The sequence below is a fragment of the Algoriphagus locisalis genome (genome assembly GCF_900116615.1).
Classification (GTDB): domain Bacteria; phylum Bacteroidota; class Bacteroidia; order Cytophagales; family Cyclobacteriaceae; genus Algoriphagus; species Algoriphagus locisalis.
Genome location: NZ_FPBF01000002.1, coordinates 1 through 57,671 on the forward strand (window position 1 = coordinate 1; position 57,671 = coordinate 57,671).

The window sequence follows — 57,671 nt, forward strand, 5'->3', positions numbered from 1 at the left end:
AACGTCTCCCTGTCTGTTCTCAGGTTACTATTTTTTTCGTCTTACATCACTTCAAAGAACTTAGTACCACGCATTTGTGGTTCTGGTCAGATGCCTCAATCTTTCGATTTCCGCTCCGTTTTTTCCCCTTCCTTGCTGAAGGGAGTGCAAAGGTAAGAGCTTATTTTTAAACCGCAATAACCTTTGTGAAATTTATTTTGAAAGTTTTCAAAGGCTAATCCCTCGATGCTTTAACCCCTCTCTTCAGATGGGTGCGCAAAGGTAAGAACTCTCTTTTGACTTCCTAGCCCCGCAGCTAAATTAATTTCCTATTCTTTTTTCAAACCTTTTTAGAGCCGATCTCCGCTCCTGCCCTGACACCGTCTGCGTCGTTTGGGAGTGCAAATATCTACCTTTTTTATTTAAGGGCAAGAGCAGACTGGAAGAAAATTGTGGAATTACATCTAACTCGTTGATTACAAAAGAAAAAGATTTTAGAGGGTCAATTTACCTGTCCCATCTTCAAAATTTAACTGGTCTTAAAGATAAATTCAGAAGTACCATTAGATGTTAAAACAATTTATTTTGTAAAGAGAATTTGAATTAATACCTAAAGGTCGGCAGCTCAGGATAATACTTTTTGCTAGGGTCTTTTAAAGAAAAAACATACCTAACCGAAATCTCATGAGCTCCGCCCGAAACTCGCTGACCTAACTTGGAAATAGAAAAATCATAGCTATACCCAAAATCCAAGCCTGAATCAAATTCAACTCCAATAAGTCCAATCAATGACTCACTATTAGGCAGATTATACTTAGTAGGAAGTCCCCTATACCAAAAGCCAAGGATCAAAGGCTCGAAATAAAACTCTGCTCCTATGTCAAGTTGATCGAATACACCTTGAGATTTGTAATTAAATGCTAGAGCTAGCGACCTTTCTTGATCCGTATTATTGAAATAATCATTAATATTCCCAGGAGCCAAATTAAACCTAACTCCTCCGTGAAAAGAATACTTGACCGGAAGCCTGTTTGAATTCACTTCCAAATAGCTGATCTGAGGCTCCAAAAGATGAAAAGCAGAAAAACCAAACCAAAACTTTTCCTCATAATATAAAAGACCTGCATTCATGTCTGCAGCCCGCAACCGACTGTCACCAGTAAACCCGTTGCCTGGTTCACCCACAATCACTCCCTTATCTATGTCTATCTGAGTACCCAAAATCACTTGATCAAAAAGCACATCCCGTGATAGGAAACTCACTTGGGTTCCAACATGTAGGAACCGCTTTTCTCCCAACCTTAGTCTATAACTATAAACCAGACCTATTTCAGAAGTCGTGCTTTGAGTAAAGGACTCCCTTGCCCCTGATACAACGACTCCTATTCCCGAGTTATACTTTTTAGAGAAAAAATCTGCATAAGCTGTGTATGCTATGAAGCTTTGATCCAATGCAGGCCACTGATTACGGAAATTAACCCCCACTCTCGTTAACTCGGTACTTCCAGCCAAAGCAGGATTCAGATAGAAGGGGTTTGCATAAAACTGAGAATACTGAACATCTTGGCCATGTACTTTGACAACAAGAAAAAATAGAATAACTATAAGGTGAAATCTAGGCATCATCGGATTAATTTGAATTTACCAGACTTAGTTACCTTTTCTCCATCGGTAGCTACAGCATCATACCTATACACGTATATCCCCGCATCCAGCAGCTTTCCCTCTAATTTACCGTCCCAACCCGGAGTCATAAAATCATCAGTTTGGAAAATGAGATCTCCCCAGGTGTTAAAAATCGATAGCTCACCTGAAATCAAACCTTTAGATTTTGGAAGAAAAAATTGATTGGAACTAGCGAGCGGAGTGAATCCTGTTGGAAACATTAATCTGTAACTTCGAATAATAGAAACTCTTTTAGTCAGAGATGCCTCACAGCCCCACATGTTAGTGACGGTAAGTGTAACATCAAATTCACCTTTTTTACCATAAATGTGAGTTGGATTTTTCTCAGTAGAAACTGATCCATCTCCAAAATCCCAGCTCCAGCTTTGAGCACCATTTGGAGATAAGTCTCTAAATTGAAATTCATCATCAGGAAAAAACCCACCATCTTCTTCACCTTTCACGCCTGTGCCTCTTATTTCAAAGTCGAAATTAGCGATAAGCTCTTCCTCAAGAATAACAACTTGCAAAGACTCAGGAGATGAGTAGCAAGCTAAATCCGCATGCTTAATCTGCAATTGATATTCTCCCGAGATTGAAACTTCCTTCATTTCATCATTCAAATAGGTTTGGCCTCCGTTGGAAAGTTTATAATCATAGGTAAATGGGTCATAATTTGAAATACTGTTTGTCACATCCACTGGCTCCCCAGGAATACAACCAACAACTGGTGATTCGAAATCAAAATCAGGGAATTCCGGAAAACTCACTGAAATCACATTGGAAATAGCAGGACAATTTTTCCTGTTAAAAGCCTTCACCAAAAATTCTCCCTGCGATCTTGCCGTGTATTGACTTGAAGTAGCTCCTTCTATTAGTTGATCATCTTTGTACCATTCATAGCGCTCATAGATCTCTCCGCCTCTAGAGGTAAAGGTCACTGATTCTCCTCCGCATAATCTAACTTCTTCTACGATCTCAAGATTATCATCTTCAAAAATGCTTATCGGCTCCGGAGATTCTTGAATTTTTAAGGTCATTGCATTTCCCGAGGAGCTTTTCCCATACGTATCAGTTATGGTGTAATAAACAGTGACATTTTGATCAGTAAAGCCTTCATTTGGAAAAAATGTGAAGTCGCCGCCATTGGTCCCGGCTTTGAACGTTCCTTCGGGAATTTCCAAAACCCTGTTTTCTTCCCTACATTTTCCTTGGGCACAGATATCTTCTGTCTCTGCGTCTATTTCGTCAAGCGAGCTATAAAACTGCAGACACCGAATTTCGCTATTTTCATTTGGAAGAATGACTTCTTCATCCGTGATGAAATATGTATTCTCTTGTCCTTCGCAGGAAGCAAAATCTGTGAAATCGACACCTGAAGGATTTTCCAGACCAGCATCATTGGACACTTCTACGATTAGATTTCTGATTTCATGAATGTTTGTTTCACCACCCGTAGATGCTGCGAAGCCAATTTTCAGGAATTCCGGTGCATCAAAATTAAATGCATTTCCCGGGAAAATAGTTATCAAACGAGGCTCTCCCGTCTGGGTGGTAACCTCCATTTCCAGTTTAAATAAATACCCCTCTCCACTGGGATGCGGCTGCAAATCAAGATAAACCTTCCTGTAGCCAATCTGATTGGGATCTGTCACTCTACTCGTACCTTGGCCTCCAGAACTTAATGGAAACCTAAAGTCCACATCCAAAGCCAAAACCTCCTGTCCCGGCAGTGGGGTATCCGTTATTTTCCCAATGACAAAATCATATCCATTCACCCCGCTTCCTCCCTTCCGTAAAGAAATAGCGTTTGGAAAAAGACCTGGACTCCCTCCTAAAAAGCCACCAACTTTTCCTTCGGACGAATTACCGAAATTCCCAAAACTATCAAATCCCAACCCCAAATATCCACCTGTCATTCCTGCCTGCCCATTGCGTTGCGCGTACCCAAAAGAGCCTCCAAAACCCCCAGGTCTAAAATTCTGAACAACTGCATCGAACAGAAACACTGTCAATCCGTCCGCTCCTGTTCCACCATACATGAAGTATTCGAAAGAAGCTTTGATGCCATATGCAGGCGAAAAAGGAATGTCTATATAAACGTATCCATTTTGCTCTTGCTGAGCATCTGTCAGTCGCAACACACCATCCTGAAGTCTAGCGCTTCCACCAAATACTGTTGAAGCTCCTAAAGACTCTTGATCAGCAAACGTCTCACAATACGGAAAACCTACTTGCGCCATAGTATCCGTACTGAAAAAAAGGCAGAAAAATGCAGAAGCTAAAAGTAAAATCCTCAAGTCTTTCATTGGTTAATAATGGGAAAGCCAAAATACACTTTAAACAACAAACAATAAAAAAGCCCTGAATTATTAATCCAGGGCTTAGCATTTTGTTGTGTAAATTTTAACGCATGATTGTCTGCGTTCGATCAGGTCCTACAGAAACCAATTTGATCGGAACATTCAACTCTGTCTCCAAGTATTCTACGTAATCTTTCAATTCAGCAGGAAATTCCTCATAAGAATGGATATTCTCTAAAGAGCAATTCCATCCTTTCATGGTTTTATAAACCGGAGAAACCTCTTGCTCTGTGATCTCAAAACTCAGTTTGTCAATTCTTTCTCCAGAAGGCAGTTCGTAATGTGTGCAGACCTTGATTTGCTCAAAGATATTCAACACATCACCTTTCATCATGAATAATTGCGTAACGCCGTTGATCATGATGGAATAACGAAGTGCTGGTAAGTCTAGCCAACCGCATCTTCGTGGGCGGCCAGTGGTACTACCGAATTCATTTCCTTCTTTTCTCATGTCTTCACCATCCTGATCGAATAGCTCAGTAGGAAAAGGACCACTACCAACTCTGGTGCAATACGCTTTGAAAATTCCGAAAACCTCACCGATTTTAGAAGGAGCAACGCCCAATCCTGTACAAGCTCCGGCAGTCATTGTGCTACTACTAGTCACAAATGGATAGCTTCCAAAATCCACATCCAATAGTGAACCTTGCGCGCCTTCAGCAAGAATCCTTTTATTAGAATCCAAGGCCTCATTTACCACGTATTCGCTGTCAATTAGATTCAGAGTTTTGAAAAACTCAATTGCAGCGAAAAATTGCTCTTCCATTCCCGGCAATTCATCCAGTGTATGACTGTAGAATGAAAGGGTAGTTTTATGCTTTGCAACTAATGCCTCATATTTGTCTTTGAAATCAGGGCTTAGAATATCACCTACACGCAGTGCAGTTCTACCTATTTTATCCTGATAGGTTGGCCCGATACCTTTCAATGTTGAACCTATTTTCTTATCCCCTTTGGATTTCTCCGAAGCGGCATCTAGCAGCTTATGAGTAGGAATGATTATCGTAGCTTTCTTAGAGATCACTAGATTTTTCATGTAATCAATGGAAAATTTACCTAAACCATCGATTTCTCTTTTTAGGACAATTGGATCCAGAACGACCCCATTCCCTATTATATTCAGTATTTGTGAGCGAAATATTCCTGAAGGAATCTGATGTAAAACGTGCTTTATTCCGTCAAATTCCAATGTATGTCCAGCATTAGGACCACCTTGAAAACGGGCTACAATTTCATACTTAGGCGCTAATACGTCCACTATTTTTCCTTTTCCTTCATCTCCCCACTGGAGACCTAGAAGTACATCCATCTTCATTTGATGTGCGGTCTTATCTGTTACACTTGACTTTTTGAAGCGTGAAATTTGCGATAAGCCCAAAGAAAACCAAGGGAAAGAGCGTAATTATTTCTCTTCGTTCAGATTAACATCGTAATAATACATGACATCCTCATCTGGCTGATCTTTGGCTCTGAACATCAAACCATAATTGGTATTTATGAAAGTGGTAGATAAATCCTGATTAATTTCTGACAAATTTAGCTCTCCTACCTTTTTGAAATTTGAATCAAACACTTCCAAAAAAAGCGATGCATCCTTCTTTCCTTCCCCTTTAACCGCTCTAACATAAACATTGAGATCTTCAATGAAACTAATCGATCCGAATCTAACTTGATTGCGCCAAGCTTCTTGCCATTCCCACAATAACTCTCCAGAATCAACTTCGCCTTTATAGTTTTCGGGTCTTCTTTTTTGAGATGGAAAAAACTTGGATTCGAAAGTATAGGTATGGTGTAAACCTGAATTTAAATCATAAATTAAAACATCACTAAAACTAGGGTAGCTCACCACTAGTTTATTCCCAAAAACGCTCAGTTGCGGTTCATCTCCCCCTCCCATTGTCAAGCCTTTCCACTTAACATTAAACCTAGTATTATAATAACGAGAGGAGTCTAAGGCCACAGGCAAATTAAACATGGAATCTTGATCTACACTATATCCAATTACCTTGATTCGGTTCTCATAATCATAGATAAAATATCCAATATTATCATTTCTATCCAAACCGGTGAATTCCCGAGATCCTCCAGAAATAGCTAAGGCAGGGTATTCCAAATCTCCAAAAACCCCATATTCTTGTAAAAACTTACTAGACACCTCCTTGGTTTGAACCTTCTGTCTGAAAAATTGCTGGCTATTAATGAAAATATTAAATTTTCGTGTACTAAAATAGGTAAATACTGTACCCACCCCAGAAGGCCCCTCAATTTCCATAATATCACCGTCCTGAGACCAAGCTGAATCAGCAGAAATATAAATGCTGTCCAATGAATGGGCAATTCTATTATAAATAGTTCCCTTGGTTTTAGAGGAATCAAGAAAAACCATATGATTCCCGTCAGTAGTAAGGCCTCCATCCCCTATAAAAAACTCTTTGCGGTCAGAAACCTCCAGTACATAGCCCTGTTCCGAGATTGGCTTCTCAGAACAGGAAAAAGAAATAATTAATAGACAATAAAAGGAACTATATCTTCTTTTTAAACTCATCAATTGAATCAAAAACTGTAAAAATATTATTCAGCTTGGTGATTATCAACAATTTCTTCACATGCTCAGATGGAGCAGTCAGATATACTTCGCCGTCCTTGTTGCGCATTTTAGTGAGCATGGTGATCAGAAGACCGATACCACTTGAACTAATATACCTCACCTCACTAAGGTCAACCACAAACTTTTTCACACCTTCTTCAACAGCATCTGAAACAACTTCAACGAGCTTAGGACCAACTTCATCTCCTATCAAATCTCCCTGAATGAAAAGGTAATTTGCAAGCTCATCTTTGCTTGTATTATACGTTAGTTTCATAGTGTTTCTTCTTTTCTATTTTCACAATTCTCCTTATGGCAACTGCCATACAATATTAAGGAGTGGTGTAGAACTTTGAAGTTCAATATTTCACCAACTGTATTTTGAATATTTTGTATCCTAGGGTCGCAAAATTCCAGTACCTGATTGCAATCTGTGCAAATCAGGTGGTCGTGCTGCTTGAAACCGTAGGATTTTTCGAATTGGGCGAGATTTTTCCCAAACTGATGCTTGGTCACCAAATCACACTCCACCAGGAGGTCAAGGGTATTGTAAACAGTGGCTCGACTTACTCGATAGTTCTTATTTTTCATACTGATGTACAGCGACTCTACATCAAAATGTCCTGACCGGGAGTAAATCTCTTCTAAGATGGCATAGCGCTCCGGAGTTTTCCGTAGCTTCTTTGTTTCAAGATAGGCTGTAAATATCTTTTTTACCTCTTCAAAATGAGTAGTATTCAAAGGCATTAGCTGGGTATTTTTTCAAATATAACTTTTGTAAGTAAGAAATGATTCAATGTATCAATCAAACCTTGAAACCTTTAGTATTCCATCGACTTCCACAAGATTTTCAATCAGCTTATCAAGATGCTCGGTACTATGCACATAAAGTTTGATTGTACCTTCAAAAATCCCTGAATCAGAATCCACGGTAATCGACCTCATATTCACTTTCAATTCGTTGGAAATCACTTTGGTGACATCATTTATCAACCCTACTCTATCGGTACCAAGGATTCTTAACCCAGCCAGAAAAGCAATTTCCTTTTGGCTTGTCCATCTTGCTTTGATCACCCTATTGCCATGATTGGAAAGCAACTCCAGCGCATTAGGGCAGGAAGTTCGGTGTATTTTGATTCCTTCATTCACAGTCACAAATCCAAATACATCATCTCCAGGGATAGGATTGCAGCATTTAGCCAAAATATAATCCACTACATCCATATCCTCTCCAATCAAGAGCTGATCGTGGTCTGGACCTTTCAGGCTTTTTATCTCTTTGGTAAACGAAGACTCGTCTCTGACTTTCTCCTGACTCGATTTATTTTGAAGCTTTTGGGTAGCCTTAAATTCCTTGAATGACTTAATCGACGTGGGATCAATAGCTCCAATCCCAACTCTATAATAAAATTCATTCGCCGTTTTCAATTCAAAAAACGCACGAAGTTTATCAACAGATTCGGAATTGAACTCCATCTTCATCTGCTTCATCTTGCGCTGCACGATCTCCCGTCCATCCAGAATAGCAGATTTTTTATCCTCACGTAGTGCATCTTTGATTTTAGCTTTTGCCCGGGTAGTTACTACATTGTTAAGCCAATCTTCGGTAGGCTTTTGCTTATTAGACGTGAGAATTTCTACCTGATCCCCATTTTTTAATTTATGTGAAATAGGCACCAGGCGCTGATTGACTTTTGCTCCAATGCACTTAGCCCCTACTTCTGTATGGATTTCAAAAGCAAAATCTAAAGCAGTTGAGCCAAAAGGCAACACCTTCAAATCACCTTTTGGAGTAAAGACAAATACTTCATCATGAAAAAGATTTCCCCGGAAATCATCCATAAATTCGATCGCATTCCCATCATTGGATTCGAGCAAGCCACGTACCTGAGTGATCCAATCGTCAAGTCCTGATGGTCCCTTTGAGTTTTCCCTGTCTTTATATTTCCAATGAGCAGCATATCCACGCTCAGCTATTTCGTCCATCCGTTCGGTACGAATCTGTACTTCCACCCATTGGCCAGTGCCACTCATCACAGTGGTATGTAGCGATTCGTAGCCATTCGAGCGCGGTGTACTGATCCAATCCCGAAGTCTATCTGGGTTTGGTCTATAAAAATCTGTCACAATAGAATACACTTGCCAGCAATCCGCCTTTTCACTTTCCAAATCACTATTCAGAATAATACGAATTGCGAAGAGGTCATAAACCTCCTCAAAAGGAATCCCCTGCTTCTTCATCTTATTATAGATGGAAAAAACCGATTTAGGACGTCCTTTGATTGTAAAATCCAATCCCGTTCTTTTCAGTTCTTCCTCTATCGGCAGGATAAAACTCCTGATAAATTTGTTTCGATAGGATTTTGACTCATTGATTTTGAAAACAATATCCTTATAAGTGGCGGTGTCTGTATATTTCAAATACAGATCCTCCAATTCAGATTTAATGGTGTAAAGTCCTAATCTATGCGCCAATGGAGCATAGAGGTACATCGTCTCAGACGCAATCTTCAGCTGTTTGTGTCTTGGCATGCTAGCCAGCGTCCTCATATTATTGAGTCGGTCAGCTAGTTTAATCAGGATTACACGCACGTCATCAGAAAGCGTGAGGAGCATTTTCCGGAAATTCTCCGCTTGTTGGGAGCTTCCAGATTCAAAGACTCCAGCAATCTTCGTAAGACCATCTATGATCGTCATGACCTTGTAGCCAAACTCCCGCTCTATATCCTCAAGCTCCCACTCTGTATCCTCAACCACGTCATGAAGCAAAGCTGCGACGATGGAGGTAGTACCTAAACCGATTTCTTCTACACAAACTAATGCAACCTCAAGTGGATGGTAGATATAAGGCTCTCCAGACTTGCGACGCATATCTTTGTGCGCCTCCAGCGACACATTAAATGCTCTTTTTATCAATTTTGCATCCCCAGGCTTAAGGATGGGTTTTGCCTGTCTCAATAGCTTGCGGTAGCGCTTGAGTATTTCTTTTCTTTCTTCTTCTATGTCCACTTCAATCATACAGGAGGAATTTAATACAAAAATGGGCAGAGACTCATCTTGTATCAAATGATAAATATTTTTTTTTGAATGCTATTGCATTTTATTTAATAGTACCTACATTTGCATCCACAATTGGATTTGGAATCAATATTCATATCTGATTTGTACGTATTGCGGATGTGGCGAAATTGGTAGACGCACTAGACTTAGGATCTAGCGCCGCGAGGCATGGGGGTTCGAGTCCCTCTATCCGCACTAAATACCGAACCCTCAATCACTCAACTGTCTTCAAAAGCAGGGAAGGGATTGGGGGTTTTTAGTTAATCTTCATTATTAAATTTTGAGCTTTGGAAATCACACAAGACAAGCATTCAGCAAATCAAGCTTTAATTAAAATTAAATTAAACGAAGCAGATTACCAACCTAAGGTTGACGCAAAACTTAAGGACTTTGCCAAAAAATCTAACATCAAAGGATTCAGACCTGGTAAGGCTCCTATCTCTATGGTGAAGAGCATGTATGGTACCTCTGTACTCGTAGAGGAAATCAACTCTATCCTTAGCGAATCACTGAATACTTACTTGAAAGAGCAAACTTTCAAAATCCTAGGGGATCCACTTCCTCAAAATCAGGATGCCACTATAGACTGGAAAAACCAGAAAGATTTTGAATTTGATTATAAAATCGGATTCGTCGAAACTGTAGATCTAACCCTGGACTCTAAAATCAAAGCAACAAAATACTCCATCAAAGTAGATGACAAGTTGATCAACGAAACACTTGACAATCTTAAGTCTCAGTATGGTAATAGCACTAATCCGGAGGTAAGTGAAGAAGGTGACCGTATCTACGGAGACTTGAAGGCTACTGAAGGTGAGTTTGAGAAAACTGTTTCTTTGGATTTGACTAAAATCACTAAGAAGCTTGCAGGCAAATTCATCGGCGTAAGCAAAGAATCTGTCGTAGAATTCGAAGCGAAAGATGTGAAAAAAGGTCAGTGGGAAGAAGCTTTCGGACTAAGCGCAGAAGAGTCTGCTGATCTAGAAGGAGCTTTCACTTTGACTGTTAAAAACATCAACAGAACTGAGACTGCTGAAATGAACCAGGAGTTTTTCGACAAGATATTCGGTCCTGATCAAGTTTCTTCTGAAGAGGGATTTATCACTAAAGTACGCGAGACGCTTCAGGCTAATTACGACAAGGAGTCTAAGGTATTCACTGAGGAGGAATTGAAGAAAGTATTGACAGATGCTGCTAAAGTAGATCTGCCTGAGACTTTCTTGAAAGAGTGGTTGATGATTGCAAACGAAGGCAAAGTGACAGCTGAGGATATCGAGAAGGAATTTCCTATCTATGCTAAGCAATTAACTTGGTCTTTGATCTCTAACGAGATTGCTACCAAAAATGAAATCAAAGCTGAGCACGAAGAAGTGATCGAGAAAACCAAGCAGATGGTTCGCGAGCAATTCGCAGCCTCAGGTCTTGGATCACAGATGGAGGACAGCATGGATATGTTCGTTGACAACTACCTGAAAGGTGAAGAGGGTCAGAACTATATGAATATGCTTACCTCAATTCAAAACGAAAAAGTACTTGCTTTCGCTCTTGACAAAATCAGCGTGAAAGAAAAGGATATTACTATCGATGAGTTCAAGGAACTTTTAGATAAGTAATTCGCTTAAATCATCATAAAAAAGCTCTTATTAAAGGGCTTTTTTTATTTTTGCTTACCACAACAAACTCGAAAGATGATTAACAAAGAAGAATTCCGTAAATACGCCATCCACAACCAAGGCGTGAGTGGTACTGCGTTTGACCAGTACACGCAACATATTGAAAACATGACTCGCTCTGTAATCGAAGAGCGACCTCAGAATTTCAGAGAAATTGACGTATTCTCTAGATTGATCATGGACCGTATCATTTTCCTGGGAACAGGGGTAGATGATCATATTGCGAATATTATTGTAGCACAACTCCTTTTCCTAGAATCAGTGGATTCTAAGAAAGATGTTTTACTTTATGTCAATAGCCCAGGAGGATCTGTGACTGCCGGTCTTGGAATATATGACACGATGCAGTTTATCAGCCCAGATGTTGCGACCATTTGTACCGGTATCGCAGCTTCTATGGGAGCAGTGTTACTTGCAGGAGGTGCCGCAGGAAAAAGATCTGCACTAAAGCATTCCAGAGTGATGATTCACCAGCCCTCTGGTGGAATGCAGGGAAAATCCACAGATATGGAGATTTCCTTGAAGCTTATCCTTTCCATGCGTGAAGAATTGTATGGAATTCTTTCTGAGCATACTGGAAAAACCCCAGAACAGATCGAAAAGGATTCAGAAAGAGATTATTGGATGAAAGCGCCAGAAGCAAAAGCTTACGGCCTTATCGATGAAGTACTAGTTAAAAAACCAAAATAATGGCTCAAGTTACCTGCTCCTTTTGCGGTAGAAATAAGAAAGATGTAGATCTAATGGTGTCGGGCATTTCTGCTCACATTTGCAATTTCTGCATCGATCAAGCACACATGATACTTGGCGAAGAAGACAAAGCCAAGAAACCAGGTGATGCAAAACCTAAAATCAAACTCAAGAAACCGAAAGAACTCACAGCATACCTAGATCAATACGTTATTGGTCAGGAAGATGCGAAGAAAGTTTTGACGGTGGCTGTGTACAACCACTATAAGCGGCTTTTCCAAAAAGACGAAAATGATGAGGTAAAGATTGAAAAATCTAACATCATCATGGTGGGTGATACGGGAACAGGTAAAACCTATTTAGCCAAAACTTTGGCAAAAACGCTAGAAGTACCTTTCTGTATTGCTGATGCAACTGTTTTGACAGAAGCTGGATATGTAGGGGAAGATGTGGAAAGTATCTTGACTAGATTGCTCCAAGCTGCGGATTATAATGTAGAAGCTGCAGAGCGAGGAATCGTGTATATAGATGAGTTGGATAAAATCGCAAGAAAATCAGATAATCCATCCATTACCAGAGATGTAAGTGGAGAAGGTGTGCAGCAGGCAATGTTGAAGCTTCTAGAAGGCACTGTGGTAAACGTACCACCTCAAGGCGGGCGTAAGCATCCTGATCAGAAAATGATCGCTGTAAATACCGAGAATATTCTCTTTATCTGTGGCGGAGCATTTGACGGTATCTCAAGACATATCGGCAAGAGATTGAATACACAACCAATGGGATTCAGTAAAGCTGCGGCAGATGCAGTTGCAGATCGGGAAAACCTTTTGCAATATGTGACAGCTCAGGATTTAAAAGCTTTTGGTTTAATCCCAGAACTAATTGGCCGTCTACCAGTTTTAACTCACTTAGATCCATTACATGCTGATGCATTGAAAAGAATTCTTACTGAGCCTAAAAATGCTTTGGTGAAGCAATATGCCAAGCTGCTCAACTATGAAGGAGTGAAAGTTACTTTCGAAGAAAGTGGCGTTGATTTCATCGTAGAAAAAGCAGTAGAATTCAATCTGGGAGCTAGAGGATTAAGATCAATCTGCGAAGCGATCATCACCGATGCGATGTACGATATTCCATCAGATGATTCCATCAAAGAATTGATCATCGATGCTAAATACGCTCATGAAAAATTTGATAAGTCGAAGTTCAAAAGACTTCAAGTAGCCTAATATCAAGCCCTGCTTCATCCGAGGCAGGGTTTATTTTTTGTCCAAACCCTCTAGTATGAGTGAAGCGGTATTATCGGAAGCACTCCCCTCTCCGATTTGCTCTTTGATCAAATCATAACCTTGAAGCATTTGCCCCCGGTAAACCTGATTGCCTAAGATCTGTTGAAGTTCAGACTTCAGATTTGGGATAGAAAAATCATTCTGAATTAATTCCTTCACCACTTCTTTGTCAGCAATCAAGTTCACCAAAGAAATATAAGGCACGCGGATTAGATTCTTTGCTATCGCATAAGAAACTGAACTTGTACGGTACACAACAATCTGAGGAACTCGAAACAAAGCAGTCTCTAAAGTGGCTGTACCAGATGTAACCACCGCTGCAATAGCATGTGAAAGCAAGTCATAGGTCTGATCGTAGATTACCCGAATCCCAGCATCCACACCTCGCTGATAAATCTCAGTACCAAGATCTTTCACTCCAGCAATGACAAACTGAGCATTTGGAAATTCCTTCACCAAAGCCACCATTCTATCTAGCATCACATTGATCTCTTGCCTTCTACTTCCTGGAAGCAAGGCAATAATTGGTTGATAACTGAGTTCATTTTTCTGGAAGAAAAACTCATGGGCTTGAAACTTTGGGATTTCATCCAATAAAGGGTTCCCCACATAATGAACCTTCATGTCATACTTCTCAAAAAATCTAGGTTCAAAAGGAAGAATAGCGTAAATGTGATCAGTAAATGCTTTTAGCTTCAAAGCACGTTTTTGATTCCATGCCCATACTTTTGGAGGAATGTAATAATGAACCGGGATATTATTCTCTTTGGCGAAAGCGGCAATTTTCATATTAAAACCGCCATAATCTACCAGAATAATTGCGTCTGGTTTATAGGCCAAAATATCTTTCTTAACAATACTGAGGTATTTCAATACTTTTCGAAATCCCAAAACCACCTCCAAAAACCCCATCAATGCAATTTCAGCGTAATCAACAGCCAAGTCAACTCCAGCTTCTTTGGAATAACTCCCCCCCATTCCTCTGATGTCTAAATCCGGTTTTTTTGACAAGAGTGACCTTACTAAGTTAGAAGCATGTAGATCACCTGAACGCTCGCCGGAGATGATGTAGAGTTTGTGAGGGGAAGTCAAGTCTAGTATTTGTAAGTGGTAAACTGTAAGTGGTTAGTTTTGTAAAATCAGAAGAACACGATTGATGAAATTTACTTTTTAGCAATTGTACAGAATAAAGGTGCTTTCGACATCATAGCATTCAACTTTTGATTTATGATCTCACATGTTTTAACAATTAAATCTCTTTCTTGAGTACTAACTAACTCGCAGTCCAAAGCGACTTCGATCCAATGTTGGGTTTCATATTGCTCTGCATCTGAGTCTGTAAGCTTAGCAATAAAATGATTGATATATCTTCGCTTGGCCCAGCTTTCAGCAATTTGCGCCCCGACGGATCTTGATGATCTTCTTATCTGATCAGTTAGAGAATACTTTTCCTCTTTCGGAAAATTATTCGAAATCGAATACACATCCTTTGCTAATTGCCTTGAAAGCTTATAAACATCTAGCTCATAATAAAAATTAACGTATGCCATAATACCAATTGTTTAAAAATAATCCACAACAAATACTACTTACAACTCACTACTTACTGAAAATCTCACTCTCCGAAATACTCCACAAAATTCCTAGGAGTCTCGTAAAGCGTAAGTTTATGCAGCCCCCCCTGTGATGTAATTTCATTCACAGCTGGCTCAAGAATCTTCCAGAACTCCATAATCAGATTTTCACAACTGGCCAGTTTCCCTTGCATAAAATCAACATCCACGTTCAGATTTTTGTGATCAACTTTCTCAATGACCAAGTTTCGGATGATGGCACTTAGCTTCTTTAGATCCACCACAAAGCCTGTTTCAGGGTCAGGGAGTCCTTTTACCATTACTATCAACTCAAAGTTATGCCCATGCCAATTGACATTGGCACAAGGTCCAAATACTTCTACATTCTTCTCGTCAGACCAGTTGGGATTCCAAAGCTTGTGAGCTGCGTTGAAGTGTTCTTTTCTACAAACGTAAATCATTACCTTTTCAAATTGGGTGCAAATTTAGTGAAAAGATCGAGTAAACAGAACCACTTGACTATATCATCTGAATAGAGCTTGTTATGAAAAGTCTAGGGTAAGGTTTGAATAAAATAAATAGCATCATCTTCTTTCTTTAGATTTAGCTTTTCTTTTTTAATCAACTCTGCAGCTTCATCTTGCTTTTCTTCAGGCAGGGATGCAATTAAGGATTTATTATTCTTGACTTCAGAACAATCGTCATTACTGCAAAGAAATACAGTCATGCTTTGAATAAATGCCTTCCCCATGACGGAACCATAGGATGAGGCATTTGAATCTTGTCCAATTGCACTTGTATAAACTTTAATTAGTGTCATCCCATTATTTTCAGCCAGTCGCTCATAGAACAAGTTGGCATTAGCAGGTCGATAAAGCCCTTTTTCAAACACTTTCTGCTTACCATCAATAGTAATTTTAAAATTTTGAACCTGCCTTTCTTCTAGCGTAAAGACATCAAACCCCTCTTTGTATTCCAATTCATTCGTGTAGCTATTGTATCGGATCAAACCTCCAAATACAGATCCATTAGCAAGTAAAACTTCACCTGCTACAAAATCAGTGAAATATGGATTGCCTGAAACGTCAGGGTTATTAGCTGTTAAAGGGGTCCCATTTGCTATATTTTGAAGATTAGTCAACTGACAAACGCCATAATGGGACACAAGCAGAGTAAGTAGGATTAAAGAGAGCTTTTTCATTCGTTGGTTATAGTTTTTATTTTCAATGGTAATCAAAAAAGGAGGGACTTCCGCCCCTCCTTTAAATTATTTCAAACTAATTCTAGTTTTGAGAAATGCTGATACCTAGCTGCTTGAAATTTTCGCTTGGTAACACATCAGACCCATTACCTTCCAGTTGCAAAACTAGCGTTACTGGAGTAGCATCTGTGTCATTTGGAAGAGTCTGAACTTCAAGTTCACCGTAGCTTGAATTTGCTGGGATTACCAAAGTACCAGGAGTAGAATAATGAACCCCTTCTACAGCAGTAGTCTCACCAGATACTACAGAGTAATTGATAGTAACATCACTAGTACGATGAGCACTAACAAAATTCACTCGAAATCTAACTGTCCCTGAACTCTCGCTGATAACTGGATTAGACGATGTTACAGGAAAACCATAATTAGGTACCCGAGTCAACAAAGGAAATACCTTTCCTGGAGACGGAGAATTAAGAACTGTAGCATCAAACTCAACCACAGACCCATCAAATGTTTCGTAGGCTAGCTCCTGCTCTATACAAGAGGAAAATGCTAAGGCTACGAGTATTACGACATATTTTAATGATTTCATATCTTATAATTAATAACCTTCATTTTGAACAAGATTCGGATTCCCATCGATTTCTCTTTGAGGGAGTGGCGCAAGAATTCTGATATCAGTAAAAGCTACGTCACCTTGAGGCTTGATGATATCTCTTCCTAAACGCTTCAAATCAAAATATCTTTGACCTTCAAATGCCAATTCTATTTTACGCTGAAGTAATATTTCTTCACGAATTTCATCTGCGTCTGAACTTACAAACGCATCTAAACCTCTTGCTGCTCTAAATGTATTCAGGTCAGCAAGTGCAGCGTCTAGATTCAGTGCAGCACCAGCATAAGTCTGTGCTTCAGCTCTATTAAGAAGTACTTCAGACTTTCTGAGCACTGGAGCATTGTCCACATAAGGAACACCAGACTTACCCATATATTTAGTCACTTCTAATTTAGGTCCACTTCCTCTACCATTTCCTACAGCATAAAGTTCCGCTCTAATGTCAGCACCTCTAGTAACTGTATAAGCTCTAGGGTCAGAACCTGATCCCGATGCTGATACGCCGATTTGCTCAAGTAAAAGTGCATTTGGAACAAAGTCACCCCATCCACCTTGGCTTTGAGGATTTCCCAAATCAATAATAGAAGTTGTAGATGATTGTAAAGATTCGTTTACTCCACCGACTCCTTCAGTTGCGTTGAAGAACCTAACCTCGAACATTGACTCTGGATTCGACTCAGATCTCCAACCAGCTACGTATGCATTACCAGATAGAATTACTCCTGAATTGCTTGCTAAAGCTTGTGTAGCAGCAGAAACTGCAGTCGCATAATCCTTTCTGTACAATGCAACTCTAGAAAGTAGGCCATAAGCAGCTCCTTGAGAAGCATAGTATGGATTAGAAGAGTTGGAAAGTAGAGAAATTGCATCGTTCAAATCTGCATAGATTTGTGAATAAACAGCATCAATAGTTTCACGAGCTGGTAGTCTGGTAAGCGCTAACTCAGTGGAAATAACACCTTCCAACACTACAGGAATACCACCTTTGTTTAGCTGATCTACTACAGCACCCGGCATATATGCATACACCTTAACCAAGTCAAAGTAATAAAGCGCCCGAAGAAACTTCATCTGACCATTCCAGGAATTAGCTTCATCCTCAGAAACCGGAGGTGTTTCTACAAGGTTTGGAATAGCTTCCAGAATCAAATTGATTTCGTTAATAGCGTAATAGCTATTCTGCCAGTTGTTTATGTGAGTATTGAACTGGTTACGCGCCTGGTTAATCTGACGTCCAGAATTACCAGTAGCTACACCTAAGTCTGCCAATGCATCTGCATCAACTATTAATGCTCTACCATAATTATCAGCAGAACGAAGTCTTGCATAAACAGAGTTAATAGCAGCAGTAATACCACCACGAGTCTCAAGTGCGATGCCTGCATCGATAGATTGACGTGGATCTATTTCCAAAGCGCTTTCACAGCCACTCCCGAAGAGAGTGACGCCAACAATCCCTAGTGTAAGGAGATTTTTGAGTGATTTATTAAATATTTTCATTTTAATGTTTTTAATTAAAATCCTACTTGAAGACCAAGAGTAATATTTCTTGTTTGAGGAATGATACCTGTAGCAGAGCCCAAGAATTCTGGATCATATCCAGGATAACCATCAGCATAAGTCCAAAGGTTGACTCCAGTAGCATAAATTCTCGCTCTAGTCAAGCCGATTTTGCTCAATAAAGCAGGCTGAAGATTGTACGCCAAGGAAACTTGCTTCAATCGGATGTAGTCAGCATTGAATAGGGAAGCACCTCCAGTATTCATTCCAGATGATCTTGGCTCTGTACCTCCTGAATAAACTCTAGGCTGGTAAGTAATTTGACCTGGCTCAGTCCATCTTGCATCGTAAGTTTGCTGAAGTGCATTCAACGTCAATCTTGAAGCATTTTCTCTCATGAATCCAACCTGACCGTCAGGGATTAATCTTCCATATTCATATTGGAAGAATACTGTCAGTTCCAATCCTTTGTATGAGAATGTATTATTCATACCTCCGTACCAAGAAGGAAGTGAGTTTCCTAGGATTTTTCGATCTGCAGCTTGCACTTGATATTTTAAGTTACCATCTATATCATACCACATCGGACGACCAGTAGCAGGGTTAACTCCAGCATATTCATAAGAGAAATATGAGCCTAAAGATTCACCTACCCGGATAGCAGGATCAGAAGGAAGCTCTGTTAATCCATCATATAAGGAGGTTAATTCGTTTTCTATATAAGTAATGTTGAAATCTGTATTCCATCTAAATCCACTAGGGGTATTGACGTTTACTGTACTAATTTCAAATTCCACACCTCTGTTTTCTAAGCTACCGACATTTCTGGTAACTGAGCCAAAACCATTAGTCCAAAGGATTGGCTGAGGGAATAATAAGTCGGTAGATTCTCTGTTAAAGACATCAATAGCACCGCTAACTCTGTTTCCGAACAACCCATAATCTAGACCAATATTGAAGGTTCTGTTCTTTTCCCAAGATAGCTCAGGGTTAGCAAGGCCTACAGGTCTAATACCACCAGACCCATTATAAGTACCTACGCCTTGATAAAGACCTCTTGAATCGAAGTTTCCAATTTGGTCATTTCCAGTGATACCATAGGATACTCTAAGTTTCAATTCCGAAATCGTTGAGCTTGACTTCAAGAAATCTTCTTCTTTTAGGTACCAACCCGCTCTTATTGAAGGGAAAAAACCGTAAAGATTGTCTGCTCCAAATCTAGATGAACCATCATATCGACCTGTTAGGGTAACTAGATATTTTTTATTGTAATCGTAATTAACCTGAAGGAATGTTCCCAATCTCTTAAATCCAGTCCAAAAAGAGGTGATATCCTCTGGAATCGCTGCAGATTGTACAGTTCTAAATTGGAAAGTAGGAAATCCTGTCGCTGATCCTGAGATACCTTGGTTTGTCTCCTGACGAAACTCGATACCGTAAATACCAGACACATTATGAACAGAGTTAAAGGTTTTGTTATAGCTCAAGGTCTGCGTGGTAATGAAGTTAACATTCCAGTTAGATTGAATAGAACCTCTACCTTGAACACCCCTTCCATCTGGAGTTCTTGGATCAGTGTAATCTTCTCCTTGAACTAATCTGTAATCAAGACCAAATAGGGATCTGAACGTCAGATTGTCTAGAATTTTATAATTAGCTGCAATGTTACCTACAAACTGATTCGTGCGCTGCTGACCTGAATTATAGCTATTTACAGCAATTACGTTTTGATTTAGAATACCGCTGATACTTTCGTTGAATGAGCCATCTTCGTTGTAGATTGGGTTTTGCGGAAGAACTGTCGCTGCCGAGAAGGCAGGGTTACCCAAAAATGCTCCATCTGTTGCAAATGGTGTGTTTTGGCTGAAAGTACTCAAATTCAAATTAGTCTCAAATCGTAATTTACTATTAGCTTGAGTAGCTAATTTGACAGCAAATGTTCCTCTTTGGAAATTAACAGGGCTAACAGTAGCTTCTTGCTGATTGTATGATCCAGAAAGGAAATAAGTAGTTCGGTCATCACCTCCAGACATGGATAGCTCATAATTTCTGATCTGCCCTGTTATAAGTGCTTCTCTCTGCCAATCGTAAAAATCAAAATCAGCTGCGATTTGATCCAATTCATCTCTTGTAAGTGATTGCCAGTTACTAGGAAGTTCACCCATGCTATTAAGTGCATTAGCCTCTGGAAGCCCGTTACCTGCATTGGTATAAGCTTCTTTACGTAATTGATACACTTCTGTACCGTCAGTTACATCAAGATATTTTAACGGTTCGGTCGTACCCGCATACACGTTAAAAGTAAACTGTGCTTTTCCCGACTTACCTTTTTTGGTAGTGATGATAACTACACCATTGGCAGCCTGCGCTCCGTAAATAGAAGCAGAAGCAGCATCTTTCAAGATTTCCATGGACTCGATGTCATTTGGATTCAAGAAGGCTAGCGGATTGGATTGGGTAAAGTCTGCATCATTTCGGCTGTTCAATTGAACACCATCTACAATGTAAAGTGGTTCATTTCCAGCATTTACAGAACCTACACCTCTAATTCTGATGTTTACAGCTCCACCAGGAAGTCCATTTGCGGAAGAAACTTGAACACCCGCAGCTCTACCTTGCATTGCTCTGTCAAATGACTGCAAAGGCAAGTTCTCGATAAGCTCTCCTTTGATTTGAGACACTGCACCAGTGACCTCTCTTTTAGATTGAGTTCCGTAGCCGGTCACCACTACCTCACTTAGTAGTTTAGCGTCTGGCTCCAACATAATTGTGAAATCGGATTGATTGCCAATAGTTATTTCCTGCGAAAGGAAACCAACAAAACTAGCGACCAATACTCCTCCACTTTGTGGAACACTTAATGAAAATTTACCATCAAGGTCCGTTGCCGTACCATTGGTGGTTCCTTTTACGATTACTGTTGCTCCTGGCACTCCAAGGTTATCCTCCGTAGAAATAACCGTACCAGTAACCACGCGGTCTTGTGCAAAAGCTATTGCACTGCATAAAAACCACATGAGTCCTAGAAGTAAAACTTTCCTCATATTTGATTGATTAAGGTTTATATTATGTCCAATGATATTCTTATTGACGCAATATCGCAACACAGTAAGTTACATTTTTAACCTGCAGCCAGTAAATTATAATAATGGAAAATCCTTATTTCATCGTTTTTACAGAATTATAATTGGAAAAAACTCAGCTATTGATCCATTAATAAATTTATGTTTTGTTATTTGAATGTTAACAAAAGTTAATTTTTTACTAAAATCAGCTCATATGGAGGCTAATTACATAAGCTATTCTAGCAAGTAATTTAAATTTCAGAATATGCCCCTTATACAGAATTTTAGCAATCACAATAGAAAAATACATTACTATTATTGCTCAAAATAACATTTTAATGAAATTATAATCTGATCAAACATAGAGAAAAAGTTCAAAAACCTTTACGCATAGTTTAAAGATTTAAAAAATAGTCGAACATATTGGGATTTTATGTTAACGGGATATTAATATTTGGACAACCGGCTTTTTGACTCCCAAGAATTATTAGTAAAACGGCAAGTACCTAACATAAACACTAAGAGCACTTTGCCAGTCCGAAATCATAAATCATAGACATTCTAACCAAATGATTCCAAAGACTATGTTGACATCATTTGAGACAAGCGCAACTTAAAAAAATCCATTTTTTTTACAAGATCTTGATTGTAATCCTGCGATTCAATGCTTGATTACTAGGACTGTCATTCTTAACCATCGGCTCTTTGTCACCCTTTCCTTCTACCAAAACCCGACCTTCATGGAAGCCCTGATCCATAAGATACCGCTGCACGCTCTGCGCACGTCGTAAACTAAGATTCTGATTGTAACTTGCGCTACCCACATTATCAGTATGCCCTGTGATCAGAATATTCACATTTGGGTTTTCTCCTAAAAATTTCACAAGCCTTTTCAAGGATGAAATTGACTCGCTTTTCAGCTCATATTCATCAAACTCAAAAAATACATTTTCAAAAACAAACTCCTCTCCCGCAGCAACAGGGACTAATTCCACCTTTAAATCCTTTACGTTTTTAATATTGTCGCGTTCTACATTGAAAATTTTTGGCAAATACCCTTTTTTCTCCACATAAAGCCCTGATATAGCTTTATCTGGATAGATCATGGTAAATGTACCCGTTTTTCCATCTGAGTTGAACCGGTATAAAGTACTGTCATTAGTCAGAGAAACAAGCGATAAAGTAGCGTCAATTGGCTCTCCCGTCTTTGAATTAAAAACCTTGCCTTCAGTCACTGTCAGGTTTTCCCCCAGTGGTATTTCTTCGGGGAATTTGAATCGATATAGCAAAGAGCGGTCATGCTCTTTCTCGGATGTAGTTAGTTCGGTGAAATAGGCATAATCCTTTTGCGCAGTGATAAACAAAGCCACTTGATCCAATTGGTCATTGATTGGCCAACCAAGATTTTCTGGTTTTGTAAATTCTCCATCGAGCACCTTGGAAAGCTGAATGTCCATTCCCCCAAACCCCGGGTGACCATTCGAAGAGAAAAACAGGATCTCGTTATTAAAAAACATAAACGGCGAAATTTCATCCTTCGGCGTGTTTACTACATCTCCTAGGTTTTTTGCTTCAGACCAAGTCGCATCATTTTGCATGACACTAAACCAAATGTCATTTCCCCCAAATCCACCTTTTCTGTTGGAAGAAAAGAATAGGACTCTACCATCAGCTGAAAGTGAAGGTTGGGAATCCCAGGATCTAGAATTGACATTTTTCCCCATATTCCTTGGACGCTGCCACATTCCATTTACCTTATAAGCTATATACAAGTCGCAACTTCCCTCGGAATCAGGGGCATCACAGGAAGTAAAAATCAATATATTCCCATCAGCAGTCACAGAGCATGTCCCTTCGTTATAAATAGAGTTAATGTTTTGAGCGATACTTTGTGGCTTGGACCAATTTCCTTCTGGAGAAACAAAAGACATAAAAATATCCTCCTTGTCATTATTTCCGGTTCCATCCCGCTTTGTAAATAAAATCTGTTCCCCATCAGCAGTTAATACTGGGAAATATTGAAGCTGAAATTCATTAAGTGGAGCCGGGAGCTTTTCCTTTTCTATAGATTGAAAGTTCCCTACTTGCGAAGCCAAAAACTCCATTTGATCTTGAGTCTCTACATACGAGATCGACTTTTTGAAATTTTCATCCAACAAGGGGTCTATCGTTTCAAATTCATCTACCGCCTCGTGAAATTTACCTTGCTTCAAAAAAATATGAGTCATCACCCAGCCCAAATCCGCCTTATGCTTTACTGTAGCATTTTTCCCCGATAGTCGAGACTTTCCTGCGCTTATTGTTTTCTCAGCTTCTTCGAGTTTACCCTGCGTAATCTGCAGCTGAGCCAATTTTACATAAGCTTCCATGAAGGAGGCTTCGCGATTAATTGCGTCTTGATATTTACCTATAGCCGCATCATACTGCCGGGAAATAGTGAGTTCTTCACCCTCCTTATACATCTTTATTGCCCTGCCATCAATGATCGAATAACTTTGCGCATTCGCGAAAGAAACGATCAAAAAAAGAAGAATTCCGACTAGAACAGGGCGCATGGACTTAGGGTATGTCCATAAATTTATGAGTTTGAAGCGAAATTTTCCATTTTGGGCGATTTTTTGCAAAATCAATGATCACCGGAATAAACTTTTCGGCCTTGCTCCACTCAGGTTGGAGACGTTGTTCGCAGTTAGAATTTACCAGCTCCGCATGCTCTTCTGCAAAAGCAAAATCACTTTGATGAAAGACCACCACTTTCAGTTCGTCTGCCTGCTGATAAATGGAAGGATGCGGTTTTTTGAATTTCTTGGGAGAAAAGCAAACCCAGTCAAAATCACCCGAAAATGGGTGAGCTCCTGACGTCTCAATATTAGTAGTAAATCCTTTGGATTTCAAAAGTGCCGTCAGAGGCCCCAAGTCATACATCAAAGGCTCTCCTCCAGTAATGACCACCAATCGACCCGGAAAAGCCAATGCATCTTCCACAATCTTTTCTATGGCTAAAACCGGCCACTTGCCAGAGTCCCAAGATTCCTTGACATCACACCAGACACACCCCACGTCACAGCCTCCAAGCCGGATAAAATAAGCGGGATACCCGGTAAATCTTCCTTCTCCTTGTATCGTGTAAAAAGCCTCCATCAACGGAAGCTCCAATCCTTTCGCTACTAACTCCTTCGTATTCATATTCAGCTGAATTTTTGATAAAGCGGGCAATTGAACCGCTGGGTGAATTATGCCGCAAAGGTAAGGGTTTGGATTGGAAAATTCGAAGATTGAAAATTGAAAGATAATTAAGGAAATAATTAAGGCTTGTGAACAATCAAAACAGCTTACTGAGGATCAATTACCAATTTGAATTCAAAAGCCCGCCAATTTTTCTATTTTTGCAGGCATTGAGCTAAAAAATAAGAAAAAAGACAATCATGGCGGAGTACAACTTTAAGGATATAGAGAAAAAATGGCAGGCTTACTGGGAAAACAACCAAACTTTCCTTGCCAAGGTAAATCCTGACAAACCTAAATTCTATTCTCTCGACATGTTCCCTTATCCATCCGGTGCTGGTCTGCACGTGGGCCATCCACTGGGCTACATCGCCTCGGATATTGTCTCCCGCTTTAAGAAATTGAAAGGATACAACGTATTGCACCCGATGGGCTACGATAGCTTCGGCCTGCCTGCTGAGCAGTACGCTATCCAAACTGGTCAACATCCAGCGATTACTACCGAGCAAAATATCACCCGCTACACCGAGCAATTAAAAAATATTGGTTTTGCCTTCGACTGGAGTAAAGAAGTGAGAACTTCCAATCCAGACTATTATAAATGGACGCAGTGGATCTTCATGCAGCTTTTCAATAGCTACTACGATCAGGATGCTGACAAAGCACTTTCTATAGATTCGTTGATTTCTAGATTTGAAAAAGAAGGAAATGCGAATGTAAAAGCTGTCTGTGACGACGAGACCCCAAAGTTTACCGCAGAAGAATGGAATGCTTACTCCGAAAAGGAAAAGCAGGAAATGCTTTTGAAATACAGACTCACTTTCTTGGCAGAAACCACCGTTAACTGGTGTGCAGCCTTGGGAACTGTGCTTTCTAATGACGAAGTGAAAGACGGATTCTCTGAGCGCGGTGGACATCCTGTCGAGCGCAAGAAAATGATGCAGTGGTCCATGCGAATTACTGCCTATGCTGATCGCTTATTAAAAGGTCTGGAGAAAATAGATTGGTCTGAGCCAATCAAAGAAATGCAGCGGAACTGGATTGGTAAATCCATTGGAGCTGACGTGGTTTTCCAGGTAAAAGATTCCGATCAAACGATCAAAGTCTTCACAACCCGTGTGGATACTATATATGGTGTCACCTATTTGGCTTTGGCACCAGAATCTGATCTGGCGGCCGCACTGATCACAGAAGACCAACGGGAAAAAGCTGAAGCCTATATAGAGGTAGCAAAAAACCGCTCAGAGCGTGAGCGTATGAGTGATGTTAAAACCATCTCTGGCGCATTCACAGGATCCTATGCGATCAATCCATTCAACGGAGAAGAAATCCAGGTATGGGTGGCCGACTACGTTTTGGCTGGATATGGAACTGGTGCTGTAATGGCAGTACCAGCGCATGACGAACGGGATTACAATTTTGCGAAGCACTTCGATCTAGAAATCAGACAAGTGATCGATGGCTCCATGGAGGATGGTTCATTTCCGGGAAAAGGTGGCTTGATTATCAATTCTGGCTTCATTTCAAACCTTTACATGAGAGATGCAATGGCAAAAGCCATTGAATTTTTAGAAGAAAAAGGCATCGGAAAAGGCAAAATCCAATACAGAATGCGTGACGCGATTTTCACCCGTCAGCGCTACTGGGGAGAGCCACTACCGGTTTATTTCAAGGATGGACTTCCGTATTTAGTAGAAGAAAAAGACCTGCCTTTGGTTTTGCCGGAGGTAGATAAATACCTGCCAACTGAGGACGGAGAGCCTCCACTTGCTCGCGCAAAAGACTGGAACTATAAAACTCCTGAAGGCGAATTTCCTTTGGAAAGAAGCACCATGCCTGGCTGGGCCGGTTCTAGCTGGTATTTCTTCAGATACACCGATCCAAAGAATGAAACTGCCTTTGCTGACAAAGCAAAAACAGATTACTGGGGAGCGGTAGATTTATACATAGGAGGTTCCGAACACGCTACTGGGCACTTATTGTATTCCAGATTTTGGACCAAATTCCTTTATGATATTGGAGTAGTGAGCATAGACGAGCCATTCCAGAAGATGATCAACCAAGGCATGATCCAGGGCAGATCTAACTTTGTGTATCGTGTTAAAGGAACCAATCAATTTGTGAGCAAAGGATTGAAAGATCAGTATGACACTTTTGAAATGCATGTGGACGTGAATATCGTTTACAACGATCAGCTAAACCTGGATAAATTCAAAGCCTGGAGACCTGACTTGGCAGATGCTGAATTCATCCTGGAAGACGGCAAGTACATTTGCGGAGCTGAAGTTGAGAAAATGTCCAAATCCAAGTACAATGTCGTTAATCCTGATGACATCATCGAGCGATACGGCGCAGACACCTTGAGATTGTACGAGATGTTTTTGGGTCCTTTGGAGCAATTCAAACCATGGAACACCAACGGCATCGATGGGGTTTTCAAATTCCTTCGTAAACTCTGGAATCTATACCACAGCAATTCCGGTGAGTTCCAGGTTCCGGACGCTGAGCCAAGCAAGGAAGAATACAAAGCCCTACACAAAGCCATCAAGAAGATGGAAGAAGACATGGCCAGCTTCTCTTTCAACACTTCTGTGTCCAGCTTTATGATTTGTGTTAACGAACTCACAGCTCTGAAAAGCAACAAACGTAAGATCCTAGAGCCACTGGCACTATTGGTATCACCTTATGCTCCGCATATTACTGAAGAACTTTGGAGCTTGTTGGGTCATGAAAGTTCCATCACGGAAGCTACCTTCCCGGCTTTTGACGAAAGTTATTTGAAGGAAAGTGCTTTCGAATATCCGGTGATGATCAATGGTAAAATGAGAGCAAAACTCAACTTGGACCTTTCGCTTTCCAAAGAAGAAATCGAAAAGGCAGCTTTGGCTGATGAAACCGTTCAGAAATGGCTGGAAGGTAAAGCACCTAAGAAAATGATCGTAGTGCCAGGCAAAATAGTCAACGTGGTCTTATAAAGACATTATAATCAATATTTAAAGCTCATCCTGTGATAGGTTGAGCTTTTTTGCTTTAATAATAAGAACTATTTTAGATACTAAATTAGCTCGTAAAAATCATGTCTGACAAAATAGAAAATATTCAACGGATCATAGAATATTGGGTGAATTCCTCTGAACAAAATCATCAGACAATGAACAATTTATTCAAATCGAAAGACTATAACTGAAGTCTTTTTATTGGACATTTGGTACTAGAAAAATTACTGAAAGCTCATTATGTCAAGTCTAATAAGAAACATCCAATATTTATTCATGATTTACTTCGATTAACTTCGCAAACAAATTTAGACGCTTCAGAAGAGCAGAAAGATTGGCTTGATGAAATTACTACTTTTAACCTAAATGTTCGTTATGATAATTACAAACAGGATTTTCATCAACTTTGCACCAAGGAGTTTACAGAAATCTGGATCAATAGAATAGAAAAACTCAGAAAATGGCTGATCAACGAATTATAAATATACTTAACAAATACATTGAAAGCATCCCGGAAAAATTTGGGCTAAGAAGCGCTTTTCTGTTTGGTTCGTATTCCAAAGGGTCTCAAAAGGAAGAAAGTGATTTGGATATAGCTCTTGTTTTAGATCACATGGATGACTTTTTTACCACTCAAAATGAACTTCGTAAACTGAGGCGCTCAATAGATTTGAGGATTGAGCCACACCCTATTAAAACTGAGGATTTCAATTCCAAAAACCCTTTTGCACTTGAAATTAAAAGTACTGGAATTAATTTAGTTACGACTATTTGAGGCCGCTACATCTAGATGAGTCTAACCAAAATCCTCTACATCACTCCATCCATGCAGTCATTTGTCAAAAGTGACATCAAAATGCTGTCAGAGTACTTTAGAGTTCAGGTTATCAATCAGCCTTGGGGCAATAAAAAGCTTGCACCACTGAATTTCATCCGACAGTTTTTCGATATGCTTTTCAACATCTCGGGATCAAGGTTTATACTGGTCAATTTTGGAGGTTATTGGGCTTTTTGGGCCACCATCTTCGGAAAGGTGTTTTTCAAAAAAGTCTTTATCATCACCCACGGCACTGATTGCGCGTCCATTCCAGAAATCAACTATGGAAGTCTTCGCATCAGTTTACTCAAGCGAATTTGTGATTTCAGTTACAGGCGAGCCGCAGCAATCTTTCCAGTGAGTGAATCCCTGATCGAAACTGAGTTGCTCTTCGATCCTGAGATCACCTCCAAAAAACAAGGACTTCATCATCATTTCCCTAAACTCGAAACGCCAACCGAAGTGATTTATAATGGACTTGACGAAAATCAATGGACCTTACCTACTCACAATAAGCGAATAAGAAACAGCTTCTTGGCAGTCATGTCTCCCAGCCAATTCACTTTAAAAGGTGGTGATCTGATTCTTGAAATCGCTAAGAAATACCCGAACTGCAGTTTCTATTTTGCAGGTGTGCAGCCTTCAGCAATAGCTTTTGAAAACACAGATAATGTACATTTTCTTGGATTTCTTTCGCCAGAGGAATTAAAAACTTGGTATCAAAAATGTGAATTTTACTTTCAGCTTTCCAGCTTCGAAGGATTTGGCTGTGCGCTCTGTGAAGCAATGCTTTGCGGAGCTATTCCTATAGGGGCTCACACAAATCACATACCAAATATCGTTGGTGATTCAGGATTTATAATCAGGAAAAAATCACTAGAAGCCGCGATTCCTATCATTGATAAAGCGCTCAACGCTCCCAATAAAGATTTACTTTCCATAAATTCACGACTTCATATTCAAGCCAACTACTCACTGGCGCGGAGAAAAAAGAATTTAATTGAGTCTCTAGAGCGATTTACAGGCGAGTCATACACCCACTAATGGAACACTTCTTAAGCAAACTCTCAAGGAATTTATATGTGATTCCCGGTGGTTTTTTTGTCACCAAATTGTTTCGAAAATTCTTCTCTTCATCTAGCAAGACTGAAAACTGGAGAAATTTTGAATTTAGAGGCGTATCCATGAAAGTGGACATTGCCAAACAGATGGGTAATGCAATCTACTGGCGAGGTGCGCACGATTGGGCCCCTATTTTCGTTTTGGAGAGATTCTTAAAAGCTGGAGATACCTTCATCGATGTGGGAGCAAATCAGGGGGAATATTCACTTTGGGCAGCGAGGAAAGTTGGAGATCAGGGAAAAGTAGTAGCTTTTGAACCTATGCCTCAGCTTTTTGGCCAATTGAAAGAAAACATCCGACTCAATAAATCATTTCAAAAGTCAATTATTCCAGTTCAGCTAGGACTTTCGGATAAAAAGGGAGAAGTGATACTTTACGCAAGTGAGGATTCTAACGAGGGAACCAACACCATTTACAATACCGATAAGTTCAGCATTGAATTGGGAAAAATAGAGCTTGATACCCTAGACCAACAATTACAGGAGCTAAACATAAAAGACGTAAACTTCCTCAAAGTAGATGTAGAAGGAGCAGAACTTCAGGTTCTCAAAGGAGCTCTCAACACACTTAAAAAGCACCGTCCAATACTTCTCTTAGAAATCAATAAGGATGCCTGTATAGCTGGCGGGTATCTTCCGGAAGATATATTAGAATTGCTAAAGCCATTTAACTACACTTTTTCGAAAATTGGGCTCCGAGGATCCTTAAGTAAAGTAGAGCAACTTCCTGATTTCTGTAACATTCTGGTTATTCCTCAGTAATCAAAGTTCTGAAACTCTAACCGAGAGAACCCATTCTAGAAGAATACCAACCCGACTACCTGCGAATCTTCAAAAAAACCTTGTGGTAAAATCATTTATAAATTCTGTTTATCCCAAATATTCAAAATGCCTTTTCCATTTATGCCAAATTTTCAATTCAAAACATCTCTTTAACATATTTTGACTTATTTAAACCAGTTTTTTGAATCTTAACAGAAAATTGATCTAAATCAAAGATTTTTTAAACCACCTTTTGAAATATTAACAAAATGTTAAAAAATATAGCCATAAAAAAAGGGGGCTTTTTGGAAAAAGCCCCCGAGAGTGGGTCTATTGTCAATCATCTAAAACCAAATATACTTTTGTAATCCTTGCTGTGTATTTGTTTTTTTGATCTTTATGTTTCGATAAACATAAGGAAAATGTTTTAAAGCGCCCAAAAACAAATAATTATTTTTTGGGATATTTTCACATAAGAGATGTCTTTGCGACCCCCAATCTTTATTTAACTAGCAAAAACCTCTGTTATCTCTTCATAAAGGAATTTTTTCAGTTCAAAACCTATTTTTCAGTATCTTCAAAAGTGTAACCACTTATTATGAAGAAATTATTTATTGTATTGGGCGCAATCGCAGCGATATACTTTGCCGCTACGCTGATAATACCTCCTTACATAGAATCCCGAAGAAACCCAGTCAAATCACCCCCACCCTACTCTGTCTCCACAGAAGCTCAAGCAATCTATAACCGCCTGGATTTTATAGCAGATTTACATTGCGACGCATTACTTTGGGGAAGAGACTTAACCAAAAAAGGAAGTAGAGGCCAAGTGGATTTCCCGAGAATGAGAGAAGCCAACGTAGGATTGGAGATGTTCACCATTGTTTCCAAATCTCCTGCCGGGCAAAATATGAAAAGCAACACAGCGGATGCTTTTGACAACATTACACCGCTCACAATTGCAAAAGGAGAATCGCCAGCCAACTGGTTTAGCCTGATCAACCGCACTCTTTCCCAGTCCCGACAGTTGGCAGAATTTATAAATGAGGAAGAAGGAAAAGCAATTTTGATCAAAAGCAAATCAGATCTAAGCAGACTTTTAGAATCCAGAAGAAAAGACAAATCGGTAATCGGCGGCATGCTGGGAATAGAAGGTGCGCATGCACTAGAGGGAGAAATTAAAAATTTAGACCTTGTTTATGAAGCTGGAGTTCGAATGATTGGACTGACGCATTTCTTTGACAACGAATTAGGTGGCTCAGCCCATGGACAAAGTCAAGCAGGCTTGACTGAATTTGGGAAGGAAGTCGTTAGAAAAATGAATGAACTTGGAATTTTCGTAGATCTAGCCCATTGCTCTCCTTCCATTATAGATGACGTCTTAGAAATGACAACTAAGCCAGTGATGGTATCGCACACTGGTGTTCGTGCAGTTTTGGATTCACAAAGGAATTTGAGTGATACCCAGATTCAGCGAATTGCTACTAATGGTGGAATTATTGGAATTGCATTTTTCGATGAGGCGGTTGGAGTACCAGAATTGCCAAATATAATCGCATCTATAAAACATGTGCGTGACTTAGTAGGAATAGAACATGTTGCCCTGGGCTCAGATTACGATGGCTCAGTAGCCGTTCCTTTTGATATCACGGGCTTTCCGCTCTTGGTGGAAGGCATGTTGGATGCTGGATTTAGCGAACCAGAAATCGCTGCGGTAATGGGCGAAAATGTTAAAAGATTCTTCTTAGAAAACCTAAACTAATGAACGAAGCGCAAATCCATCAGGAAAGCAAATATTTCCAAAAACTTCAGGAATACCTTAGAGAATTTGTGTATGGGGGAATTGATGGAGCGGTAACGACCTTTGCTGTGGTAGCTGGCGGATTCGGAGCAAACCTTGACTCTGGTATCATTATAATTCTGGGCTTCGCCAATTTGCTCGCTGATGGATTTTCCATGTCAGTAGGAGCGTATTTGTCTGCCAAAAGTGATAAGGAAAATTATAAAAAACACGAATCAATCGAATACTGGGAAGTAGAAAATCTACCTGATACAGAACGAAAAGAAATCAAAGCTATTTACAAAGCCAAAGGATTTGAAGGGGATTTGTTGGAGAAAGTAGTGGATCAAATCACCTCAAACAAAGACCTCTGGGTCGCTGAGATGATGAAGGATGAGTTGAATCTGATGGAGGATGCCAAAAGTCCTTTCAAAATTGGACTAGCTACCTTTATCTCATTTCTGATCGTCGGTTTTATACCTCTTTTAGTTTATCTCTGGACCTTTTTCTACCCTGCCGACATCAACACTTTCTTCTGGACAAGTATGCTTACCGGATTGGCATTTGTAGTAATAGGAGCGTTAAAATCCATTGTAAATCAAACCTCAGTAATAAAGAGTATCGCCGAAACGGTTGGTTTAGGCCTATTGGCAGCACTTGTCGCCTATTACGTAGGCGATATTCTCGAAAACTTTTTTATCAAATAGTCATGCAAACCATAGATGAAGTACTGGTCCGTATGGATCAAATCGTAGATGAATGTAGAAGTGATCAATCACGCATCGGCTACTTTGCCATTCTCTATAGACAGGTAACACGCAGAATCCGGGATGGCATTTTAGTTCGTGAATTTGAGGACAATCCGAGGATGGAACGTCTGGACGTGCTTTTCGCTGGAAGATTCATTGAGGCTTATGATTCTTGGAAGAAAAGCCAAAAACCAACCGAAAGCTGGCAGCTAGCTTTTGAGGCGAGTAAGCAAAGTAAGCATCTTGTGCTTCAGCATTTATTCCTTGGCATCAATGCACACATCAATTTAGATCTGGGAATTTCTGCCGCTGACACGATGGGATCAGAACCCATCGTCGGCATTCAAAACGATTTCAACAAAATAAATGCTGTTCTCGCAGAATTAGTAGATGGAGTGAAAACCAATATCAGCACAGTTTCTCCGATTTTTGGATGGCTTATCCCATTGGCAAAAGGCCGCGATGAAATGCTACTCAATTTCTCCATCCAACTCGCGAGAGATGGCGCATGGAAATATGCAGGAGAATATTATGCTTGCGAAGACAGAAATGCTTCTATTTTAGAACGAGATCATAACATCGCCATGCTTGCAAACAAACTAATCAACCCTGGGAAATTCTTGTCTTTTATGGTGAAAATAGTCGGATTCGCAGAATGGAAATCTGTCACGCGCACCATGGATCAGCTCGATGCCGTAATCAAAAAGGCCCAAACGATTTAAAGAAACTTAAAAGATGTATTCTTCCAAAAACTTCTCACATCCCAACACTGGGATTTGTGAGTAATAAAAACCGTCAGAATCTTCGGTGACAATAACTTCACATTCACTCCCCAATGCAGAATAATACTCCAATCCATCCTCAAAATCCTGCACTTGACGATTTGAAAGAGTGTCACTGACGGTCTCCTGATCCACAGCAGTCATCAAAAGTTTCTTTGACAGCATCTCAATCTTCAGCTTTGCCATATCAGATCCAGATTTCTTTTCAGAAAAATAAAAGGATATCGCTAGGCAAATCGGGGAAGTATAAAGCTGAACCCCTCCTCTGTCTGCCAAGCTAAGCACTCGTGAGGAAATGGGAAATAATGGATACTCCTTGTTGAGAACTGAAATAATCACATTAGCATCAAGGAAGACTTTCATTTCTTGGAAGAAAAGAACTCATCTTTTTGTTCCTTTCTGCTTGGAGTTCGCCGGTATTCGACGCGACCTTCCGCCACAAAATCCACCCAGTCCGAAACCGGCAGATCTTCTAGTGATTTGTAGTTTTTGGAGGTAATCTGCGAATAGAGATATTCTGTCAGTCTAGAAAGGCTGATGTTATGCTCCTCAGCAAATGACTTTGCACGATCGATTACATCCTTGTTGAATGATAAGGTGACTTTAGTATCCATAACGCTGAAATTTATGTACGTAAAGATATTATTTTCTATACGTAACTTATCCAAATCTTACATTTTTTTTTTACAAAACGCTATAAATCAGGATATCAAAAACCCAATACAAAATCTAATTTTTGACTAACTCTTAAAATCAGATTCAATTTTAGAGATTTCAGCTTCAGTTTGAGCTTTATTTTTTCGGTTAGTTTTCTCCTTCTGTAGATCTGTCGCATAGAAATGCGTGTCTTGGAAGTAGCCTACTCTTGACTCCGATTCACCTCTTGCAAAAGTCCATTTCTCATCTTTAAAGAGTCTGACTTTATCCTCGTGCAATTCCAGATATTCGTCATAAGGACCACGAGGTGAAATTAATTTAACAAAAATCGGAGCAGTCTCAATCGCTATAAAAAGTAGCATGATAAAAACATTTGCCATGGACATCGCTGAGCTCTCCGTAGTCAATGCGTCCAGAGCTTCCATTCTGGCGGCGAGTCCATCAAAGCCGTCGATTCCAGGTTGCTGCTTTTCAAATTCAGCCTGACGCAAAGCCACAAAACCCCGAATCTGGGCCTCCAAAGTATCTACTCGAACTTGATTTCTAACTCTCAGCTCATTCAATGTCACCTGAGCCGCATCAAGTTGTCCCTCCTTCTTTTTTGCATTTGTGCCAAGACCAACTATTCCGCTTGTGCTGGCAGTTTTTTCTCCAAAACGCTCTGCATCATATTCAACCTGAAGCTGATTTCTATATTTTTCGAAGTCCAAAACTTCCGCATTTAGAGTGTCAATTTTAGCTTCTAACTCTTGAATCTCTGGAAACCCCTTAGCTAAGTTTAGCTTCGATTCAGCTATAAATCCCGTTCTCTTCTCATCAATCTTCCGATCAATTTCCCGCTCAAACATTTTCAATTCCAATGGCTTTGATATGACCAACGCAAGTAAGACCGCCAATACCAATCGTGGAATAGCAAGTTTCCACTCACCCCAAGCGTTTTCTTTTTTCCTCATACTGGAAACAATAAATCGATCCAGATTGAATATCATCAAGCCCCAAAGCAGGCCAAAAAAGATCGCAGGCCAGATAGACTGAAAAACAGTAAACAAAGCATATCCAGCCGCCAAAGCGGCAAGTACTCCTGTGAAAAACACCGTAGCCCCGATACCTATATACTTATTAGACTCCGTGGGTGATCGCTTGAGCAGGGAGAAATTGGCTCCACTGCAAAACCAGAAAAAACGAGTAAGTTGTTTCATGCGGGAAAATTGGGTTGATATCAATAAATACAACGCTAAAACTTCACCAAAAAGATGGACTTCAGAATTTTCAAGCCCAAATGTGACGAATACTAAAAAAAAGTTGCTTTGCGATCATTCAATGGCTGTTGACTGTGATTAAAAGATGAACAATTCCCCATTGGTCAAATTCTGATTATGTACGAACTGTACGAAAATGCGCGGTATCTGCACGATTTTGTTCAGCAAGTTCTATTCAAATAAAAGGAACTGGAAATTCCACGGCTACATGTGTATATTTAAAAATGAAAAAACCAATCTCCGCCTTCCTTTTATTCTTCCTAGTCCAATTCTCATTTGCCCAAGAACTCCCTTTCCAAGAGGAGGTAAATAATAGGGCAAAAGAAATAGATGATGCAGGCTGGAAAAAAGGAAGCGTCGTATTCACAGGAAGTTCAAGTGTGCGAATGTGGAAAAATCTTCAAGATCAATTCCCCGATGTAGCAATAATAAACTCAGCTTTTGGCGGTTCGACTGCCGATCAACTGTTGATGCATTTGGACAAAACTATTCTCCGCTTTGAGCCTTCCAAAGTGTTCATCTACGAAGGTGACAACGACATCAATGCAGGGCAGGAAATATCAGAAATCATGAAGAACCTGGATGCATTGGTGACCAAAATTCAGTCAAAGTATCCAAATACTATTGTAAACCTCATCGCGGCAAAGCCAAGTCCATCAAGGTGGGACAAGAAGGTTTCCTATCTTGCTTTAAATGATCTGATCCGTCAGTACGCAACCACACATGACAAGGTGCATATTGTAAACATCTGGGACATTATGTTGGATGACACAGGCAAACCTAGATCAGATATTTTCATCGAGGACAACCTCCATATGAATGAAAAAGGTTATGCGCTTTGGAAAGAGATATTTACTCCATTTTTAGCAGACTAAAACTGATAAGACAGTCCCAAAATCACTTGCTCAGATCTAAAATCTTCCTTTCGTTTGATCACCTGATCAAAATTTAATTTCTGATCATTCAAAACACGCTCATATCTTAGATCTAATCCTACAGGGCCAAAATTCAAACCCAACCCAAACTGATAGCCAAAAAGTAGATCTTTATCCGAAGGAGAATTAAAGTAATCCGCATAATTATCATCCAAGATATAATGGAAAGAGGGCCCTCCAACTATACTGAATAGTTTGAACAAATGCATTCCTACCATCACAGGAGCATCTAAGCGATTTGCTTTCACTTCCCCGAGGCCTGAGTCAAATTTGGAATGGGTGTAAACCATTTCAGGTCTCAAGAAAATATCATACGAAGCCAATTTATAAAAAGCCCCAAACTGGTAACCTGCGGAACTTCCCGGATCTTTCCAAATTGATCCCGCATCTTTGAAATATTTGCCAGAAGTATTGTAACTCAATCCCCCTTTCAAACCAAAACCCGAACCTTTATGCTGCGCATTTGCTTGTAATGTTGATAGAAAAAGCAGAAGAAAAACGAAAGGAATAGCTAATTTCATAAGACACAGGTTTATCAGAATTCACTCAAAATGTAATCCATAAGACAAACCGAGCACGGTTTCATCTCGTAATTCAACATATTGAAACACTATATACACTGCACCCAAAAACAGAATTGCTTAAATTGAGTTTGGTGTATAAAGATTACCATATCACCCAAAACAAAAAAAGAACCAAAAAGATGTTAACCTCAAATAAAATTATCACCCCAATGCTATCACTTATCGTGGCTCTAATGTTTGCCTGTGGAAATACTTCTGTGAAAAACGAAGGAGCCTCCACAGACTCGGACAAACTAGCGGAGTATAAGGGCAAGACAGAATTAGCCACCTTTGCGGGAGGTTGCTTCTGGTGTGTTGAAGCCCCTTTCGAAGGAGTAGATGGTGTAATCACCGCTATTTCGGGATATGCAGGAGGCAAAGAGAAGAATCCTACTTATGGTGAAGTATCCAGCGGGAAAACCTCTCATCGTGAAGCTGTACAGATCACCTTCGATCCTGAAGTGATCAGCTACTCAGAGTTGGTTGACATTTTCTGGCAGACATTCGACCCCACAGATGTAGGAGGTTCCTTCTACGACAGGGGTTCCCAATATGAATCTGCTATTTGGTACCATGACAGCGAGCAGAAAAAAGTGGCTGAGGAATCAAAAAAACTGTTGGATAAGTCGGAAAAATTCGAAAAACCTATCGCTACCCCAATTATCAAATACACTAATTTTTACGCGGCCGAGGATTACCATCAGGATTATTATAAGAAAAACCCTCAAGACTATTATTCCTACAGAAGTGGATCAGGTCGTGACAAATTCATCAAAGCTCACTGGCCTGAATTATCAGATGAAAAATACAAAGCTCCGTCCAAATCAGAGTTGAAAAAGACACTTACAAATCTGCAATATGAGGTAACTCAGGAAGATGCTACAGAATTGTCTTTTCAGAATGAATACAACGGCAATCATGAAAAAGGAATTTATGTGGATATCGTTTCTGGAGCTCCGCTTTTCAGTTCAAAAGACAAATATGAATCAGGGTCAGGCTGGCCGAGCTTCACTAAGCCAATCGATGCAAGAGCACTGGATAAACCAACTGACGACGATCTGGGGATGCTAAGAGTAGAGGTTCGAAGCAAATTTGGAAAAAGTCATTTAGGCCATGTATTCTACGATGGCCCTGAGCCGACCAGCTTACGCTATTGCATGAATTCAGCAGCGATGAAGTTCATTCCCAAAGAGGAGATGGAAGCTCAGGGATATGGAGATTATCTCTGGTTGGTTGATTAACGCTGTAATAAGAAGACTACTTTCGGGTAGTCTTTTTTTATTAGCTTATTTAGGGCTATTTTTTTTGATGGCTTTTATACATAAAAATCAAGCCTATATCTATCTTTAAGCAAACTTACTCTCGTTATGAAATCGAGCATGACTAAAAAGTCACACACTGGCATGATTATAATCGCTGCGAGATTCCATATGGCCTTTAAAAATCAAATTATACACAGATGAAAAAATTCGCGTGGATTGCCGGTATTGTTTTAATCGGAGTTTTGGCTGGGATATTTTGGTATAAATTCTACTTCGTATTTGGGGAGGGCGTAAAAGCAGGAAGCTTGAACTACTTCGTGAAAAAAGGGGTAGTTTTCAAAACCTATGAAGGACGTGTTGTTCAGGAAGGGTTTCAAAGCCCTACAGCAGGCGGACTACAAAGCAACGAATTCAGGTTCAGCGTGACAGATAATGAAGTAGCTGCTCAGCTAGAAAGAGCCTCAGGCCAGTTTGTTGAGCTTAGATACAAGGAATATAATGGAATGCTGCCTTGGAGAGGAACTAGCAATTTTGTGGTGACAGAAGTTCTTACTGTCAAAAACACCGGTAAGACAGATGGATCTGCCCTACCGTATGATCAATGATTAAGGCTTAGTCCAATAATCAACTACCGTCACCTTATCCAAATGTGGCCCTAGAATCGCTCCAAAAGCTTCATGAGCTGGATGCGGCAAATAGGCGTCCCTTGCTTCTTCGGTATAGAAAGTAAGTGTAAAAGCATGAGTCAAGCCTTGGTTTAAGCCCTCGGGACTGGAGTTTGTGCCCCATTCAAAATCCTCAATCCCATCAATTTCGTTTTGAAGATTACGAAAAGCATCAATCACAGATTGAATATCCTCTTGTGAGGATGTTTCTTTGAAGCTAAAGTAAACATTGTGTCGTAGTACTGAATCAGGTTTTGCAGTCATAGGTACTTCTTGGATTTCTTCTTTGGTTTCTATTTCGGTGGTTTTTTCCTCTTTTGGAGCACAGGAAAGTGCCATAACTAAAGGAAGGAAGTAAATAAGTTTTTTCATAGTTGTTGGATTTTTTTCCAATCTAGGGAGATTCAACAAAAAATTCTACATCTCCAGGCAATAGCTAGCTTTACCGCAGCATAATTTATAGAAAATAGGCATTTTGTACTATTCAATCTATATTGAACGAAATTTTAGTAGATCTACGAAATCAGAATAAATGAAAACCACACGCTACGCTATCCCTCTCTTTCTTTGTATCCTCTTCATCATAAATGTCAGCTGTACTTCAAGTAATGAAGAGACCACTGAATCTAGAGAAGGAATCTACGAACTTGTTAAAGTTGACTCATTTCAGGTGAATAATCTCACCAGAATAAACATCTTGGATTACAGCTCAGAGGAAAAAATCTTTTTGGGCTACTCCACAAGTGAAGACGACTTACTTGAAATCTCAGAAACTGGTGAAATATTAAAAAGAACAAACAGGAAAGGTGAAGGACCAAATCTTTACGGAAACTGGAATCCGATCGGACTAGGGTTTGGACCTAACGGACAAAGAATAGTGGAATTACCTTTCGCCGTTTTCAGCTACGACAAGAATTATGAGGTATTGCAGCAGTTTAGAATCATGTCACCGCTACCAATCCGTGCAAATACACCATTCGGAAAACCTCCATACTACCAAAATAGTGACACAACATTTCTACTGGTAGGTCCAAGTAATTACTTTACTGCAACTTATTTAATCCACAATCAGGAAGGCAAGGATACACTTCAAAACTTCTACCAACTGAACATGCAGAATGGTAATGTGAAATCAGTGATCCCATATGCTGAAAATTCCATCTACAATTCCACCGAGAATATCTATCCAGAACTAATGGGAAAATCATTCTCCGTTGATCATGAAAAGAATGAATTGGCAGTAGTCCAAAACTTAGATACTGATATATTAATCTACGATCTGCCTGGATTGACGCTTAATCGTACCATCCCAATATCCCATTCTGAATTCCTCACGTATGACCCTTTACCTATTGGCACTCCTTTTTCAGATGAAAGAGCAATCACTTTGAATAAATTATCCGCGAGAAATCAAAAGCTTTTCAGCTTTGGAGACAACACATATTTACTTCAATATTTCACTGGCATATCACAAGCAGAGTATGAAAGTAGAAATTCTGAAGAGGACCCCTATGTTGGACAATTTGATGAAAATGAGCAACGAATACTGATTTTCAAAGATGGAAAGCAACTCACGCATGAACTCCCAGGAATAAAGAGCAGTCTAAAATTCACACTTCCTGACAACAAAATACTGGTACAAGAACCTGAAAATTCGGACATTGAGGAGGAGTTCACCCGCTTTTCCATCTATCAACTTCAAAAGAACTGACTATGAAATCGAGCATGACGCAAGCGACACACAGCCGGATGATTAGCACCCTGCGAGATTCTCCCGAATCAAGTTCGGGACAGGCTATATGACCTTTAAAAATCAAATTATAAACACATGAAAGTTGCCTTTTTCAGTACCAAATCTTACGATAGGCAGAGTTTCGATCATTATTTACCCGAATCATCTCACGACTTCACCTATTTCGAACCCAAACTAGATCACAACACTGTAGCTCTTGCGAAAGGATTTGACGCCATCTGCACCTTTGTCAATGATCACTTGGATGAGAAAACCCTCAAGAAGTTAAGTAAACTGGGTGTGAACACTATTGTATTGAGATGCGCAGGTTACAACCAAGTAGATCTGAAGACAGCTGCAGAATTAGGTTTCAAAATCTGTAGAGTTCCTGCTTATAGCCCTGAGGCCGTTGCTGAGCATGCTTTAGCCCTCCTTATGACACTTAGTAGGAAAACACACAAAGCATATAACCGTGTCCGGGAAAACAACTATTCACTGGAAGGACTATCTGGCTTTAACATCAACGGAAAAACAGCTGGCGTAATTGGAACTGGGGCAATCGGAAGAGCATTCTGCAAAATCATGCTCGGGATGGGATGCAAAGTTCTGGCTTACGATCCATACGAAAATGAGGAACTCACATCTCTCGGTGTTGAATACCTTGCCCTGGAAGAGCTTTTGGCCAGCAGCGATATCATTTCACTCCATTGCCCACTCACTCCTGACACTTTCCATCTGATCAGCCAAAAAACTTTAGCTCAGATGAAAGATGGGGTGATCATCATCAACACCAGCAGAGGCGCCCTTATAGAAACAAAAGCGGTGATAAAAGCACTGAAAAGCAAGAAAGTTGGGAATCTCGGAATTGATGTTTACGAGCAAGAGGAAGATTTATTTTTTCAAAATCGCTCAGAAGAAATCCTTCAGGACGAAACAATTGCCAGACTAATGACCTTCACCAATGTTCTTATTACCGGACATCAGGCATTCCTTACCAATGAGGCTTTGGCACAAATAGCGACAACTACGCTAGAAAACCTTGACGAACTAGAGGCTGGAAAGAAGCTGACCAATGAAGTTGTTTGGAAGGAAGAATAGCCATTCCTTTTAAAGACAAAAAAATGCCTGCAAATCATAGATCTGCAGGCATCGAACTTTGTATTTCTTAATTGGGCAAAGCCCGACTGGAATTACTTAGCTACTTTCACGTTCACAGCGTTAACGCCTTTTTTACCTTGAACTACGTCATAAGTAACGTGATCGTTCTCACGGATTTCGTGTACTAGACCTGAGTGGTGTACAAATACATCTTCACTGTTGTCTGCTGGTGTAATAAAACCAAAACCTTTGGTTGTGTTAAAGAATTTTACTGTTCCTTCATTCATGATTACTCGTTTTTAAATTTGGTGTTTCTATTATTTTGTTGTTGTGCATTGTTGGGATATTCTCTACGAGGAGCATTCTCTTTCCTTTGCGGATTTTCTTTTTTCGGTGGTTCTGGTTCCGGCGGAGTGTCTGAGATGTTACCAAACTCATCCACGTACGCAATCATATCGTCCAGATCTCCACTTTTCGGCTGATCCTTACGAGCAGCCATTTTTTCTTGCTTTTCTCTCTTTTTTCTTTTTTTAAGTTCTGCTTTTTGCTTTTTAATGAATGTGTTTTGGTTTTTTGACATTGCGGCGATTTTAATTGACAAATGTTATGGCCCTACCGGTTTTTCCGGCCCGGCCTGTCCGGCCTATTCTGTGGATATAACTATCCATAGACATGGGAAGCTGGTAATTGATCACATGGGATACATCAGCTACGTCTATACCTCTGGCTGCTACGTCGGTTGCAACCAGCACTCGGGTCATTCCGGTTTTGAACTCATCTATGGTTCTGTTACGGAAATTCTGAGATTTATTACCATGAATCAACCCAGACTTAATGCCGGACTGATTTAATTGCTTGCTCAATTTATCTGCGAGTCTTTTGGTTTCAGTGAAAATAATCACCTTATCCAGATCAGCTCCTTTGAATAAATCAGCAAGTATATCAAACTTATTCTTACCATCAGGCACACGAATAATCTCTTGATCTACATTCTCACTGGTGGTACCACCTGTGTTTACTTTTATCTCAACAGGATTGTTAAGCAATCCATCGATAAGCGCTTTTTGGCTTGGTTCCAATGTGGCTGAGAAAAGCATAGTCTGGCTTCTCTTAGTCATTAAATTTACGAGTTTTTTCACATCGTGAACAAAACCCATATCCAACATTCTATCAAACTCATCCAACACAAGCGTGTTTACTCGGTTGAGATGCAGCAATTTACGATTAGAAAGATCCAGCAACCTTCCTGGGGTACCTACAATTACATGAAGTTTTCTACTCAATGCTTTAAAGTCAGAATTGATATTAGTTCCACCTATAAAAGTGTTAGAATACAAATTCATTCCCTTGCTTAAACTCTTAAATTCCTCTTCGATCTGCAGCGCCAACTCACGAGTTGGAGTAACGATCAAAGCGGTAAAATTCTGAGGATCTAACTTCGCATGTTCAATAATCGGAATCAAAAACGCTCCGGTTTTACCCGATCCAGTATTTGATATCCCAAGAATATCTCTTCTATCCATCAAAGCAGGAATAGCCTGCTCCTGGATGTTAGTCATACTTTCGTATCCCTTTGCTTCTAGATTTCTCAATAAAGATGCATTCAGCTTAACACTGGAGAAAGGGGTCTCTGAACGGAATCCTTGCTGTCCACTAGGCTGAGCCTTTTTGACAAACAAATTTGGGTCAAGCTTGGATTCTTTTTTCTTATTTTGAACTGGCCTACCTGCAGGACGAGAATTTCGTCTTTGGTTTGCAGGTGGTCTTGTACTGCTGTTTCTATTACTATTCATGACTAAATTAGGCTTTGATTGGCTCCATCTTGGGTTCGTTTCCCAAGACATAGAGCATTTTAAAATGGTCCAACACAGCCATTAAAAAATGTGGTTTTGAATAATAAGGCACGTTGAATTCCTCCGCGGTAGCCTTTACAATAGGAGCTATATCCTTATAATGCACGTGGCAAATATCAGGAAATAGGTGATGCTCTACCTGGTAATTTAACCCACCAACAAACCAAAACAGTAGCTTTGATTTAGGAGCAAAATTGCAGGTAGTAGCCAATTGGTGAAGTATTCTTTCTCCCTCTACGACCCCATCGGTATCGGCTTTAGGGAAATCAACCACTTCTACGATATGCGCGATCTGAAACACCATCGTAATCACAAACCCGGTCACAAAGTGCATCATGATGAAAGCCAAGATTATCAATCCCGCAGAAAATGGAGAGAAGATAATCGGCAATCCAAGAACGACTGAGAAGTAAGCTATCTTGAGGAAAATCAATTTGACAATTCCCTTTTTGTAAGCCTTTTCACCACCCTTTACCAAGCCTTTATTATAATACCTTGTGAATCTGATGAAGTCCTTCGCTGTCACCCATGAAATAGTAGAAAGCGAATAAAAAAACCATGCATACAAATGCTGGTACTTATGTAGCCCATTTTTCTCTGCATTCGGGGAGAATCTCAGAAAGAAAGGCGCATTTATATCATCGTCATGCTCGTCTATGTTGGTGAAGCTATGATGAAGCACGTTGTGTTGAAGGTGCCAAACCATGGAGCTTGCTCCCACCATATCGAGCGTATAGCCGATCCAAGTGTTAATTTTTTTGTTTTTAGAATAAGACCCATGAATTGCATCATGCATCACTCCCATACCTACGCCTGCCATGCCGAACGCGGACAATAGATAGCAGCCAAATAATTGAAGGGTAGTAGTAGCTACGCCGGTGATCACAAGAGAAATGGGCACGACATACAGGGAAAGTAGGATGATGGTTTTAACAACCATTTCTGCATTTCCGTATTTCGATTTGTTTGTGGACGTGAAATGTCCATAAACTCGCTTTCTTAATGTTTGGGAGAATTCAGATAATTCTGATTCTGAGAACCTTACTGTCTTAATGGCACTGAAATTAAATTGTAAATACTATTGTTTCCCGTGGGATTTTCTCTGCAGGTTTTAATTCGAAAAATGAAATCAATCATTTAAGAATTAAAAAAGTAGAAAGATGAAGAATTAAAACCTTGCGAGGGGAAACTCCTGAATTTGCTACTTAAGCAGGTTGATAATCAACGCATACTTTATTTCAAGTAAAAAGGTTATCCGTGGACAGCGCCTTTATGCGTACAAAGGTGAGGAGAAGATTTCGCATATCCTAATAACGCTTAATCTCATCCAAAACTCGTTGCCTAAAAATAAGAAATATGTCTCCAAAAATGCAAAATTTAAGCGCTAAAAAATTCCCTTTTTCTAGAGATTCTGAAAATGGTAGAATTCACTAGCAATCATCCCCAACAAATTTAACCTGCTGTAAATCAGATCATCTCGGATCAATTCCATCTCCAGTTAACGATTGCATTTATATGGATCATCCTCACCTTGTTATATTCCTGAGTTGGTTTGAGATCCTGGTTTACGAGAGCTTCCTTATTCATCAGAAGTAATTGAAAATCTAACTTTGAAATCACTGCAGGAGAATACTTTACCCCTAAGTTGATTTGTCTGTAGGATGGCATGTTGTATTTATTTTCCGAAGGGGAATCAAGTGCTGGAAGCCAGTGAAAACCAAAATGAAAAAAAGGCTTTATTGAAGAATTGGGAATTGAATATTCAGCAAAGGCTGTCAATGCATCCAAGGAGCCAAACCCCTCATTCCTTTCACGTGGAATAAAGGTAAACCAAGCGTCCTTGCCCCACTCTCTGGGACTGAGCCATAAACCCTTCCCTCCAACTTTAGAATAATTTAAATGAAGATTCCAAGCAGAATTATTGAACCCAACTCTGGTAGAAACTACCCAGTTTTTGTCTTTTGGATTTTTATACCGGAATAATTGATTTCCATTTCCACCATTTCCAAGACCAGATTGAAAACCCGTCTGAATTCCCCAAAGCCAGACAACTCCGGTACTTTCATGTGTCCATTTACGATTTCCCTGAATCCAAAGTGTATTTGAAATATTCTGCACTATGGTATTGGAAACGGATAAATCGATATGCTCCCATGCTTTTTTCGCTTCCAAAATCCCAATCCAATCACTTTCTGTTTTACCAGCATATTGCGAGGCCTCACCATCTGGATTTCTACCTACAGGAAAGACCCCAATACTTTCACCTACCAAAAGCCATTCACTTGTCCCTCGGACACTCATCTTTGAGATTCCCCAGGCAGAGAACTTCCACTTATTGGCCGTACTCAACCACACATTACCCCCTTCGACTCCTGTAGGAGAAAGCCTGCCATCTTGGGCATTGATCCAATCTGATTCTATAGGCATCCTACCCACAGTTACCCCCCAAGTGGAAGTGGAGTATCCTACAGATAAATTCTCTAACTTCCCGAAAAATCGGTCTTCTTCATTTAACAGATCGAACAAACCAACTTCATATCGGTTATTGCCTCTACTGATCGGATCTGGTGCTAGTAGGTCACTACTCCAGAGATTTCCAAAAACCCTATAGCCTACACGGAATTCCCAATTTTTATCGTAATAAAGTTTAGCACCCAAATTCAAACTGGAACCTAAGGCATAATCCTCCTTATATTCCTCATTCGGGTAGGCGGTATTCATCCAAAACATTCTAAAATGAACATCTGGTGAAACCTTCAGTTTTTTCTCTGGCTGCTGCGCAAAAACGGAAAACTGGACTAAAATCAGAAATCCAAACAGGAATCTTCTCATTTTTTGGACGCTTCTTTTATCGCCTGAAAAGGCCCAAACTTATGCTGCTCCTCCGAAAAACCATCAGAATATGGGCCAAACGGATGATCCATTGGCTTCTTAGAAATATCCGGCCAGTCATCCGGAAACTCCCGAGTTGGCCTTTCCAAACTATTGACATAAGCAGCCACATCCCAAGCTTCCTCATCTGATAGAATTGGGTTTTCATAGGTAGCGCCGAAAGGCATATTAGCACGCACGTACCCTGCAAATCTTGACAAACGATAAAGACCAGCGCCTTGATTGTAGCTATGCTCTCCCCAAAGTGGCGGGTAAGTATATCCAGACCCATCTGCTTTCATCAGTCCTTGCCCATCGACCATGTGACAGACCGCACATTGACTCTCATAAATTGTTTTACCCTTAAAAGGATCAGCAGCTCTTTCGAGCAAAGGGACTTCATACAGTCCTGCACCTTTTGGCTTCTCTCCTTTTGGCACATCTTTCCCAAGCCAGTTCATATATGCCACCATGGCTTTCATTTCCTTGCTATCATTCGCCAACCCCTCGCCATTCAAACTGCGCTGAAAGCACCCATTGATTCTCGATTGTATATCTTCTGATTTCCCGGATCTTCCACGAACCTTTGGATAAGTACTCTTGACAGCAGAATAATTATTTCCTAGTGGCAATGTTCCCGCCTGCAAGTGGCAATTTTGACAATTCAGGCCGTTTGAGATCTTCTTGACTTTCCCATTTGGCCCTAGGTATTCTGAAGTAGTTACAATTAGCTCCCGGCCATAGTTGATCTCATCAGCATTTGGTTCTAAATCAACAGAAGGCCAATCGGGTGCTACCCACATCCCATTTGGATCCATCAGAGAAGGAACTTTTGCAATAACCTTTTCCTCAGGAACTACAGTCAGATTCTCTAGTGGAGCTTTTACTCCTACCGAATCAAAGTAAAGAATGCCGCTCACAAGACCCACAAGTAAAAACACCGAAACAAGAAGTCCAGCGAGCAGAGGAAAGAGCTTAAATAAAGTAGTAGAATCTTGACTCATAATTACTTGTTCAAGCTACAAAAATGATCCTTTTCTCCCATTGAAGATGTGACGAAGATCACTTAGAAAGAAATAATAGCCAAAAAGCTTAAATCATTATCTCATTTGGCTTCCGCCAAAAAAACCTGCTTGCCTTCGACAGTACCCTCGACGACAAAACCACTTCCCTGTTTATAAAGATGAAGATCCAGTTCATCCCCCATTCCGCATTCCGCCAGGTAATTAATTAAAAATGGCAGAGTATGGCAGCCGTTTTCCCGAAGAATATTCTCAACCCAGCGCACATAACTGGTATTATTGACATGATTGTTCAGATCGAGATCAGAGTACCGAACTCTCAATTTCTCTGATTTCAACCGCTCACCTTTCAACCTGATTTTTCCTGGCTGCCACTCCGGCTTTTCTTCAGGATTAAAGAGCTCTGGAGGCAGCGCCTTTTCCGGTCTAAAAATCCGCTTGGTAAGCACATTCATCAAAACCCATGAGCTCATTGCCCGAGCTAAAACATCACCGGAAGGATCGGTGATGAGAAATTCCCGAAATGCAAAAAGCTTGTCAACTCCCCTACCCGCTGTAAAAACCTTGATCGAATCACCCCAAGAAGGCAGGTTCACACAGGTAATATCAATCCTTGAAAGAATCCAGGATAAATTCTGCTCTTGCAGGTTCCTCCCAAAATCAGCTGAATCAGCATGTCGCCAGGCTATTTCCTGAAACAAATTAGACAATGCCGTCAAGCTCAACTTCCCATCTGGATCGACCTGATAGGAACGAACTTCAAAATCTTTTTGAAACTGAAAGGAAGGATTAGAACTCATTTTGCTCGGCTTGGTGAAGGCTTGACCGGAATTAGGAAGACTGCTTTTCTAACACTTGAAAGTAAAGTAATTCCCAAACCTGCCACAGCAATTAATGCAAAAGACACTTTCAAATTAAATAATTCCGCAATAAATCCTATCAAGGGCGGGCCCAGCAAAAAACCAAAGAATGAAATGGTGGAAACCAACGCCAACGCTACACTTGGCGAGTACAATTTGGAACGCCCAGCGATACTGTATGAAAGAGGGATAATAGAAGCCACTCCAAGTCCCACCAGTAAAAATCCTGCGGTAGCCATGGTTACAGTTGGAAAAAGCACTGCCAAGCTTAGCCCAAGAAATATCAACACTCCACTCACTTGGATCACTTCTACCTTGGTAAATCTGGCAGCTACTTTATCAGTAATAAATCTTCCTGCTGCCATAGTCCCCATGAATGCCACGTATCCCAGCGCAATTAAAGACGGATCGGATTGGATCACTTTTTTGAAATAAACCCCAGACCAATCAAACATGCAGCCTTCTGCCATCATTCCCAGAAATGCAATCAAACTGATTCTCAGCAAGAGTGCATCAGGCTTTTTCATCACCAATCCTCCTCCACTGTCAGCCACTTTCTTATCCTTGATAATATAGCGCTGTGCAGAAAGAATAATTACTATGGAAATGGCCATCACTACCCCATAATGCTGTGCCGGTGAAAAATCCAGATAAATCATCAATGCTCCTAAGCCCGCGCCTGAAAATCCCGCTAGACTCCACAAGCCATGAAATGAAGCTAAAATACTTTTCCCCATCTCATCTTCCAAAGCCAAACCTTGGGTGTTCAATGATATGTTCATCACATTTCCCAACATGCCATACAAAATCAAAACAGGAATCAAAAACCAGGTAGTGGGCGCCAGCCCAATCAAAGGCAAAGTCATCGCATAGGCAAAACTGCCAAACATCACCACTGAGCGACTGCCATATTGATGAACCGCCCAACCTGCGATCGGCAAACCAATCACAGAACCCAAAGGCAAAAACAAAAGCAAAGTACCCAATTGCCCTTCGGACAGATCGAACTTGGCTTGGATATCCGGAATCCTCGCTGCCCAAGAGGCAAAGCAAAGACCAACGAAAAAGAAAAATGCCCCTAGGGCAACTCGTCTTTTGGAAAGTGTGTTCATGTAACTAGCTAGGTTGAAGAGGCTCACAAAAGTAGGCAATAGTAGGTCAAAAACCTGCCTCTTTCAGAACATTGCCTAGGTAAACCAGTTACCTTAGTCTAATTCACCTTACACAGAAAAACATGGAACTGGTCATAGCAGGAGCCGTAATCGTTACCGCCATATTTATCGTCCGCTTTATTATCAAAAAAGTTTTTGATTGAAAAAACCACTTCCTTTTCAGAAAGTGGTCGTGTAATCCAATTTTATTGAATTTTCAGCTTATTAATTCGGAAGCTTGTCTGAGAATTTTCCATACACCCATGTTCCTGCGATGGCAGAGAGTAGTGTAATAAGCACCACTGTAAACCCAGAACCAATCTGAGCAAAAAGCGGCCCTGGACAAGCTCCTGTGATTGCCCATCCTAGACCGAAGATAAAACCTCCGTAAATCTGGCCTTTTCGGAATTCTTTGGTAGGGATTTTAATCTCCTCACCAGCAATGGATTTGATTTTCAATCGCTTGATCAACTGGATGGAAATAATACCAGTCACTATTGCCGAACCGATCACTCCATACATGTGAAAGGAATCCAAACGGAACATTTCCTGAATTCTAAACCAGGAGATAATCTCAGCCTTCACAAACACGATCCCAAATAACACCCCAAGAATCAAGTATTTAACCAAAGCCAAACCTTTCTCTCCTGACTCCTGAGAGTTTGGCGCATCACAAATGGCTTCCTGTATAGTTCTTTCTGCTACTTTCATTACCTATTATTTAAAATCCTACCAACTTCATTAAAGGAGCCAAAAACACCTGAGTCATCAGAAAACCACCTGCCATAAAGAATATGGTGGCAACCAATGATGGCCATTGAAGGGAACTGATTCCCATGATCGCATGACCTGATGTACACCCTCCTGCGTATCTAGTACCAAAACCAACCAGAAATCCTCCCAAAACGAAGAATACTAAACCTTTTGCGGTAAATAAGTTTTCCCAAGAGAAAATATCCGATGGCATTAAACCACTGAAATCAGTGATCCCCAAGGCTGCCAAATCAGCTTGCGTTTGGCTGGCGATTACAATTTCATCAGGATTTGAAATAAAGGTAGTTGCTACTAATCCTCCCAGTAATACGCCTACCACAAACATGAGATTCCACATTTCCTTCTTCCAATTGTATTGAAAGAAGGGGATTTTAGCAGGAATACATATCGCGCAGACATGACGAAGGGAAGATGAGATCCCAAAGCTTTTATTTCCCAAAATGAGAAGTGCAGGGACAGTAAGCCCAATCAGTGGCCCAGCCACATACCAAGGCCAGGGCTGGGAAACCCAGTCAATTAATTGATTCATAAGTTTTGTATTCGGGTGATTTTAATAATTGTGATTGGCACAGAGGTCAGAAACCACTTTTCCTACCTTGATCGGCTGGAAGACAGGAGACCGTAGACCGAAGTAGTTTACGCTAGTGTTAAGCTTAGTCTCATGTGCTTTCCCTTATTTAGAGGTGGAATTCCACTGAGATATAGTTAAAGCAAGTGGTCTGTTAGGACACAGACCACGGCTCTCTACTATTATTCTAGATTCTAATGTCTTAAATCTAATGTCTTAAGTCTTGACACTAATCACTTGTTACTCAAAGCAACGTAGTCGGACAAACGTACTCACTCACTTTAATCTTCTCTGATTCCTTGATATCCTTGAAACCGCCTTTGATATCAATAAGATTATCATAGCCTCTTGCTCTCAGGATGGAATTAAAGACCATAGATCTATATCCGCCTGCACAATGCACGTAGTAAGTCTTATCCTTGTCTATTTTTTGCATGCTGTCATTGATGTAATCAAGGGGAGTGTTTTCTGCGTCCAAAACATGCTCTGAAAGGTATTCAGACTCTTTTCTTACATCGAGTATATTGATTTCAGAATTTTGATTTTGTCTTTCAGCTAGCTCATCTACAGAGATAGATTCGATTTGATCAATCTCATTTCCAGATTTTTCCCAGGCAGCGATACCTCCCGCCAAGTAACCAATTGCATAATCATACCCCACACGCGCCAATCTTGTGATCACTTCCTCTTCTCTTCCTTCTTCTGCGACGATCAAAATCTGCTGCTTCAGGTCTGGAATCATCGCTCCCACCCAAACGGCAAAACTTCCATCTATTCCAATATTGATTGAATTTGGCACAAAGCCCTTGGCAAAAACCTGAGGAGCTCTAGTATCCAGAATCAAAGCTCCGGTCTCATTTGCGGCAGCTTCAAATTCCACTGGAGTGAGTGGCTTCACGCCTCTCTCCAACACCGCATCGATGCTGTCATACCCCTCGATGTTCATCATTACATTTTGAGGAAAATACGCAGGAGGTGGAGTCAAACCAGTAATCAGTTGCTTAGTAAACTCCTCTTTGGTCATTTCCTGAAGCGCGTAATTGGTTTTCTTCTGGTTACCCAACGAATCTGAAGTTTCCTTACTCATGTTTTTGCCGCAGGCAGAACCCGCTCCATGAGCTGGATAGACGATCAAATCATCCGGTAAAGGCATAATTTTATTTCTCAACGAGTCATAAAGATGACCTGCCAGTTTCTCCTGAGTCAGATCCTCCACGACTTTCTGAGCCAAATCCGGTCTTCCCACATCTCCAATAAACAAGGTATCTCCAGTAAATATTGCCTCGGGATTTCCTTCTTCATTATAAAGTAAATAGCAAGAGCTCTCCATCGTATGACCAGGGGTATGGATCAGTTTGATTTTGGCTTTTCCTATATGAAACTCCTCCCCGTCTTTGGCGATGTGAGCAGCAAAACCAAGCTTCATATCCGTAGGACCATAAACTATTTTGGCACTTGTCTTCTCGGCCAAATCGATATGCCCTGACACGAAATCAGCGTGGAAGTGGGTCTCAAACACATATTTGATCTTAGCGTTTCTTCGCTCAGCTTTCTCAATATATGGCTGAACTTCTCTTAGCGGATCTATAACTGCCGCTTCTCCATCTGACTCTATGTAATAGGCTCCTTGAGCCAGACATCCTGTATAAATTTGTTCGATTTTCATATTTCTGATTTTTTTTCCAATTGATAGTCAAAAGTAGAGCTTTGTCAGCAAGCGTAGAATGACTTTTGTCACAGAACACTTGGACTTATTCTTTGATGGTACTTTTGAGGGTATTCACTAATTGATGGGCAGGTACCACTCCTGATTCACGCCACAAAATTTTCCCTTTTTGGAAAAGGATCAAAGTCGGCACTCCACGGACTTGGAATTTGCTCGCAGCTAACTGGTTTTTATCAACATCCACTTTGACGATCTTTACTTTATCACCCATTTGCTTGGAGGTATCCTCCAAAATAGGCTGCATCATCTTGCATGGACCGCACCAGGTTGCAAAGAAATCCACCAAGACAGCTTGGTCTCCATCTATCAGTTCTTGGAATGTTTTGGCTTTTGTTGACATGATTTCTAATTTTTTGACACAACAAAAGTAGAAGCAAAATCAGTTCAACTCAGTAATTATTGTCACATAGGGAGGGAAAGCAACTGCGCCTAAGTTTTAAAATACCTAAAATCCCCCTAATTGGCATTTATTTTTTTTATTTTCGCCAGTCAAATTCCACTTATTAAATGCTCAATTACAAGCAAATCAATAATCTGACCGGTTGGGTCGTTTTTGCGGTAGCTACTCTTGTTTACGTTCTTAGTGTCGAACAAACTGCCAGTTTCTGGGATCCAGGAGAATTCATCGCCGTTGCCTACAAGTTACAAGTCCCTCACCCTCCAGGAGCTCCTTTCTTCCTTTTGGTGTATCGCATGTTTAGTTTCTTCGCATTTGGAGATCCGCTGCAGGTAGCCTATTGGATGAATATTGGAAGCGCTTTATTCTCCAGTTTCTCGATTTTATTCCTTTTTTGGTCTATCACTTTGTTTGGCAGAAAGCTCTTCAACGTAGTGGAAGGGCAAGAAAGCAAAGGCGAAACCATTACATTAATGGGGGCTGGAATTGTTGGTTCATTGGTTTACACTTTCTCAGATAGTTTTTGGTTTTCTGCTGTTGAGGCCGAGGTTTACGCCATGTCCTCCTTCTTTACGGCAATTGTGATCTGGGCATTCCTGAAGTGGGATGTGATCAAAGATCCCCGCGAGGAAAACAAATGGATGATTTTCATCGCCTATTTGGTAGGTCTTTCTATCGGGGTTCACTTGTTGAATTTGGTGACATTACCTGCTTTGGCTCTGATCTATTACTTCAAAAAGTACGAAAACCCTACGCTAAAAGGAGGCCTTTTTGCCATGTTCCTCGGTGGAGTGGCACTGATCATTATCAATAACTTTATCATTCCTGGCTTACCTAGTTTGGCGGGTTCCATGGAGATTTTCTTTGTCAACAGCATTGGACTTCCTTTTGGATCTGGAATCGTGGTTTTCATTCTCTTGTTTTTTGCAGCGGTTTTCTTTGCCTATAGATATTCCCGAAAAAAAGGAAATGCCATCCTCAACACGTGTCTCTTATCTTTTATTTTCATCCTAATAGGATACTCCAGTTATGCGCTGATCGTAGTGCGTGCGAATCAGGATCCGATTATCAATGAAAATGCCCCAAAAGACATCATCAGCTATGTTTCCTATTTGAAACGTGAGCAATATGGTTACAGACCTTTGCTTCATGGACAGTACTTCACTGCCCAGTTGGTAGCTCAGGAAGAAGGCGCGCCTGTCTATATGAAAGGCAAGGACAAGTATGAAATCGTGGATTACTCTTTAGTAAACACCTACGACCCTACGAAAACAACTATCCTTCCTAGAATTTATTCGAACCAAGAAAGCCACAAAAGACTTTACCGTCAAAAGCTTGGCCTGAGAGAAGGACAAGAGCCTTCATTCGGAGACAACATTTATTTTATGTTCTCGCATCAGTTGGGACATATGTATTGGCGCTACTTTATGTGGAATTTCTCAGGTCGAGAATCCGACTTCGGCGATGCACCATGGATAGGATTCACCGATGCGTTCAAAGATTACCCAGATTATATCACAGAAAACAAAGGGCATAATAATTACCTGATGCTTCCGCTTTTACTAGGAATCATAGGTCTATTCTTTCAGGCTAAAGCTGATCCAAAGTCTTTCTATGTGAACCTTATGCTATTCCTAATGATGGGTGTGGTGCTGGTGCTTTACCTGAATTCACCTCCGGTCGAGCCAAGAGAGCGGGATTACATTTATGTCGGTAGCTTCTATGCCTTTGCAATTTGGATAGGACTAGGCACCATGGCGATAGCCCATATGATCGGTAGAGCGACTAAAAACCTAGCAACTGCTGGCATTATTGCTACCCTGCTTACGCTTCCTGTGGCAGGTCTGATGGGCGCTCAAAACTGGAATGATCACAACAGAAAAGGGAGATATTTCTCAGTAGATTCTGCCAGAAACTTCTTGGCATCCTGTGCTCCTAACGCAATTTTGTTTACCGGTGGTGACAATGACACCTTCCCGCTTTGGTATGTGCAGGAAGTAGAAAACTTCCGAACCGATGTCCGGGTGATTGTATTGAGCTACTTTGATACGGATTGGTATGTGGAGCAAATGACCCGACCAGTAAATGAATCTGAAGCATTACCATTCAGTTTGGATGCCAACCGCTATCAGAAAGGCACGAATGATGTGCTTTACGTGATGGAGAGAGAAGGCATGAATGCCATTTCCGTGAGAGAATATCTGAAACTATTGAACTCTGGATCAGATCTGCTGAAAATGGAAACTGGCGGCAAGTCAGTTGCCAATATGGTTCCTTCTCGAAATCTAATTCTGGAAGTGGATAGCACAGCTGTTGCTAATAAAGACATCATTCCTGAAGAATTTGCTCCGCTTTTTGCTCCGCAAATGAACTTGCAGGTGACTGGAAACTATGTCACCAAAGGCACCTTGATGCTGATTGATCTTATCACTTCAAACAATTGGGATAGACCAATCTACTTCAATAATACTTCTCTAGCGACTATTGGAATCAACGTCCAAGACCATGTAGTAATGGAAGGATTAACCTATCGATTGCTACCGATAAGAAAGCCTGAGTATGTTCGCGATGAATTAGTCAATGCTGAGCTGGCCTATGAAAACTACATGACCAAGTTTGCTTTCCGTGGCATGGACAATCCTGATGCTTACTTGGATGAGGAATACAGAAGATTTGCATCCAACCATAGAAGTGCGTTAAACAGCATCGTTATCGCTTTGCTGGATGAGGGAGACATGGAAAAAGCAGCTACTCTTCTGAACTATGGCTTAGAAGTAATGCCAAACGAGGCAATTCCATACGATTTGTCCAGCGGACAATCTGCTCCCCTGTTTTTCGAAGTTGGGGAAGATGAAAAAGCGCTGGAAATCATCGACAAATTGTCAAAGAAATACCTTGATATGATCGAATTCTACACCGAGGAGAACAGGGATTATGACAGGGATATGATGGTTTCTATTGAGATGATCAGGTTTTTCATTCCAATACTCGAAGAACGCGGCTATCAGGAAAAAGCGCAGGAGCTAAAACTTAGAATGGAACAATTCCTCGGCCCTCAACAAAGCGGTGGAGGAGTTTTGGATAGGAGGTAAGCTGATCTACTTATTGAGAAAAGGGACTCGGAGATGATTCGGGTCCCTTTTTTGGTTATTAACCACATAGTAACCATAAGATTCCATAGAATCCGCATGCACAAATCTGAATAAAAACTAAGTGTGGATGTGTTTTTAATGTTTTATACAAAGAACATTTTTATTTAAAATTGATTTATACATAAAGCATTTTTGTGTTATTTTTGTTTTACCAATAAAGCATTATGGAAAATCTTATACTGAAATCAAATCTCCTTTTACGAAACCAAACTTTGGATTTCAAACGTTTTCTCTTTGACAAAATAGATTGGAATGATCGTTTGATCGGGATTCTTGGCGCAAGGGGAACTGGTAAAACCACCATGTTACTTCAATTAGCAGCTAGGGAGTTAAGTGAAAAGAATTCTGGACGTGTCCTCTACACTTCGCTTGACGACATCTATTTTTCCGCAAACACATTGGTAAGCCTAGCTGAGCAATTCGAAAAACTTGGAGGAGAAATACTCATTTTGGATGAAGTTCATAAGTATCCAAGCTGGGCAAGAGAAATCAAAAATATCTATGATTTCCAACGTAACTTAAAAATCGTATTCACAGGTTCTTCTATCATAGATATGATCAAGGAAAATGTGGATCTTTCGCGCAGGGCAATCTTTTACAATCTTCCTGGACTTTCCTTTAGAGAATATTTAAAGATTTCTGGCCAAGGGGATTATCAAGTAATCACGCTAGAATCGCTCATCAAGAACCACGAAGCCATAGCTTCTGAGCTAACAAAAGACTTCAAGCCGTTAGCACATTTGCCGAACTACTTAAAATCTGGCTATTATCCCTTTTTCAAAGAAAACCCAAATACATACCCTATCAGGATAGAGCAGGTTTTAAAATTAGTGCTCGAAATAGACCTTCAATTCATTAAAGGAATCGATTCCAACAATCTCAGGAAACTTTACCAATTGCTTTACATTCTTTCTCAAAGTGTGCCTTTCACTCCCAACATCAGCAAACTGAGCGAAAAAATAGGCATTACGAGAAATACTTTACTGTTGTATTTGAGCTACCTCGAAAAAGCAAAAATCATCAACTCCCTACAAGCCTATGGAAAATCGACGAGTATACTCCAAAAACCGGACAAAATTTATCTTGAAAACACTAACCTAGGGTACGCTATATCAAAGCAGGAATTTAATACAGGAAATGAGCGGGAAACTTTCTTTCTGAACCAACTAAAAAATGCAGGGCATGAAGTTCATCTACCCAAATACGGGGATTTTTCTGTAAACGAGAACTACTTTTTCGAGGTTGGCGGCTATAATAAATCTGCTACCCAGCTTAAAAATCAGGTCAATTCCTTTGTCGTATCAGATGGACTAGAGGTCGGATTCAAATCAAAGATTCCGCTTTGGCTCTTTGGGTTCTTGTATTGAAAACCAATTACAGTAGAATGTAAAAAACCAACTTTTCCGTTCAAATTTATATTCGAATTAAACGCTGTTCTCAAGATGATTTCTTGCTGTTCTCTGCGACATTCTCCGTGTTCACTGCGGTTAAAAACTTCTCAAATAAACCGCTTCACTATCCAAAATATAATAGCAAGTAGGAATACAACGATGGAAATCTTGTTGATCCCATGCATCATCCGGAGATTGTAATTTGACTTTTGATTGGGGTCTGGCTTTTGGAATACGCGAA

52 protein-coding genes and 1 tRNA gene (1 of these 53 running past the window's edge) are annotated in these 57,671 nt (G+C 40.3%); 19 read left to right on the forward strand and 34 right to left on the reverse strand.

The window, feature by feature from the left end; genetic code table 11:
• Nucleotides 1–582 precede the first annotated feature (582 nt).
• The 7 genes from BM386_RS04785 to BM386_RS04815 form a co-directional block, all read right to left on the reverse strand.
• Nucleotides 583–1,602 (reverse strand): PorP/SprF family type IX secretion system membrane protein, encoded by a 1,020-nt coding sequence (locus BM386_RS04785; RefSeq protein WP_342029137.1) that lies wholly within the window; start codon nucleotides 1,600–1,602, stop codon nucleotides 583–585.
• A complete protein-coding gene (locus BM386_RS04790) occupies nucleotides 1,602–3,953 on the reverse strand; it encodes a PKD domain-containing protein (RefSeq protein WP_091691963.1) in 2,352 nt (783 codons plus the stop codon). Before BM386_RS04790 ends, BM386_RS04785 begins: the two co-directional genes overlap by 1 nt.
• A gap of 97 nt (nucleotides 3,954–4,050) precedes the next feature.
• On the reverse strand, nucleotides 4,051–5,322 hold the full coding sequence (locus BM386_RS04795) for an adenylosuccinate synthase (protein WP_091691964.1): 1,272 nt from the start codon (nucleotides 5,320–5,322) through the stop codon (nucleotides 4,051–4,053).
• Between the two features lie 87 nt (nucleotides 5,323–5,409).
• Complete coding sequence (locus BM386_RS04800; RefSeq protein ID WP_091691965.1) at nucleotides 5,410–6,552, reverse strand: DUF4221 family protein; 1,143 nt, start codon at nucleotides 6,550–6,552, stop codon at nucleotides 5,410–5,412.
• Nucleotides 6,530–6,871: an STAS domain-containing protein gene (locus BM386_RS04805; protein WP_091691966.1), complete on the reverse strand. Its 342-nt coding sequence runs from the start codon at nucleotides 6,869–6,871 to the stop codon at nucleotides 6,530–6,532. Before BM386_RS04805 ends, BM386_RS04800 begins: the two co-directional genes overlap by 23 nt.
• Complete coding sequence (locus BM386_RS04810) at nucleotides 6,868–7,341, reverse strand: Fur family transcriptional regulator (RefSeq protein WP_091691967.1); 474 nt, start codon at nucleotides 7,339–7,341, stop codon at nucleotides 6,868–6,870. Before BM386_RS04810 ends, BM386_RS04805 begins: the two co-directional genes overlap by 4 nt.
• 54 nt (nucleotides 7,342–7,395) lie before the next feature.
• A complete protein-coding gene (locus BM386_RS04815; protein ID WP_091691968.1) occupies nucleotides 7,396–9,612 on the reverse strand; it encodes a RelA/SpoT family protein in 2,217 nt (738 codons plus the stop codon).
• A gap of 155 nt (nucleotides 9,613–9,767) precedes the next feature.
• Here BM386_RS04815 and BM386_RS04820 point away from each other — a divergent pair.
• From BM386_RS04820 to clpX, 4 genes are all read left to right on the forward strand, one after another.
• Nucleotides 9,768–9,849, forward strand: a tRNA-Leu gene (locus BM386_RS04820).
• 92 nt (nucleotides 9,850–9,941) lie between these two features.
• A complete protein-coding gene (gene tig / locus BM386_RS04825; RefSeq protein WP_091691969.1) occupies nucleotides 9,942–11,267 on the forward strand; it encodes a trigger factor in 1,326 nt (441 codons plus the stop codon).
• Nucleotides 11,268–11,342: 75 nt separating this feature from the next.
• Nucleotides 11,343–12,017, forward strand: coding sequence for a ClpP family protease (locus BM386_RS04830; RefSeq protein ID WP_091691970.1), 675 nt, complete (start codon nucleotides 11,343–11,345; stop codon nucleotides 12,015–12,017).
• On the forward strand, nucleotides 12,017–13,243 hold the full coding sequence (gene clpX, locus BM386_RS04835; protein WP_091691971.1) for an ATP-dependent Clp protease ATP-binding subunit ClpX: 1,227 nt from the start codon (nucleotides 12,017–12,019) through the stop codon (nucleotides 13,241–13,243). The genes BM386_RS04830 and clpX overlap by 1 nt, the downstream gene beginning before the upstream one ends.
• A gap of 30 nt (nucleotides 13,244–13,273) precedes the next feature.
• On the opposite strand, the gene lpxB is transcribed toward clpX, so the two are convergent.
• The 9 genes from lpxB to BM386_RS04880 form a co-directional block, all read right to left on the reverse strand.
• A complete protein-coding gene (gene lpxB / locus BM386_RS04840) occupies nucleotides 13,274–14,395 on the reverse strand; it encodes a lipid-A-disaccharide synthase (protein ID WP_091691972.1) in 1,122 nt (373 codons plus the stop codon).
• A 71-nt stretch (nucleotides 14,396–14,466) separates the two neighbouring features.
• Nucleotides 14,467–14,853, reverse strand: coding sequence for a four helix bundle protein (locus BM386_RS04845; RefSeq protein ID WP_091691973.1), 387 nt, complete (start codon nucleotides 14,851–14,853; stop codon nucleotides 14,467–14,469).
• Nucleotides 14,854–14,918: 65 nt separating this feature from the next.
• Nucleotides 14,919–15,338, reverse strand: a complete 420-nt coding sequence (locus BM386_RS04850; RefSeq protein WP_091691974.1) for a 6-pyruvoyl trahydropterin synthase family protein — start codon at nucleotides 15,336–15,338, stop codon at nucleotides 14,919–14,921.
• Between the two features lie 92 nt (nucleotides 15,339–15,430).
• Nucleotides 15,431–16,078 carry a hypothetical protein gene (locus BM386_RS04855; protein ID WP_091691975.1) on the reverse strand — a complete coding sequence of 216 codons (648 nt, stop codon included), beginning with the start codon at nucleotides 16,076–16,078 and terminating at the stop codon, nucleotides 15,431–15,433.
• An 82-nt stretch (nucleotides 16,079–16,160) separates the two neighbouring features.
• Entirely contained in the window at nucleotides 16,161–16,673 is a 513-nt protein-coding gene (locus BM386_RS04860) for a DUF4843 domain-containing protein (RefSeq protein ID WP_091691976.1), read from the reverse strand.
• A 9-nt stretch (nucleotides 16,674–16,682) separates the two neighbouring features.
• Nucleotides 16,683–18,197, reverse strand: coding sequence for a RagB/SusD family nutrient uptake outer membrane protein (locus BM386_RS04865; RefSeq protein ID WP_091691977.1), 1,515 nt, complete (start codon nucleotides 18,195–18,197; stop codon nucleotides 16,683–16,685).
• A 14-nt stretch (nucleotides 18,198–18,211) separates the two neighbouring features.
• Entirely contained in the window at nucleotides 18,212–21,241 is a 3,030-nt protein-coding gene (locus tag BM386_RS04870; RefSeq protein ID WP_091691978.1) for a SusC/RagA family TonB-linked outer membrane protein, read from the reverse strand.
• Between the two features lie 653 nt (nucleotides 21,242–21,894).
• The gene (locus tag BM386_RS04875) at nucleotides 21,895–23,817 is read right to left on the reverse strand and encodes an OmpA family protein (RefSeq protein ID WP_091691979.1); all 1,923 of its coding nucleotides are present in this window, start codon (nucleotides 23,815–23,817) and stop codon (nucleotides 21,895–21,897) included.
• A 4-nt stretch (nucleotides 23,818–23,821) separates the two neighbouring features.
• Nucleotides 23,822–24,448, reverse strand: a complete 627-nt coding sequence (locus BM386_RS04880) for a 7-carboxy-7-deazaguanine synthase QueE (RefSeq protein WP_091692831.1) — start codon at nucleotides 24,446–24,448, stop codon at nucleotides 23,822–23,824.
• A 239-nt stretch (nucleotides 24,449–24,687) separates the two neighbouring features.
• Here BM386_RS04880 and leuS point away from each other — a divergent pair, with 239 nt between their 5' ends.
• The 8 genes from leuS to BM386_RS04920 all read left to right on the forward strand — a co-directional run bounded on the left by leuS (nucleotide 24,688) and on the right by BM386_RS04920 (nucleotide 33,434).
• Nucleotides 24,688–27,462 carry a leucine--tRNA ligase gene (gene leuS, locus BM386_RS04885; RefSeq protein WP_091691980.1) on the forward strand — a complete coding sequence of 925 codons (2,775 nt, stop codon included), beginning with the start codon at nucleotides 24,688–24,690 and terminating at the stop codon, nucleotides 27,460–27,462.
• Between the two features lie 230 nt (nucleotides 27,463–27,692).
• A complete protein-coding gene (locus BM386_RS24095) occupies nucleotides 27,693–27,965 on the forward strand; it encodes a HEPN domain-containing protein (RefSeq protein WP_211482886.1) in 273 nt (90 codons plus the stop codon).
• Nucleotides 27,944–28,258, forward strand: coding sequence for a nucleotidyltransferase domain-containing protein (locus BM386_RS04895; protein WP_091691981.1), 315 nt, complete (start codon nucleotides 27,944–27,946; stop codon nucleotides 28,256–28,258). The genes BM386_RS24095 and BM386_RS04895 overlap by 22 nt, the downstream gene beginning before the upstream one ends.
• Before the next feature lie 15 nt (nucleotides 28,259–28,273).
• The gene (locus BM386_RS04900; RefSeq protein WP_091691982.1) at nucleotides 28,274–29,344 is read left to right on the forward strand and encodes a glycosyltransferase family 4 protein; all 1,071 of its coding nucleotides are present in this window, start codon (nucleotides 28,274–28,276) and stop codon (nucleotides 29,342–29,344) included.
• Nucleotides 29,344–30,183, forward strand: a complete 840-nt coding sequence (locus BM386_RS04905; protein ID WP_091691983.1) for an FkbM family methyltransferase — start codon at nucleotides 29,344–29,346, stop codon at nucleotides 30,181–30,183. Before BM386_RS04900 ends, BM386_RS04905 begins: the two co-directional genes overlap by 1 nt.
• A gap of 598 nt (nucleotides 30,184–30,781) precedes the next feature.
• Nucleotides 30,782–31,945 carry a dipeptidase gene (locus BM386_RS04910; protein WP_091691984.1) on the forward strand — a complete coding sequence of 388 codons (1,164 nt, stop codon included), beginning with the start codon at nucleotides 30,782–30,784 and terminating at the stop codon, nucleotides 31,943–31,945.
• On the forward strand, nucleotides 31,945–32,670 hold the full coding sequence (locus BM386_RS04915; protein ID WP_091691985.1) for a VIT1/CCC1 transporter family protein: 726 nt from the start codon (nucleotides 31,945–31,947) through the stop codon (nucleotides 32,668–32,670). The genes BM386_RS04910 and BM386_RS04915 overlap by 1 nt, the downstream gene beginning before the upstream one ends.
• A 2-nt stretch (nucleotides 32,671–32,672) precedes the next feature.
• Entirely contained in the window at nucleotides 32,673–33,434 is a 762-nt protein-coding gene (locus BM386_RS04920; protein ID WP_091691986.1) for a DUF5995 family protein, read from the forward strand.
• Between the two features lie 6 nt (nucleotides 33,435–33,440).
• Here BM386_RS04920 and BM386_RS04925 read toward each other — a convergent pair whose 3' ends face one another.
• From BM386_RS04925 to BM386_RS04935, 3 genes are all read right to left on the reverse strand, one after another.
• On the reverse strand, nucleotides 33,441–33,857 hold the full coding sequence (locus BM386_RS04925; protein WP_091691987.1) for a PIN domain-containing protein: 417 nt from the start codon (nucleotides 33,855–33,857) through the stop codon (nucleotides 33,441–33,443).
• Entirely contained in the window at nucleotides 33,854–34,108 is a 255-nt protein-coding gene (locus BM386_RS04930; RefSeq protein ID WP_091691988.1) for a DUF6364 family protein, read from the reverse strand. The genes BM386_RS04925 and BM386_RS04930 overlap by 4 nt, the downstream gene beginning before the upstream one ends.
• A 126-nt stretch (nucleotides 34,109–34,234) precedes the next feature.
• Nucleotides 34,235–35,350: a DUF4407 domain-containing protein gene (locus BM386_RS04935; protein ID WP_091691989.1), complete on the reverse strand. Its 1,116-nt coding sequence runs from the start codon at nucleotides 35,348–35,350 to the stop codon at nucleotides 34,235–34,237.
• A 284-nt stretch (nucleotides 35,351–35,634) separates the two neighbouring features.
• On the opposite strand from BM386_RS04935, the gene BM386_RS04940 reads away from it, so the two are divergent.
• Nucleotides 35,635–36,285: a GDSL-type esterase/lipase family protein gene (locus BM386_RS04940; RefSeq protein ID WP_091691990.1), complete on the forward strand. Its 651-nt coding sequence runs from the start codon at nucleotides 35,635–35,637 to the stop codon at nucleotides 36,283–36,285.
• On the opposite strand, the gene BM386_RS04945 is transcribed toward BM386_RS04940, so the two are convergent.
• Nucleotides 36,282–36,866, reverse strand: coding sequence for an outer membrane beta-barrel protein (locus BM386_RS04945; protein WP_091691991.1), 585 nt, complete (start codon nucleotides 36,864–36,866; stop codon nucleotides 36,282–36,284). The genes BM386_RS04940 and BM386_RS04945 overlap by 4 nt on opposite strands.
• 212 nt (nucleotides 36,867–37,078) lie before the next feature.
• Between BM386_RS04945 and msrA the strand changes: the two genes are divergently transcribed.
• Nucleotides 37,079–38,149, forward strand: a complete 1,071-nt coding sequence (gene msrA, locus BM386_RS04950) for a peptide-methionine (S)-S-oxide reductase MsrA (RefSeq protein WP_342029138.1) — start codon at nucleotides 37,079–37,081, stop codon at nucleotides 38,147–38,149.
• Nucleotides 38,150–38,367: 218 nt separating this feature from the next.
• A complete protein-coding gene (locus BM386_RS04955; protein ID WP_091691992.1) occupies nucleotides 38,368–38,775 on the forward strand; it encodes a hypothetical protein in 408 nt (135 codons plus the stop codon).
• Here BM386_RS04955 and BM386_RS04960 read toward each other — a convergent pair whose 3' ends face one another.
• Entirely contained in the window at nucleotides 38,776–39,207 is a 432-nt protein-coding gene (locus BM386_RS04960; RefSeq protein ID WP_091691993.1) for a Dabb family protein, read from the reverse strand. It lies immediately after the preceding gene.
• Between the two features lie 160 nt (nucleotides 39,208–39,367).
• Between BM386_RS04960 and BM386_RS04965 the strand changes: the two genes are divergently transcribed.
• Together BM386_RS04965 and BM386_RS04970 are read left to right on the forward strand one after the other, a co-directional pair.
• Nucleotides 39,368–40,546 (forward strand): hypothetical protein, encoded by a 1,179-nt coding sequence (locus tag BM386_RS04965; RefSeq protein ID WP_091691994.1) that lies wholly within the window; start codon nucleotides 39,368–39,370, stop codon nucleotides 40,544–40,546.
• Between the two features lie 117 nt (nucleotides 40,547–40,663).
• The gene (locus tag BM386_RS04970) at nucleotides 40,664–41,665 is read left to right on the forward strand and encodes a 2-hydroxyacid dehydrogenase (protein WP_091691995.1); all 1,002 of its coding nucleotides are present in this window, start codon (nucleotides 40,664–40,666) and stop codon (nucleotides 41,663–41,665) included.
• Nucleotides 41,666–41,757: 92 nt separating this feature from the next.
• On the opposite strand, the gene BM386_RS04975 is transcribed toward BM386_RS04970, so the two are convergent.
• From BM386_RS04975 to trxA, 12 genes are all read right to left on the reverse strand, one after another.
• Entirely contained in the window at nucleotides 41,758–41,952 is a 195-nt protein-coding gene (locus tag BM386_RS04975) for a cold-shock protein (protein ID WP_086501652.1), read from the reverse strand.
• A 2-nt stretch (nucleotides 41,953–41,954) separates the two neighbouring features.
• Complete coding sequence (locus tag BM386_RS04980) at nucleotides 41,955–42,245, reverse strand: cold-shock protein (protein ID WP_091691996.1); 291 nt, start codon at nucleotides 42,243–42,245, stop codon at nucleotides 41,955–41,957.
• A 10-nt stretch (nucleotides 42,246–42,255) separates the two neighbouring features.
• Nucleotides 42,256–43,458 carry a DEAD/DEAH box helicase gene (locus BM386_RS04985; protein ID WP_091691997.1) on the reverse strand — a complete coding sequence of 401 codons (1,203 nt, stop codon included), beginning with the start codon at nucleotides 43,456–43,458 and terminating at the stop codon, nucleotides 42,256–42,258.
• A gap of 7 nt (nucleotides 43,459–43,465) precedes the next feature.
• Entirely contained in the window at nucleotides 43,466–44,458 is a 993-nt protein-coding gene (locus BM386_RS04990) for a fatty acid desaturase family protein (RefSeq protein WP_091691998.1), read from the reverse strand.
• A 542-nt stretch (nucleotides 44,459–45,000) separates the two neighbouring features.
• On the reverse strand, nucleotides 45,001–46,350 hold the full coding sequence (locus BM386_RS04995) for a hypothetical protein (RefSeq protein ID WP_091691999.1): 1,350 nt from the start codon (nucleotides 46,348–46,350) through the stop codon (nucleotides 45,001–45,003).
• On the reverse strand, nucleotides 46,347–47,393 hold the full coding sequence (locus BM386_RS05000) for a c-type cytochrome (protein ID WP_091692000.1): 1,047 nt from the start codon (nucleotides 47,391–47,393) through the stop codon (nucleotides 46,347–46,349). The genes BM386_RS04995 and BM386_RS05000 overlap by 4 nt, the downstream gene beginning before the upstream one ends.
• Nucleotides 47,394–47,494: 101 nt before the next feature.
• The gene (locus BM386_RS05005; RefSeq protein ID WP_091692001.1) at nucleotides 47,495–48,211 is read right to left on the reverse strand and encodes an acyl-[acyl-carrier-protein] thioesterase; all 717 of its coding nucleotides are present in this window, start codon (nucleotides 48,209–48,211) and stop codon (nucleotides 47,495–47,497) included.
• Nucleotides 48,208–49,383 carry an MFS transporter gene (locus BM386_RS05010; protein WP_091692002.1) on the reverse strand — a complete coding sequence of 392 codons (1,176 nt, stop codon included), beginning with the start codon at nucleotides 49,381–49,383 and terminating at the stop codon, nucleotides 48,208–48,210. The genes BM386_RS05005 and BM386_RS05010 overlap by 4 nt, the downstream gene beginning before the upstream one ends.
• A 264-nt stretch (nucleotides 49,384–49,647) precedes the next feature.
• Nucleotides 49,648–50,133: a DUF6691 family protein gene (locus BM386_RS05015; protein ID WP_091692003.1), complete on the reverse strand. Its 486-nt coding sequence runs from the start codon at nucleotides 50,131–50,133 to the stop codon at nucleotides 49,648–49,650.
• A gap of 10 nt (nucleotides 50,134–50,143) precedes the next feature.
• On the reverse strand, nucleotides 50,144–50,725 hold the full coding sequence (locus BM386_RS05020; protein ID WP_091692004.1) for a YeeE/YedE family protein: 582 nt from the start codon (nucleotides 50,723–50,725) through the stop codon (nucleotides 50,144–50,146).
• A gap of 283 nt (nucleotides 50,726–51,008) precedes the next feature.
• Nucleotides 51,009–52,430, reverse strand: coding sequence for an MBL fold metallo-hydrolase (locus BM386_RS05025; protein WP_091692005.1), 1,422 nt, complete (start codon nucleotides 52,428–52,430; stop codon nucleotides 51,009–51,011).
• Between the two features lie 85 nt (nucleotides 52,431–52,515).
• Entirely contained in the window at nucleotides 52,516–52,830 is a 315-nt protein-coding gene (gene trxA / locus BM386_RS05030; protein WP_091692006.1) for a thioredoxin, read from the reverse strand.
• 167 nt (nucleotides 52,831–52,997) lie between these two features.
• Between trxA and BM386_RS05035 the strand changes: the two genes are divergently transcribed.
• Nucleotides 52,998–55,979, forward strand: coding sequence for a glycosyltransferase family 117 protein (locus tag BM386_RS05035; protein ID WP_091692007.1), 2,982 nt, complete (start codon nucleotides 52,998–53,000; stop codon nucleotides 55,977–55,979).
• Between the two features lie 224 nt (nucleotides 55,980–56,203).
• Nucleotides 56,204–57,406 (forward strand): ATP-binding protein, encoded by a 1,203-nt coding sequence (locus tag BM386_RS05040; protein WP_091692008.1) that lies wholly within the window; start codon nucleotides 56,204–56,206, stop codon nucleotides 57,404–57,406.
• Nucleotides 57,407–57,537: 131 nt separating this feature from the next.
• On the opposite strand, the gene BM386_RS05045 is transcribed toward BM386_RS05040, so the two are convergent.
• On the reverse strand, nucleotides 57,538–57,671 hold the 3' portion of the coding sequence (locus BM386_RS05045) for a DUF6728 family protein (protein WP_091692009.1). It continues 61 nt past the right edge of the window; the window shows 134 of its 195 coding nt (coding positions 62–195); its start codon lies beyond the right edge, outside the window — the gene reads right to left on this strand; its stop codon occupies nucleotides 57,538–57,540.

Excerpts from the sequence above, each read along its gene's own strand:
- BM386_RS04785 (WP_342029137.1), bottom strand. The coding sequence starts at position 1,602 with ATGCCTAGATTTCACCTTATAGTTATTCTATTTTTTCTTGTTGTCAAA.
- BM386_RS04790 (WP_091691963.1), bottom strand. The coding sequence starts at position 3,953 with ATGAAAGACTTGAGGATTTTACTTTTAGCTTCTGCATTTTTCTGCCTT.
- BM386_RS04795 (WP_091691964.1), bottom strand. The coding sequence starts at position 5,322 with ATGAAGATGGATGTACTTCTAGGTCTCCAGTGGGGAGATGAAGGAAAA.
- BM386_RS04800 (WP_091691965.1), bottom strand. The coding sequence starts at position 6,552 with ATGAGTTTAAAAAGAAGATATAGTTCCTTTTATTGTCTATTAATTATT.
- BM386_RS04805 (WP_091691966.1), bottom strand. The coding sequence starts at position 6,871 with ATGAAACTAACGTATAATACAAGCAAAGATGAGCTTGCAAATTACCTT.
- BM386_RS04810 (WP_091691967.1), bottom strand. The coding sequence starts at position 7,341 with ATGCCTTTGAATACTACTCATTTTGAAGAGGTAAAAAAGATATTTACA.
- BM386_RS04815 (WP_091691968.1), bottom strand. The coding sequence starts at position 9,612 with ATGATTGAAGTGGACATAGAAGAAGAAAGAAAAGAAATACTCAAGCGC.
- BM386_RS04830 (WP_091691970.1), top strand. The coding sequence starts at position 11,343 with ATGATTAACAAAGAAGAATTCCGTAAATACGCCATCCACAACCAAGGC.
- clpX (WP_091691971.1), top strand. The coding sequence starts at position 12,017 with ATGGCTCAAGTTACCTGCTCCTTTTGCGGTAGAAATAAGAAAGATGTA.
- BM386_RS04845 (WP_091691973.1), bottom strand. The coding sequence starts at position 14,853 with ATGGCATACGTTAATTTTTATTATGAGCTAGATGTTTATAAGCTTTCA.
- BM386_RS04850 (WP_091691974.1), bottom strand. The coding sequence starts at position 15,338 with ATGATTTACGTTTGTAGAAAAGAACACTTCAACGCAGCTCACAAGCTT.
- BM386_RS04855 (WP_091691975.1), bottom strand. The coding sequence starts at position 16,078 with ATGAAAAAGCTCTCTTTAATCCTACTTACTCTGCTTGTGTCCCATTAT.
- BM386_RS04860 (WP_091691976.1), bottom strand. The coding sequence starts at position 16,673 with ATGAAATCATTAAAATATGTCGTAATACTCGTAGCCTTAGCATTTTCC.
- BM386_RS04865 (WP_091691977.1), bottom strand. The coding sequence starts at position 18,197 with ATGAAAATATTTAATAAATCACTCAAAAATCTCCTTACACTAGGGATT.
- BM386_RS04870 (WP_091691978.1), bottom strand. The coding sequence starts at position 21,241 with ATGAGGAAAGTTTTACTTCTAGGACTCATGTGGTTTTTATGCAGTGCA.
- BM386_RS04875 (WP_091691979.1), bottom strand. The coding sequence starts at position 23,817 with ATGCGCCCTGTTCTAGTCGGAATTCTTCTTTTTTTGATCGTTTCTTTC.
- BM386_RS04880 (WP_091692831.1), bottom strand. The coding sequence starts at position 24,448 with ATGAATACGAAGGAGTTAGTAGCGAAAGGATTGGAGCTTCCGTTGATG.
- leuS (WP_091691980.1), top strand. The coding sequence starts at position 24,688 with ATGGCGGAGTACAACTTTAAGGATATAGAGAAAAAATGGCAGGCTTAC.
- BM386_RS04895 (WP_091691981.1), top strand. The coding sequence starts at position 27,944 with ATGGCTGATCAACGAATTATAAATATACTTAACAAATACATTGAAAGC.
- BM386_RS04900 (WP_091691982.1), top strand. The coding sequence starts at position 28,274 with ATGAGTCTAACCAAAATCCTCTACATCACTCCATCCATGCAGTCATTT.
- BM386_RS04905 (WP_091691983.1), top strand. The coding sequence starts at position 29,344 with ATGGAACACTTCTTAAGCAAACTCTCAAGGAATTTATATGTGATTCCC.
- BM386_RS04910 (WP_091691984.1), top strand. The coding sequence starts at position 30,782 with ATGAAGAAATTATTTATTGTATTGGGCGCAATCGCAGCGATATACTTT.
- BM386_RS04915 (WP_091691985.1), top strand. The coding sequence starts at position 31,945 with ATGAACGAAGCGCAAATCCATCAGGAAAGCAAATATTTCCAAAAACTT.
- BM386_RS04920 (WP_091691986.1), top strand. The coding sequence starts at position 32,673 with ATGCAAACCATAGATGAAGTACTGGTCCGTATGGATCAAATCGTAGAT.
- BM386_RS04925 (WP_091691987.1), bottom strand. The coding sequence starts at position 33,857 with ATGAAAGTCTTCCTTGATGCTAATGTGATTATTTCAGTTCTCAACAAG.
- BM386_RS04930 (WP_091691988.1), bottom strand. The coding sequence starts at position 34,108 with ATGGATACTAAAGTCACCTTATCATTCAACAAGGATGTAATCGATCGT.
- BM386_RS04935 (WP_091691989.1), bottom strand. The coding sequence starts at position 35,350 with ATGAAACAACTTACTCGTTTTTTCTGGTTTTGCAGTGGAGCCAATTTC.
- BM386_RS04940 (WP_091691990.1), top strand. The coding sequence starts at position 35,635 with ATGAAAAAACCAATCTCCGCCTTCCTTTTATTCTTCCTAGTCCAATTC.
- BM386_RS04945 (WP_091691991.1), bottom strand. The coding sequence starts at position 36,866 with ATGAAATTAGCTATTCCTTTCGTTTTTCTTCTGCTTTTTCTATCAACA.
- msrA (WP_342029138.1), top strand. The coding sequence starts at position 37,079 with ATGCTATCACTTATCGTGGCTCTAATGTTTGCCTGTGGAAATACTTCT.
- BM386_RS04955 (WP_091691992.1), top strand. The coding sequence starts at position 38,368 with ATGAAAAAATTCGCGTGGATTGCCGGTATTGTTTTAATCGGAGTTTTG.
- BM386_RS04960 (WP_091691993.1), bottom strand. The coding sequence starts at position 39,207 with ATGAAAAAACTTATTTACTTCCTTCCTTTAGTTATGGCACTTTCCTGT.
- BM386_RS04965 (WP_091691994.1), top strand. The coding sequence starts at position 39,368 with ATGAAAACCACACGCTACGCTATCCCTCTCTTTCTTTGTATCCTCTTC.
- BM386_RS04970 (WP_091691995.1), top strand. The coding sequence starts at position 40,664 with ATGAAAGTTGCCTTTTTCAGTACCAAATCTTACGATAGGCAGAGTTTC.
- BM386_RS04975 (WP_086501652.1), bottom strand. The coding sequence starts at position 41,952 with ATGAATGAAGGAACAGTAAAATTCTTTAACACAACCAAAGGTTTTGGT.
- BM386_RS04980 (WP_091691996.1), bottom strand. The coding sequence starts at position 42,245 with ATGTCAAAAAACCAAAACACATTCATTAAAAAGCAAAAAGCAGAACTT.
- BM386_RS04985 (WP_091691997.1), bottom strand. The coding sequence starts at position 43,458 with ATGAATAGTAATAGAAACAGCAGTACAAGACCACCTGCAAACCAAAGA.
- BM386_RS04990 (WP_091691998.1), bottom strand. The coding sequence starts at position 44,458 with ATGGTTGTTAAAACCATCATCCTACTTTCCCTGTATGTCGTGCCCATT.
- BM386_RS04995 (WP_091691999.1), bottom strand. The coding sequence starts at position 46,350 with ATGAGAAGATTCCTGTTTGGATTTCTGATTTTAGTCCAGTTTTCCGTT.
- BM386_RS05000 (WP_091692000.1), bottom strand. The coding sequence starts at position 47,393 with ATGAGTCAAGATTCTACTACTTTATTTAAGCTCTTTCCTCTGCTCGCT.
- BM386_RS05005 (WP_091692001.1), bottom strand. The coding sequence starts at position 48,211 with ATGAGTTCTAATCCTTCCTTTCAGTTTCAAAAAGATTTTGAAGTTCGT.
- BM386_RS05010 (WP_091692002.1), bottom strand. The coding sequence starts at position 49,383 with ATGAACACACTTTCCAAAAGACGAGTTGCCCTAGGGGCATTTTTCTTT.
- BM386_RS05015 (WP_091692003.1), bottom strand. The coding sequence starts at position 50,133 with ATGAAAGTAGCAGAAAGAACTATACAGGAAGCCATTTGTGATGCGCCA.
- BM386_RS05020 (WP_091692004.1), bottom strand. The coding sequence starts at position 50,725 with ATGAATCAATTAATTGACTGGGTTTCCCAGCCCTGGCCTTGGTATGTG.
- BM386_RS05025 (WP_091692005.1), bottom strand. The coding sequence starts at position 52,430 with ATGAAAATCGAACAAATTTATACAGGATGTCTGGCTCAAGGAGCCTAT.
- trxA (WP_091692006.1), bottom strand. The coding sequence starts at position 52,830 with ATGTCAACAAAAGCCAAAACATTCCAAGAACTGATAGATGGAGACCAA.
- BM386_RS05035 (WP_091692007.1), top strand. The coding sequence starts at position 52,998 with ATGCTCAATTACAAGCAAATCAATAATCTGACCGGTTGGGTCGTTTTT.
- BM386_RS05040 (WP_091692008.1), top strand. The coding sequence starts at position 56,204 with ATGGAAAATCTTATACTGAAATCAAATCTCCTTTTACGAAACCAAACT.